Annotated in this window: 51 protein-coding genes and 1 pseudogene (1 of these 52 running past the window's edge); 27 read left to right on the plus strand and 25 right to left on the minus strand. The window is 65.3% G+C overall.

Features of this window, described 5'->3' with window-relative positions:
* The 8 genes and pseudogenes from ACLP4W_RS11705 to ACLP4W_RS11740 all read left to right on the plus strand — a co-directional run.
* Nucleotides 1–195, plus strand: a pseudogene (locus ACLP4W_RS11705) (phosphotransferase family protein); the annotation flags it as partial.
* A gap of 128 nt (nt 196–323) precedes the next feature.
* On the plus strand, nt 324–1469 hold the full coding sequence (locus ACLP4W_RS11710; protein WP_442386288.1) for a catalase family peroxidase: 1146 nt from the start codon (nt 324–326) through the stop codon (nt 1467–1469).
* A complete protein-coding gene (locus tag ACLP4W_RS11715) occupies nt 1466–2059 on the plus strand; it encodes a cytochrome b (protein ID WP_442386289.1) in 594 nt (197 codons plus the stop codon). The genes ACLP4W_RS11710 and ACLP4W_RS11715 overlap by 4 nt, the downstream gene beginning before the upstream one ends.
* A 156-nt stretch (nt 2060–2215) precedes the next feature.
* Nucleotides 2216–2833 (plus strand): cysteine hydrolase family protein, encoded by a 618-nt coding sequence (locus tag ACLP4W_RS11720; RefSeq protein WP_442386290.1) that lies wholly within the window; start codon nt 2216–2218, stop codon nt 2831–2833.
* A 65-nt stretch (nt 2834–2898) separates the two neighbouring features.
* Entirely contained in the window at nt 2899–3948 is a 1050-nt protein-coding gene (locus ACLP4W_RS11725; RefSeq protein WP_442386291.1) for an ABC transporter permease, read from the plus strand.
* A 3-nt stretch (nt 3949–3951) separates the two neighbouring features.
* On the plus strand, nt 3952–4944 hold the full coding sequence (locus ACLP4W_RS11730; RefSeq protein WP_442386292.1) for an ABC transporter ATP-binding protein: 993 nt from the start codon (nt 3952–3954) through the stop codon (nt 4942–4944).
* A 108-nt stretch (nt 4945–5052) separates the two neighbouring features.
* Nucleotides 5053–5940, plus strand: coding sequence for a fructose bisphosphate aldolase (locus tag ACLP4W_RS11735; protein ID WP_442386293.1), 888 nt, complete (start codon nt 5053–5055; stop codon nt 5938–5940).
* A 174-nt stretch (nt 5941–6114) separates the two neighbouring features.
* Entirely contained in the window at nt 6115–7986 is a 1872-nt protein-coding gene (locus ACLP4W_RS11740) for a pyruvate kinase (protein WP_442386371.1), read from the plus strand.
* Here ACLP4W_RS11740 and ACLP4W_RS11745 read toward each other — a convergent pair.
* Entirely contained in the window at nt 7969–8556 is a 588-nt protein-coding gene (locus ACLP4W_RS11745; protein ID WP_442386294.1) for a TetR/AcrR family transcriptional regulator, read from the minus strand. The genes ACLP4W_RS11740 and ACLP4W_RS11745 overlap by 18 nt on opposite strands.
* A gap of 173 nt (nt 8557–8729) precedes the next feature.
* Here ACLP4W_RS11745 and ACLP4W_RS11750 point away from each other — a divergent pair, with 173 nt between their 5' ends.
* Genes ACLP4W_RS11750 through ACLP4W_RS11760 form a run of 3 tightly spaced genes read left to right on the plus strand, consistent with a single transcriptional unit; the run spans nt 8730 to nt 12608 of the window.
* A complete protein-coding gene (locus ACLP4W_RS11750) occupies nt 8730–10955 on the plus strand; it encodes an acyl-CoA dehydrogenase (RefSeq protein WP_442386295.1) in 2226 nt (741 codons plus the stop codon).
* A gap of 9 nt (nt 10956–10964) precedes the next feature.
* Nucleotides 10965–12173 carry a thiolase family protein gene (locus ACLP4W_RS11755; protein ID WP_442386296.1) on the plus strand — a complete coding sequence of 403 codons (1209 nt, stop codon included), beginning with the start codon at nt 10965–10967 and terminating at the stop codon, nt 12171–12173.
* A gap of 15 nt (nt 12174–12188) precedes the next feature.
* Nucleotides 12189–12608, plus strand: coding sequence for a Zn-ribbon domain-containing OB-fold protein (locus ACLP4W_RS11760; protein ID WP_442386297.1), 420 nt, complete (start codon nt 12189–12191; stop codon nt 12606–12608).
* Nucleotides 12609–12639: 31 nt separating this feature from the next.
* On the opposite strand, the gene ACLP4W_RS11765 is transcribed toward ACLP4W_RS11760, so the two are convergent.
* The 4 genes from ACLP4W_RS11765 to ACLP4W_RS11780 form a co-directional block, all read right to left on the minus strand.
* Nucleotides 12640–13812, minus strand: coding sequence for a sulfotransferase family protein (locus ACLP4W_RS11765; protein ID WP_442386298.1), 1173 nt, complete (start codon nt 13810–13812; stop codon nt 12640–12642).
* Nucleotides 13809–14921: a DUF1214 domain-containing protein gene (locus ACLP4W_RS11770; protein WP_442386299.1), complete on the minus strand. Its 1113-nt coding sequence runs from the start codon at nt 14919–14921 to the stop codon at nt 13809–13811. The genes ACLP4W_RS11765 and ACLP4W_RS11770 overlap by 4 nt, the downstream gene beginning before the upstream one ends.
* An 84-nt stretch (nt 14922–15005) precedes the next feature.
* The gene (locus tag ACLP4W_RS11775; protein WP_442386300.1) at nt 15006–16460 is read right to left on the minus strand and encodes an aldehyde dehydrogenase family protein; all 1455 of its coding nucleotides are present in this window, start codon (nt 16458–16460) and stop codon (nt 15006–15008) included.
* 141 nt (nt 16461–16601) lie between these two features.
* Entirely contained in the window at nt 16602–17579 is a 978-nt protein-coding gene (locus ACLP4W_RS11780) for a LacI family DNA-binding transcriptional regulator (protein ID WP_442386301.1), read from the minus strand.
* 400 nt (nt 17580–17979) lie between these two features.
* Between ACLP4W_RS11780 and ACLP4W_RS11785 the strand changes: the two genes are divergently transcribed.
* Genes ACLP4W_RS11785 through ACLP4W_RS11810 form a run of 6 tightly spaced genes read left to right on the plus strand, consistent with a single transcriptional unit; the run spans nt 17980 to nt 24290 of the window.
* Nucleotides 17980–19341 carry an amidohydrolase family protein gene (locus ACLP4W_RS11785; RefSeq protein WP_442386302.1) on the plus strand — a complete coding sequence of 454 codons (1362 nt, stop codon included), beginning with the start codon at nt 17980–17982 and terminating at the stop codon, nt 19339–19341.
* Between the two features lie 2 nt (nt 19342–19343).
* Nucleotides 19344–21689 (plus strand): CoA transferase, encoded by a 2346-nt coding sequence (locus ACLP4W_RS11790; RefSeq protein WP_442386303.1) that lies wholly within the window; start codon nt 19344–19346, stop codon nt 21687–21689.
* A 1-nt stretch (nt 21690) separates the two neighbouring features.
* Nucleotides 21691–22020: a hypothetical protein gene (locus ACLP4W_RS11795; protein ID WP_442386304.1), complete on the plus strand. Its 330-nt coding sequence runs from the start codon at nt 21691–21693 to the stop codon at nt 22018–22020.
* A gap of 30 nt (nt 22021–22050) precedes the next feature.
* Complete coding sequence (locus ACLP4W_RS11800; RefSeq protein ID WP_442386305.1) at nt 22051–23205, plus strand: thiolase family protein; 1155 nt, start codon at nt 22051–22053, stop codon at nt 23203–23205.
* Nucleotides 23202–23630: a Zn-ribbon domain-containing OB-fold protein gene (locus tag ACLP4W_RS11805; RefSeq protein WP_442386306.1), complete on the plus strand. Its 429-nt coding sequence runs from the start codon at nt 23202–23204 to the stop codon at nt 23628–23630. The genes ACLP4W_RS11800 and ACLP4W_RS11805 overlap by 4 nt, the downstream gene beginning before the upstream one ends.
* Nucleotides 23631–23636: 6 nt before the next feature.
* On the plus strand, nt 23637–24290 hold the full coding sequence (locus ACLP4W_RS11810) for a PadR family transcriptional regulator (RefSeq protein ID WP_442386307.1): 654 nt from the start codon (nt 23637–23639) through the stop codon (nt 24288–24290).
* Here the strand turns inward: ACLP4W_RS11810 and fadD1 are convergent.
* The 3 genes from fadD1 to ACLP4W_RS11825 all read right to left on the minus strand — a co-directional run bounded on the left by fadD1 (nt 24229) and on the right by ACLP4W_RS11825 (nt 27639).
* Nucleotides 24229–25884: a fatty-acid--CoA ligase FadD1 gene (fadD1, locus tag ACLP4W_RS11815; RefSeq protein WP_442386308.1), complete on the minus strand. Its 1656-nt coding sequence runs from the start codon at nt 25882–25884 to the stop codon at nt 24229–24231. The genes ACLP4W_RS11810 and fadD1 overlap by 62 nt on opposite strands.
* A 66-nt stretch (nt 25885–25950) precedes the next feature.
* A complete protein-coding gene (locus ACLP4W_RS11820; RefSeq protein ID WP_442386372.1) occupies nt 25951–26712 on the minus strand; it encodes an SDR family NAD(P)-dependent oxidoreductase in 762 nt (253 codons plus the stop codon).
* 96 nt (nt 26713–26808) lie between these two features.
* Complete coding sequence (locus ACLP4W_RS11825; protein WP_442386309.1) at nt 26809–27639, minus strand: alpha/beta fold hydrolase; 831 nt, start codon at nt 27637–27639, stop codon at nt 26809–26811.
* Nucleotides 27640–27705: 66 nt separating this feature from the next.
* Between ACLP4W_RS11825 and ACLP4W_RS11830 the strand changes: the two genes are divergently transcribed.
* Nucleotides 27706–28326, plus strand: a complete 621-nt coding sequence (locus ACLP4W_RS11830; RefSeq protein ID WP_442386310.1) for a TetR/AcrR family transcriptional regulator — start codon at nt 27706–27708, stop codon at nt 28324–28326.
* A gap of 39 nt (nt 28327–28365) precedes the next feature.
* Here the strand turns inward: ACLP4W_RS11830 and ACLP4W_RS11835 are convergent, their stop codons facing one another.
* The 4 genes from ACLP4W_RS11835 to ACLP4W_RS11850 all read right to left on the minus strand — a co-directional run bounded on the left by ACLP4W_RS11835 (nt 28366) and on the right by ACLP4W_RS11850 (nt 32476).
* Nucleotides 28366–28776, minus strand: coding sequence for a nitroreductase family deazaflavin-dependent oxidoreductase (locus ACLP4W_RS11835; RefSeq protein WP_442386311.1), 411 nt, complete (start codon nt 28774–28776; stop codon nt 28366–28368).
* A gap of 152 nt (nt 28777–28928) precedes the next feature.
* Nucleotides 28929–29915, minus strand: a complete 987-nt coding sequence (locus ACLP4W_RS11840; protein ID WP_442386312.1) for a hypothetical protein — start codon at nt 29913–29915, stop codon at nt 28929–28931.
* A 273-nt stretch (nt 29916–30188) separates the two neighbouring features.
* On the minus strand, nt 30189–31478 hold the full coding sequence (locus tag ACLP4W_RS11845) for a lipase family protein (protein WP_442386313.1): 1290 nt from the start codon (nt 31476–31478) through the stop codon (nt 30189–30191).
* Nucleotides 31479–31534: 56 nt separating this feature from the next.
* Nucleotides 31535–32476: an extracellular catalytic domain type 1 short-chain-length polyhydroxyalkanoate depolymerase gene (locus tag ACLP4W_RS11850; protein WP_442386314.1), complete on the minus strand. Its 942-nt coding sequence runs from the start codon at nt 32474–32476 to the stop codon at nt 31535–31537.
* A gap of 75 nt (nt 32477–32551) precedes the next feature.
* Here ACLP4W_RS11850 and ACLP4W_RS11855 point away from each other — a divergent pair, with 75 nt between their 5' ends.
* Nucleotides 32552–33010, plus strand: coding sequence for a MarR family winged helix-turn-helix transcriptional regulator (locus ACLP4W_RS11855; RefSeq protein ID WP_442386315.1), 459 nt, complete (start codon nt 32552–32554; stop codon nt 33008–33010).
* A 65-nt stretch (nt 33011–33075) separates the two neighbouring features.
* On the plus strand, nt 33076–33345 hold the full coding sequence (locus ACLP4W_RS11860) for a DUF4242 domain-containing protein (RefSeq protein ID WP_442386316.1): 270 nt from the start codon (nt 33076–33078) through the stop codon (nt 33343–33345).
* A gap of 6 nt (nt 33346–33351) precedes the next feature.
* Here ACLP4W_RS11860 and ACLP4W_RS11865 read toward each other — a convergent pair whose 3' ends face one another.
* Complete coding sequence (locus ACLP4W_RS11865) at nt 33352–36261, minus strand: helix-turn-helix transcriptional regulator (protein WP_442386317.1); 2910 nt, start codon at nt 36259–36261, stop codon at nt 33352–33354.
* A gap of 158 nt (nt 36262–36419) precedes the next feature.
* On the opposite strand from ACLP4W_RS11865, the gene ACLP4W_RS11870 reads away from it, so the two are divergent.
* Nucleotides 36420–37796: an FAD-binding oxidoreductase gene (locus tag ACLP4W_RS11870; RefSeq protein WP_442386318.1), complete on the plus strand. Its 1377-nt coding sequence runs from the start codon at nt 36420–36422 to the stop codon at nt 37794–37796.
* Between the two features lie 145 nt (nt 37797–37941).
* Nucleotides 37942–38802, plus strand: coding sequence for a pyridoxamine 5'-phosphate oxidase family protein (locus tag ACLP4W_RS11875; RefSeq protein WP_442386319.1), 861 nt, complete (start codon nt 37942–37944; stop codon nt 38800–38802).
* 105 nt (nt 38803–38907) lie between these two features.
* Here the strand turns inward: ACLP4W_RS11875 and ACLP4W_RS11880 are convergent, their stop codons facing one another.
* Nucleotides 38908–39549 (minus strand): DUF1295 domain-containing protein, encoded by a 642-nt coding sequence (locus ACLP4W_RS11880; RefSeq protein WP_442386320.1) that lies wholly within the window; start codon nt 39547–39549, stop codon nt 38908–38910.
* Between the two features lie 168 nt (nt 39550–39717).
* On the opposite strand from ACLP4W_RS11880, the gene ACLP4W_RS11885 reads away from it, so the two are divergent.
* Nucleotides 39718–40329 (plus strand): MerR family transcriptional regulator, encoded by a 612-nt coding sequence (locus ACLP4W_RS11885; protein ID WP_442386321.1) that lies wholly within the window; start codon nt 39718–39720, stop codon nt 40327–40329.
* A gap of 123 nt (nt 40330–40452) precedes the next feature.
* Nucleotides 40453–40716 (plus strand): ribosomal protein L7/L12, encoded by a 264-nt coding sequence (locus ACLP4W_RS11890; protein ID WP_442386322.1) that lies wholly within the window; start codon nt 40453–40455, stop codon nt 40714–40716.
* 21 nt (nt 40717–40737) lie between these two features.
* Here the strand turns inward: ACLP4W_RS11890 and ACLP4W_RS11895 are convergent, their stop codons facing one another.
* Nucleotides 40738–41550 (minus strand): PaaX family transcriptional regulator C-terminal domain-containing protein, encoded by an 813-nt coding sequence (locus ACLP4W_RS11895; RefSeq protein WP_442386323.1) that lies wholly within the window; start codon nt 41548–41550, stop codon nt 40738–40740.
* A gap of 60 nt (nt 41551–41610) precedes the next feature.
* On the opposite strand from ACLP4W_RS11895, the gene ACLP4W_RS11900 reads away from it, so the two are divergent.
* Nucleotides 41611–42795, plus strand: a complete 1185-nt coding sequence (locus ACLP4W_RS11900) for an aromatic ring-hydroxylating oxygenase subunit alpha (protein WP_442386324.1) — start codon at nt 41611–41613, stop codon at nt 42793–42795.
* A 1-nt stretch (nt 42796) separates the two neighbouring features.
* Here ACLP4W_RS11900 and ACLP4W_RS11905 read toward each other — a convergent pair whose 3' ends face one another.
* From ACLP4W_RS11905 to ACLP4W_RS11925, 5 genes are all read right to left on the minus strand, one after another.
* Nucleotides 42797–43564, minus strand: a complete 768-nt coding sequence (locus tag ACLP4W_RS11905; protein WP_442386325.1) for an HD domain-containing protein — start codon at nt 43562–43564, stop codon at nt 42797–42799.
* 58 nt (nt 43565–43622) lie between these two features.
* Nucleotides 43623–44432, minus strand: coding sequence for a polysaccharide deacetylase family protein (locus tag ACLP4W_RS11910; protein WP_442386373.1), 810 nt, complete (start codon nt 44430–44432; stop codon nt 43623–43625).
* A 305-nt stretch (nt 44433–44737) separates the two neighbouring features.
* Nucleotides 44738–46129 (minus strand): alpha/beta hydrolase, encoded by a 1392-nt coding sequence (locus ACLP4W_RS11915; protein WP_442386326.1) that lies wholly within the window; start codon nt 46127–46129, stop codon nt 44738–44740.
* A 138-nt stretch (nt 46130–46267) separates the two neighbouring features.
* The gene (locus tag ACLP4W_RS11920) at nt 46268–48520 is read right to left on the minus strand and encodes a heavy metal translocating P-type ATPase (RefSeq protein ID WP_442386327.1); all 2253 of its coding nucleotides are present in this window, start codon (nt 48518–48520) and stop codon (nt 46268–46270) included.
* Nucleotides 48517–48729: a heavy-metal-associated domain-containing protein gene (locus tag ACLP4W_RS11925; RefSeq protein ID WP_442386328.1), complete on the minus strand. Its 213-nt coding sequence runs from the start codon at nt 48727–48729 to the stop codon at nt 48517–48519. Before ACLP4W_RS11925 ends, ACLP4W_RS11920 begins: the two co-directional genes overlap by 4 nt.
* A 190-nt stretch (nt 48730–48919) precedes the next feature.
* Here ACLP4W_RS11925 and ACLP4W_RS11930 point away from each other — a divergent pair, with 190 nt between their 5' ends.
* Nucleotides 48920–52102: an ATP-binding protein gene (locus tag ACLP4W_RS11930; protein WP_442386329.1), complete on the plus strand. Its 3183-nt coding sequence runs from the start codon at nt 48920–48922 to the stop codon at nt 52100–52102.
* 39 nt (nt 52103–52141) lie between these two features.
* On the opposite strand, the gene ACLP4W_RS11935 is transcribed toward ACLP4W_RS11930, so the two are convergent.
* The 5 genes from ACLP4W_RS11935 to ACLP4W_RS11955 are packed head-to-tail and all read right to left on the minus strand — an operon-like array spanning nt 52142 to nt 56896.
* Nucleotides 52142–52912, minus strand: coding sequence for an SDR family NAD(P)-dependent oxidoreductase (locus tag ACLP4W_RS11935; RefSeq protein WP_442386330.1), 771 nt, complete (start codon nt 52910–52912; stop codon nt 52142–52144).
* The gene (locus ACLP4W_RS11940; RefSeq protein ID WP_442386331.1) at nt 52912–53733 is read right to left on the minus strand and encodes a mycofactocin-coupled SDR family oxidoreductase; all 822 of its coding nucleotides are present in this window, start codon (nt 53731–53733) and stop codon (nt 52912–52914) included. The genes ACLP4W_RS11935 and ACLP4W_RS11940 overlap by 1 nt, the downstream gene beginning before the upstream one ends.
* A gap of 30 nt (nt 53734–53763) precedes the next feature.
* Nucleotides 53764–54828, minus strand: coding sequence for a hypothetical protein (locus ACLP4W_RS11945; protein ID WP_442386332.1), 1065 nt, complete (start codon nt 54826–54828; stop codon nt 53764–53766).
* A gap of 35 nt (nt 54829–54863) precedes the next feature.
* Nucleotides 54864–55991 carry a sulfotransferase family protein gene (locus ACLP4W_RS11950; protein ID WP_442386333.1) on the minus strand — a complete coding sequence of 376 codons (1128 nt, stop codon included), beginning with the start codon at nt 55989–55991 and terminating at the stop codon, nt 54864–54866.
* 29 nt (nt 55992–56020) lie between these two features.
* Nucleotides 56021–56896: an SDR family NAD(P)-dependent oxidoreductase gene (locus ACLP4W_RS11955; protein ID WP_442386374.1), complete on the minus strand. Its 876-nt coding sequence runs from the start codon at nt 56894–56896 to the stop codon at nt 56021–56023.
* Nucleotides 56897–57076: 180 nt separating this feature from the next.
* Between ACLP4W_RS11955 and ACLP4W_RS11960 the strand changes: the two genes are divergently transcribed.
* Nucleotides 57077–57671, plus strand: the 5' portion of a protein-coding gene (locus ACLP4W_RS11960) for a LysR family transcriptional regulator (protein ID WP_442386334.1). Its footprint extends 383 nt past the window's final position; the window shows 595 of its 978 coding nt (coding positions 1–595); the start codon lies at nt 57077–57079; its stop codon lies off the right edge, out of view.

The following is a 57671-nucleotide window of genomic DNA, read 5'->3' on the forward strand; positions in this document are numbered from 1 at the left end:
GTCATCTGCCTCATCGGCGCGATGCTCATCGAGGATGGCCACAGCGATGATCAAAAACTTGTGCTGGCCGCCTACGGCACCTCGCTCATGACCAAAGTCGGCCTCGGCGAACTCGGCATCGACGAACCCCTCGACGACGGCCCGGTCCTCCCGCGCGAAGAACGCATCCAGCAGGTCCTGGCGCACGCCGGGTGACATTTGGCTGAACGGAAGATTCGAACGAATTTCGCCATCGTGTCGTGGTGAGAGTGGTTGATCGCCGTAAGGGTTGCGCGCTGTGTCAATCCCGTGAGTGAATTACTTTCACCGAAAGGACGGTGGGCATGGAGCCCGGTGATCGCAGTGATCCTGGTGGCGGGCAAGACGACAAACCCGCCGAAACCAAGCCCACGGATCCCCTCCGTGGCGCGCTGACTCGGCGGAGCGCCTTGCTCGGGATGGGCGCGGTGGCCGGTTTCGCCGCGGTGGATGTGGGCACGTTTGCCTATGCCGGCGGCTGGCTGCGGCCGGACACCCTGACCCCACCTCGGTTCGCCGATCGCTTCGAACACGTCTACGGGCGCCATGACGGATTCCGGCGAAATCATGCCAAAGGCCTCAGCGCCACGGGATCTTTCGCGAGCACAGGGGCGGGCGCGGCCATCTGCCGCGCGGCGGTCTTCCAGCCGGGCAGCCTACCGGTGGTCGGCCGGTTTTCGCTGGGCGGTGGTCTGCCGGATCAGGCCGACAAGCCCGACACGATCCGCGGGCTGGGGCTGCTGTTCCAGACTACCCAGCAGTGGCGCACCGCGATGGTCAACTTTCCCGTTTTCCCGGACAGCACCCCACAAGGTTTTTACGAGCGGTTGCTGGCGTCCAAACCAGTCCCCGAAACGGGCAAGCCCGATCCACAGAAGATGGCCGCATTCCTCGATCGCCATCCCGAGACGGTCGCGGCAATGAAAATCATCAAGCAGGTAAAGCCCAGTGCGGGATTTGCGGACAGCACGTTTTACGGTCTGAACGCTTTTTGGTTCACCAACGGCGCCGGCGCGGCTGTTCCGGTGCGCTGGTACACGGTTCCGCAGGACGGCGGCGGGCCTGACATCCCGGCCGTCCCCGGGCCATCGCCCAACAAGGACTATCTTTTCGACGACCTCATCCGCACGCTGGCACAGCGGCCACTCAAGTGGCGGCTGGTCCTCACGATTGGTGAGCCGGGCGATCCGACCAACGACGCCACGAAACCGTGGCCGCAATCCCGGCGGTCCATCGACGCCGGCACCATCACCATCACCGCGGTACAGACCGAGGAAGCCGGAAACGCGCGCGACATCAACTTCGACCCGCTGGTGCTACCGGACGGGATCACCGCCTCCGACGATCCCCTGCCCGCCGCGAGGTCAGCCGTGTACGCACGCTCCTTCACCCGTCGCGCCGAAGAGCCCAAGTCGCCCAGCGAGGTCAATGTGGCCCGGGTGCTCTCATGACCGGCGAGACAAACGAAACCGTATCCGCTTCAACGCGTTTTGCCCTCCCGTCGCGGATTCTGCACTGGCTGATGGCGCCGATGGTCATCGCGCAACTGCTCATCGGCGTGACCATGATCGCTTCGTTGAGCTACTACCCGCTGCTTTTGGCAATACACCGGCCGCTGGGGGTGCTGATCCTGGCCTTCGCAGTGGTGCGCCTGGCGAACCGGCTAACCCACCGGCTTCCGCCGTTCCTTGCCACTATGAGTCCCGCCGAACGCCGCATCGCGACGTGGTCGGAATACTTGCTCTACGCATTGCTGCTCGTCCAGCCGCTGACCGGGTGGGCCATGCTGTCGGCGGCGCGATTCCCGATCGTGCTGGTGGGACCACTTCATCTGCCCGGCATCGCACCGCACGACATCGACGTCTATGCGGTGCTCCGGCAGGCTCACAATGTCTTCGCCTTCCTGCTTTTCCTGACGTTTACCGCCCACGTCTGCGCGGTTCTTTTTCACACGCTGGTTCTGCGCGACCGACTCCTTGATCGCATGGCAGTGTGGCCCACCAAACCCGCGGCCCCGCAGCAGGACGAAACCAAGGTGTGACGACAGTTAACGACTCCGCTCACAGTGCGGATCCTCTTGGCCGCCATAGCAAGTCGCCCTCGACACCCGATAGGCCAAACCCGCCGACGTGAGCGCAGCCCTGCCGGGACCACACAATTGTAGCCGTCCACACGGGTGTCATGCGAACATGACCGCGTGACGTACAAAAAGGATCTCACCGGCCTTGTCGTTATTGACCCGTACAACGATTTCATTTCCGAGGGCGGAAAAGTATGGGATCGCCTGAAGGATGTTGCCCAGGCCAACCAGTGCGTTGCGCACATGCGTCAAGTCCTCGATGCCGCGCGAGAGGCGGATATTCGCATTTTCTATGCGCTGCATCGCCGGTATCGCCCCGGCGACTACGAGACCTGGAAGTATGTTGCGCCGATCCAGAAAGCAGCATGGTCACGCAAGACCTTCGAATACGGAACCTGGGGGGGCGAGCTCCGCCCGGAGTTTGAGCCTCAACCGGGCGACATCGTTGCCCAAGAGCATTGGTGTTCAAGTGGTTTCGCCAACACCGACCTGGATTTACTGCTCAAGAAGCACGGCATCCATCGACTCATCGTCATGGGACTCATAGCACACACCTGCCTCGAGGCGACCGTTCGATACGGTGCTGAGCTCGGCTATGAGGTCACGGTGGTCAAGGACGCGACCGCGAGCTACTCGGATAGGGAGATGCATGCCGCTCTCGAGGTCAATATCCCGAACTACGCCAGCGCCATCGTCACTGCAAGAGAAGTGGTCGACGCGATAGCCACTCGCTGACGTAGCACGTCCGACGAGAAAAAGCCCCTGTCCGGCACGGGGTGAACAGCGGTAGCGTCGTGGTCATGCTGATCGCGGCCTTGCGCGACATGCAATGGCGAAGGCGGCGCCTCGTCATCGCTGTCGTCAGCACCGGACTGGTTTTCGCGATGACGCTCGTTCTGACCGGGCTTGCAAACGGCTTTCAAGCAGAGGCCCAGCGAACCGTCGATTCCATGGGTGTCGACGCCTTCGTGGTCAAGGCCGGCGCGACCGGACCATTCCTGGGGGCGACACCATTCGCTCAAGTGGATCTGACCCAGGTGGCCGGTGTGCCCGGTGTCGTGGCTGCGGCCCCACTGACCACCGCGGCGTCGACGATCAGGGATGGCACTGCAACGCACAACGTTATGGCCTTCGGCGCGCCGGAGCATGGACCCGGCATGCCGCGCGTCTCGCAGGGTCGGCCACCGTCGACGCCGGATGAGGTGGCGGTGTCGAGCACGCTGGGCCAGCATATCGGCGACGATCTGCAACTCGGTGGGCGCACATTGCGGATCGTCGGCGTTGTGCCCAATTCCACCACACAAGCGAAGAAGCCCAATATCTTCCTGACGACCGAGGGCCTGCAGCAACTGGCGTACAACGGTCAGCCGTTGATCACGTCGATCGGGATCGTCGGCACACCCCGACAGCTCCCGAACGGCTACCAAGCCGTCGACCGAGCAGGCGGTGTCAGCGACCTGTTGCGCCCGGTGAAGGACCCTGCGGGTGCGATCACGATCATGGCTTTCTTGCTGTGGATCGTGGCGGTTCTGATCGTCGGATCACTCGTGTATCTCTCCACGCTCGAGCGCCTGCGCGACTTTGCAGTGTTCAAGGCGATTGGCGTGCCGACGCGGTCGATTCTGGCGGGGCTCGCACTGCAAGCGGTCGTCGTCGCGCTGCTCGCGGCGGTGCTGGGCGTCATCCTTGCGCAGGTGCTGGCACCTTTGTTCCCGATGAATGTCGTAATGCCCACGCGTGCCTACCTGGCGCTGCCGGTGGTCGCGATTGTCGTCGGTCTGCTGGCCAGCGGCGCTGGACTAAGACGTGCGGTGGCGGTCGATCCGGCGCTTGCGTTCGGAGGTCCCTGAACCGTGGGCCATCTGAGCATTCAAGACCTCGTCGTCGAGTACTCCAGCGGTGGGTACGCTGTTCGGCCGATCAACGGCTTGAGCCTCGACGTGGCGGCGGGGTCGCTGGTGATCCTGCTCGGGCCTAGCGGCTGCGGGAAGACGACGTTGCTGTCTTGCCTGGGCGGCATTCTGCGCCCGAAGTCTGGGGCTATCAAGTTCGATGACGTCAACGTCACGGCACTCGATCGCGGCGCGCTGGCGAAGTACCGGCGCGACAAGGTAGGCATCGTGTTCCAGGCGTTCAATCTGGTGCCCAGCCTCACGGCCATCGAGAACGTGATGGTTCCGCTTCGCGCGGCCGGGATGTCACGCGCGGCCACGCGCCGGCGCGCCGAGGAACTGCTCACGCGGGTCGGTCTGGCCGACCGGATGAAACATCGCCCGGGTGGCCTGAGCGGCGGGCAGCAGCAACGCGTCGCAGTCGCTCGAGCGATCGCGCTGGAACCGCCGTTGATCCTCGCCGACGAACCGACCGCGCACCTCGACTTCATCCAGGTGGAGGAGGTGCTGCGGCTGATCCGCTCGCTGGCGCAGGGCGAGCGTGTCGTGGTGGTCGCGACCCACGACAGCCGGATACTGCCGATGGCCGATCGCGTCGTCGAGCTGGTGCCGACCCGCGCCTCCACGAATCGGCTTCCCGAGACTGTGCAGCTCAAGGCCGGCGAGGTGCTCTTCGAGCAGTGCACGATGGGAGATCTGATCTATGTGGTGTCCGAGGGTGAGTTCGAGATCGTGCGCGAATTAGCCGACGGTGGTGAGGAATTGGTCAAGGTGGCCGGGCCTGGGCACTACTTCGGTGAAATCGGTGTGCTTTTTCACATGCCACGTTCGGCCACGGTTCGCGCGCGAACCGACGCGAAAGCAATCGGCTACACAGCGCAGGCCTTCCGTGAGCGGCTTCCAGTGACGGGCATAAGCGGGCTGATCGGGCGGCACGAGCTTGCCAGCAACTGATCGACGACCTGTCTGCCAGCGCTGTGACCGGCCGAAATATGATCGGCACGATGCGAGCCCTGACCGTGCGCCGTCGCGGTCAGGCACCACAAGGGAGTGGAGAAGTCCATGCCGAACGAGAAGCAGGCAGACCGGATGACGTCGGGCAAGGGATTCGTCGCGGCGCTCGATCAGAGCGGCGGCTCGACACCCAAGGCGCTGCGCCTATACGGCATCGAGGACAACGCGTATACCTCCGAGAAGGAGATGTTCGACCTTATTCACCAGATGCGGTCGCGGATCATCACCTCGCCGGTGTTTTCTGGTGACCGCGTGCTGGCGGCGATTCTGTTCGAGCAGACCATGGACCGCGAGATCGAGGGCGTGCCATCGACCACCTACCTGTGGGAAACCAAAGGCGTGGTGCCGATCCTCAAAATCGACAAGGGGCTGGTGGAGGCTTCCGACGATGTGCAGTTGATGAAGCCGATACCGGGGCTGGACGAGTTGCTGGAGCGGGCGGCGATTAAGGGTGTCTTCGGCACCAAGGAACGGTCGGTGATCGGTGGCGCCAACGTCGAAGGCATCGCCGCGGTGGTCGCCCAGCAGTTCGAGCTCGCACGTCAGGTGCTGTCGCACGGCTTGGTACCCATCATCGAACCCGAGGTCACCATCTCGATCTCGGACAAAGCGCAGGCCGAGGACATCCTGCGCGACGAAATCACCAAGCAACTCGAGACCGTCCCCGACCGAGTCATGCTCAAGCTGAGTTTGCCCACCGAGGTCAACCATTACCGTCCCCTGGTCGAACATCCGAAGGTGATGCGGGTGCTCGCGCTCTCCGGCGGCTACTCCCGTGAGGAGGCCAACGAGCTGCTGGCAAAGAACACGGGTGTGATCGCCAGCTTCAGCCGCGCGCTGACCGAGGGACTTTCGGTCGAGCAGTCCGACGAGCAGTTCAACGCCACACTGGACAAAGCTATCCAGTCGATTTACGACGCCTCAGTCGCCGGCTGAGCCGGGACGTACCAACGGCGCGCCCATTTGGGACCAATGCCCCTGCCGCAACGGTAGTGGAAGTCACTAAATTGGTGTATGCCTTGATGATTCGCATCAAGGCTCGTTACACGGACGTTAACACTGTGTGGCCGCAAAACCACGAAGCAAGGAGTTGCCGTGCCCAGTGAGCGCATGGCCGAACAGTTGAACGGCACCCCGCCCAGCACAGAGGCCGACATCAACAAGCGGCTGGTGGGTTTGCTCGAGCAGGTCGACGGTCTGTTGGCGAGATTGTCGGAGGCGGAGTCATCGTGGTCGGACTGGTTAGCCGTCGTTGCCCCCGAACAGCGGTCGAGCGCGCGAAACCTGGTGCACTATTGGGCAATTCGTCAATTCGATTTGCGGGAACTGCAAACAGGACTGGCCGTGTTTGGGCTTTCGTCCTTGGGGCGCAGCGAATCACATGTTCAGGCCACGCTTTCGGCGGTTCGCTCGGCGATAGCGGCCCTAGTGGACGGGAGGTGGCAGCCGCCCGCACCGTCGGCGGTGCCCATTGAGCAAGGACCGGAGATTTTGCGACAACACACGGTGGATCTGCTGGGGCCCCGCTCGCCGCACCGGAGGACTCGCATCATGGTCACGCTGCCATCGGAGGCCGCGACCGACCCTGACTTGGTTCGCGAATTGGTGCGGCGCGGCATGAACATCGCGCGGATCAACTGCGCCCACGACGACGTGGAGGCGTGGTGCGCGATGGTGCACCACGTGCGCGACGCAGCCGCACGCGCAGGCACCACGTGTCTGGTCGCAATGGATCTGGCAGGGCCCAAGCTGCGGACCGGGCCCCTGGAGCCGGGCCCGCGTGTCATAAAACTGCGTCCGCAGCGAAACGCTCTCGGTCAGGTCGTCGCCCCGGCGCGGGCGTGGCTGACGTCGACCGAGGAACCGACGGACCCGCCCGAACCCGGCATGGCATTGGTCCCGGTGCCACGGCGATGGCTGACCAACCGCGATGCCGGCGATGTGCTGGATTTGCAGGACGCACGCGGATCCAAGCGCCGCCTCGTTCTCCAGGCGCTTGACGAGGGCGCTGACTCGGGCGGATTCGTGGTGACGACGCGCAAAACAACCTACCTGGAAACCGGAACGGCGCTTTATGCCGAAGACGGCGGCGACTCGACCGAAGTGGGCCCGCTTCCGGAGACGGAGCAGAGTTTGGTGTTGCATGCGGGAGACCTTTTGCGGCTGACCCGCGACTGTTCGCCGGCTCCGGTGGACGGCAGCCAAGCCATTCCGCGCATCGGTTGCACGCTGCCCGAGGCTTTCGACCACGCCCATCAGGCTGATGCGGTCCATTTTGACGACGGCAAGATCGGTGGGCGGGTGTTGTCGGTCGACCGCGACGCCATCACCGTGCGCATCGACTATCCGGAGCAGGGGGCAGCCCGCCTGAAGGCGGGCAAGGGCATCAACATGCCCGACACCGACTTGCCGATATCGGCGATCAGCGACCGCGATGTCGTTGACCTGCCCGCCGTGGTCGAACTGGCGGATCTGGTCGATATGTCGTTCGTGCGCACCCCGTCGGATGTCGAACGGTTGCTGGATGAGCTCGATCGGCTGGGTGGCGACAACCTGGGCATCGTTCTCAAGATCGAGACCCGAGGCGCCTTCGAACACCTCCCGCAGCTGTTGCTTACCGCGATGCGCCGGCCCCGGGTCGGGGTGATGATCGCTCGGGGCGATCTGGCGGTGGAATGCGGCTATGAGCGGATGGCCGAATTGCAGGAGGAGATTCTGTGGCTGTGCGAGGCCGCGCACCTACCGGTCATCTGGGCGACGCAGGTGCTCGAGCAGCTCGCCAAGACCGGGCTTCCGTCCCGCGCCGAGATCAGCGATGCGGCGATGAGCGAGCGGGCCGAGTGCGTGATGCTGAACAAGGGGCCGTATCTCGACGCCGCGGTTACCGTGCTCGACAACATCATGCGGCGAATGGCGGAGCATTACTACAAGAACAACGCGTTGTTGCGTCCGCTGCGCTCTTGGTCAGCGGCCCGCCGCTAACGCCCCAACGATGATTTGGGTGGTCAGTTCGGCTCGGCGCCGTGAATATCGTTGCGCGCCAGACAGTATCGGATATACCACGCCGCCGACGATGGCGTCCGCGGCCGACTCGGCGGCTGCCTCATCGACGCCGTCGGCGAGAAGCCGGGCCCGGACGTTATCGTGCAGCGGCGCACTGAACCCGGCGCGAAGTTTGACGGCGGTGTCCTCATGCTCCATGCAGGCGACGGTCAAGATCCGAAGCATGGCCAAGCCGCGGGCGGTCGTCAGACTTGCGACGAGTTTGCGCACCCACCCCACGAGGTCGGCGGAGAGGTCGTCGGTGTGCTCTACCGAAGCCAGAATCTTGTCGGCGTCTTCCAGCATGACATCGGCGACCAGCGCGGGACGGCTCGGCCACCAGCGATATATGGTCTGCTTTCCCACACCGGCCCGGGCGGCGACCGCCTCGATGGTCAAACCATCGAATCCGCGCTCGAGCAGCAACTCGCGCGTGGCGGTGACGATGGCTGTGCGAGACTTCTCGCTGCGGCGCCGGGGCGGATTGGCCCGGGCGAGATCGGTTGGCACCTGGTGATCCTCGTTTCTCAGGTCCGTCGCGACGCTGACCGCCCGGGCGTCGAGCGCGCTTTACATATCCTGACCCGCCCCGTAGTCTGCCACAAGACGAGACGGTTCGTCTTGTAAGTGGGAGGGTAGCAGTCTTCGATGGCGTGTCGTCTCAGCCGCGCGGAGTCGCCGTTATGACGCTAGGGCTGACCCCGGAGCAGCAGGACCTCAGCGACGCCGTTGGCAAGTTCGCCGAGCGGCACGCCCCAATCGCCGCGACGCGCGACAGTTTCGGCGCGCTGGCGTCGGGGCAGCTCCCGGAATGGTGGGATACGCTGGTCGCCAACGGCTTTCACGCGGTCCACCTCCCGGAATACCTCGGTGGACAGGGTGGACGGCTGATCGACGCGGCGTGCGTGCTGGAGTCGGCGGCCAAGGCGCTGCTACCCGGGCCGCTGCTGCCGACGGTGACGGCGGGAGCCGTTGCGCTGCTCGCCGATCCGACACCTGCCGCCGAAGCACTGCTGCGTGATCTCGCGTCCGGCGTACCCGCGGCGGTCAGTCTGCCAGATGGGGGCAACTTCCATGCTCGCGCCGAAGGTCAACAATGGCTGGTCACCGGCGCATCGGACGTCACCTCGGGGGTGTGTTCGGCGCGGCTGATCCTCGTCGGCGCTCGCACCCGGGACGGCGGCGTCGTCTGGGTGCTGGTCGACACCAAAAATCCGACGGCAACGGTCGAATCCGTACCCGGCACCGACCTGGTGACCGATGTCGGGATCCTGCGACTTGCCGAGTATTGCGCTGCCGAGTCGGACGTGCTCATCGGAATCGATCCTGACCGCGCGCTCTGCATCGCCCTGGGGCTTGTCGCCAGCATGACGGCCGGGATCGCGCAGTGGTGTGTCGAAGCGGTTACCGCGCATCTGCGAATGCGAGAGCAGTTCGGCAAGGTGATCGGCACCTTCCAGGCGCTGCAGCACGGCGCGGCGATGCTGCTGGTTAACAGCGAGTTGGGCACTGCGGCTGCGTGGGATGCGGTGCGCGCCAGTGAAGAACCGCTCGACCAGCTTCGCCTCGCTGCGGCCGGAGCGGCGGTGATCGCGATTTCGCCGGTGCCGGATCTCGTGCTCGACGCGCTCACGATGTTCGGCGCCATCGGTTTTACCTGGGAACACGACGTGCACCTGTACTGGCGGCGGGCCACAAGCCTGGCCGCCTCAATCGGCCCGGCCAGCCGCTGGGCCCGCCGCCTGGGCCAACTGACGTGCACCCAGCAACGCGACATGTCGGTCGACCTCGGCGACGCCGAATCCGACTTCCGCTCGTGGGTGGCCGAGACGCTGGATTCGGCACTGGCGCTTCGCAACGATCGGCCCGGACGGCAGGGTGATTACGAAGACTTCGAGACCGGACCGCAACGGACATTGATCGCCGAGGCGGGCCTGATCGCGCCACACTGGCCTCCACCATGGGGACTCGACGCCAGCCCACTGCGGCAGCTCATCATCGACGAGGAATTCCACAAGCGACCTGCGCTGGTCCGTCCCTCGCTGGGCATCGCCGAGTGGATCTTGCCCTCGCTGCTGCGGGCCGCGCCAAAGCACCTGCAGGAGAGCCTGATTCCGCCGACACAACGCGGAGACATAGCCTGGTGCCAGCTTTTCAGTGAGCCGGGCGCCGGCTCCGATCTGGCCGCATTGACGACGCGCGCAACAAAGGTCGACGGCGGCTGGAACATCAACGGGCACAAGATCTGGACGTCGGCCGCGCACCGGGCAGATTACGGCGCGCTGCTGGCGCGCACCGATCCCACTGCGAGTAAGCATCGTGGCATCGGCTACTTCATCGTCGACATGCGGTCCGCCGGGATAGAGATCCAACCGATCAAGACGGCGACCGGCGAGGCGCACTTCAACGAGGTCTTCCTCGCCGACGTCTTCGTGCCCGACGAGATGCTGCTGGGAGGTCCCACCGATGGTTGGGGCCTCGCGATCGCCACCATGGCCGAAGAGCGTTCGGCCATCAGCGGATACGTCAAGTTCGACAGGGCCGTCGCGCTGCGTCGGATTGCGCGGGAACCGGGACCGGACCGCGACGACGCGCAGCGTGCGCTCGGGGAATTGGATGCGTATACCAACGCCATCAAGGCCCTGGGTGTTCGGGAGACCATCCGGTTGCTCGACGGCCAGCCATCCGGGCCGGCGTCGAGCATCGCCAAGGTGGCGATGAACGTGCTGCTGCGACGAACGTTCAAGGCGACGCTGCAGTTGACCGGGAAGTTGGCGATGGTGGCCGACTCCGACCCCGCGGTCGTGCAGCCATATCTGCATTTGCCCGCCGAGCTGCTGGGCGGCGGAACCAGGGAGATTCAGCTGAACATCATCGCTCAGATGATTCTCGGCCTACCCCGAAAGTAGGATAGCGACATGGGATTACGTGGAGAAGCCGCGATCGTCGGGTACGTCGAGCTTCCGCCCGAGCGGCTCAACAAAACCTCGCCCGCGCCGTTTGCCATCGAACAATGGGCCGAACTGTCCGCGGCCGCGCTCGAGGACGCGGGACTTCCGGGCGACGTCGTCAACGGCGTCGTGGCGTCGCACCTGGCCGAGTCGGAGATCTTCGTACCCTCCACGATCGCCGAATATCTGGGTATAGGAGCCAGATTCGCCGAACACGTGGATCTTGGTGGAGCCAGTGCCGCGGCCATGGTATGGCGGGCGGCCGCGGCCGTCGAACTCGGCATCTGCGACGCGGTGCTGTGTGCACTGCCGGCCCGATACATCACGCCGTCGTCCAAGAAGAAGCCCAGGCCCATGGTCGACGCCATGTTCTTCGGTTCGTCGAGCAACCAATACGGCTCCCCGCAGGCCGAATTCGAGATACCGTACGGCAACCTCGGCCAGAACGGTCCCTACGGCCAGGTGGCCCAACGCTACGCGGCGATCTACGGCTACGACGAGCGCGCGATGGCCAAGATCGTCGTCGACCAGCGGGTCAATGCCAATCACACCAAAGGCGCGATCTGGAAAGACAAGCCGCTCACCGTCGATGACGTCCTTGCCAGCCCGGTCATCGCGGACCCGCTGCACATGTTGGAGATCGTGATGCCCTGCGTCGGGGGTGCCGCGGTCGTGGTCGCCAATGCCGACCTCGCGAGACGGGCGCGCCACCGTCCGGTGTGGATCAAGGGATTCGGGGAACACGTGCCGTTCAAGACCCCGACCTACGCCGAGGATCTTCTGCAAACCCCGATCGCGGCGGCCGCCGATACCGCCTTCGCCATGACCGATCTGAGCCGGGAGCAGATGGACATGGTGTCGATCTACGACTGCTACACCATCACCGTGCTGCTGTCGCTGGAGGACGCCGGCTTCTGTGAGAAGGGGAAGGGCATGGAGTTCGTCGCCGGTCACGACCTCACGTTCCGCGGCGACTTCCCGCTCAACACCGCCGGCGGCCAACTGGGCTTCGGCCAGGCGGGACTGGCGGGCGGAATGCACCACGTCTGCGATGCCACCCGGCAGATCATGGGACGCGCCGGCGCGGCCCAGGTTGCCGACTGCAACCGCGCTTTCGTGTCCGGCAACGGCGGGATCCTCTCCGAGCAGACGACGCTCATCCTCCAGGGCGACTGAACGAAGGAAGACTTCATGGCCATCAGCTTTGAGCGTCCGATGCCCGTCAAAACGCCTACCACGGCGCCGTTCTGGGACGCGTTGGGGCAGCATCGGATCGTGATCCAGTACTCACCGTCATTGCAGAGCTATGTGTTCTATCCGCGGGTGCGTGCGCCGCGAACGCTGGCCAATGATCTGGAATGGCACGAGATCTCCGGCATGGGGACGTTGTACTCGTTCACGGTGGCGCGTCGGCCCGTGAGTCCGCACTTTGCCGACGCGGTTCCGCAGCTCTTGGCGATCGTCGAATGGGACGAGGGACCAAGGTTTTCCACCGAGATGGTGAACGTCGATCCGGCCGACCTCAGGGTCGGGATGCGGGTGCGTCCGGTGTTCTTCGACTACCCCGAACATGATGTCACGATGCTGCGTTACGAACCCGCCGATCGGTGAACGTGAAGCTGGCTTCACGCTCGCGGTGAAATCACCGTAATCGTTCGGTCGGAACCGCGTAGCGGTCCTGGTACGTGCGCACCCGGTCACGAACCTCTGCGGCGTCCAGGCCGGTGTCCGACCACGTGTAGCGACCTGCTCCACCATCTCCGGGGTGAGCGGCCAGGAAGTCACGCATCCGCTGTGCTGTCTCGGGTCGCAGTTCGCGGCCCAGTTTCTGATAGATATCCTTGATCGTGGTCCACGGATCGTTCATGAAATCGGTGAACAGCACGTCGATTACGCGGCCGGCGGGGACAGCGCCGCTGTCGCGCAGCGCCATCTCGCGGTCGAGGCCTACGACGATCTCTTCATAGGACTGGGCCGCGCATTCGGCGATGTTCGATTCGTCGCTGCCCATCCGCCGCAGGTGGTGGGTCAGCGCGGCGATTGAAGAGATGACGTTGAGCGGATCGCGATGGGTCTGCACGATCAACGCGTCGGGGTATTCGGCGAGCAGGGCATCGAGGTGCCAGAGGTGCGCCGGCGACTTCAAAAGCCACTGACCGGGAACGCCAGACTGCAGGTGCTGCAGGAAGATCCGGTGAAAGCGGTAGGCCCCGGCATGGTCGGCCTCATACAGCAGCCAGCGGTAATAGCTCGGCAGCCGGTACTGCACCGAAAAGATCATGCTGGTGAACTCGCTGGCCGTGATGCGGACGCACTCCTGCCCGACGAGAGCGCCCATCGGGTGAAATGCCAGGAACCCCGGGATGATCTGCTCGGAGAGTTCGATGCTGGCCTGCGTCTGCGCGATGCGCGGATCGCTGTGATAGGTCTCGGGCTGCGGGACCGGACAGGGCGCGTCGACCTCCCAGGTGAGCGGCGCGCGCAGATCGGGGTCCTGAGCGAGCAGGTCGTAGAGGATCGTGGTTCCGGTGCGGGGTTGGCCGACGATGAAGATCGGCGCAGTGATTGGCTTGCGGGCGATCTCGGGATGTCGCTTACGCCAGGCGATCACATCGAGCCGGTTCTTCAGAGCGCGCATCATGTCGAGGTAAGCGATCTCCACACCGATAGCCGATAGCCGCGCCTCATCGATCAGCCCGTCGGTGAGACGGTGCAGACCGGGCTGCCAGCCGTCCTCGCCGAAGTCGTCGCTTCCCGCTTCCTCGCGGGCGGTTGCGATGAGCCGTTCCGGGTCGAATCGTTCCCGCAGCGTCACGAGCGGTCCTCCCGATGCCGCACGGATACCCTGACGTCGGGCGGGGTCGGCTTGTCCAGCCAGCGCACGACGACGAATCCGCGATGCCGGCCACCCGTGTCGAGCCAATGGCCAAAGCCCAAGTCTTGTCCGGAGATCGCGATACGGACTCGCCCGTCTGGCTCCGGTTGCACCCCGCGATTGGTCACCGAGCTGTGCCGGCGGCGCGGCTCCAAGCACTCATGCCAGATGTTTTCCAGCGTGACGTTCCAGTACCGGGTGTCGGGTGGCTCGATGTCGAGCACGAGCGCCTGGCCGGGATCCAGCCGGAAGGTGCCCATCATGTACAGGTTGTCGGGGGTGGTGTCGGCCGCACCCAAGTCGGCCGCCTCGGCTGTCAGCAGCGTGTTCGGGCTGTGCAGCAGCTCTGGCTTGATGGTGCGGTGCAGGGTGGTGAGCTTCATGAGCGACCATGCCATCGCGGTGAACTGGTCGGCGAGTTCGGTGTCGGACAGCGCGGTCACCGGGTCGGGGTCCAGGGCCTCGATCCGCATCGTGGCCAACTCCTCGGAGGCGGGATCGCCGATGTACTCCCGGACGACCACCGACGATGCGTCGGCGGGGATCTGCACCCACTGCGCGCCGGCGAGATCGGCAGGTTCGGCGGGTTCCTCTGACGACAGCACCAGTGCGAATTCGCCGGAGCTGAGAGCCAGATCGGCGTAGCCGACGTAATTGGACATTCGCCGCGGAGTCAGGCCGGTGCCGGCGAGGATCTGAAATCCGAGGTAGGCCGTTGTGCCCCGGGTACCGGTGATCCGGTAGCGCCGATCGCCGCGGATCATCGCCAGGAAGTAGTTGCCGTCGGGATTGGGCCCACCGATCATCCTTGTGTCCGAACACATATCGAAGAACACCGGGCGGCCGGGGTCGGCCTCGACGGACATCTGCGAGCACAGCGACGACACTCGTGCGATGACCCGTAGCCCTTCGAGGAGTTCCCGCTCGGATTCGGCATCCTCGGTCACGATCGTGGTGACGTCGGCCAGCATCTGCCGAAAGAACTGCCACGCAGCACGAGCCTTCGGGGCGACTTGATCGCCCGGCTCCGGCGCCTGGTTTTGAGTCATAGTCTCATGCTTAGACTATGACTCACCATTTTGGTAGCGATGGGTCCGAAAGGGCTTGGCCGCGATAGCGGTCGCCTGACGCAACTACATTTGCGCCCAAACGATTTTCGTCTGGAGATAGGTGTCGAGGCCGGCCTTGCCGGACTCGTAGCCCCAACCGGATTGCTTGTAACCACCGAAGGGCATCGAGTGGTCGAACTGCATCTGGCAGTTCAGGCCAATCGTTCCGGCCTTCAACCGCTTTGCAATCCGGTGCGCCCGGCCGAGGTCTTTGGTCCACGCGGTGGCGGCCAGTCCGTAGGTGCTGTCGTTGGCCAGCGCGACGGCTTCGTCGTCGTCGTCGAACGGCAGAATCGTGACGATCGGCCCGAAGATCTCCTCCTGGAACAGCCTGCTCGTGGTCTTGACGCTGGTGAGCACGGTTGGGTGGACGAAGTATCCGCGCCGGTCGATCCGCTCGCCACCGCTGACGACGTCGACGCCGTCGGACTTGCCCACGTCGATGTAGCCCAAGACGCGGTTGAGCTGCTTCTCGCTGATCAGCGGGCCGACCATGACGCCTTCTTCCTTGGGGCCACCCAGCTTCAGGTTCTTGCCCATCCTGGCGATGCGGTCGACCACCTCCTCGTAGACGCCGCGCTGGGCGAAGATGCGGGATCCGCAGACACACGCCTGGCCGGAGTGGATGAAGGTGCCGAAAGACGCGACCGCGGTGGCGATGTCCAGATCGGCATCGTCGAAGATCACCACCGGCGACTTGCCGCCGAGTTCCAGCGTGACCTTCTTCAGGTTGCTCTGCGACGACGCCGCCACGATTGCGCGGCCGACCTCGGTGGATCCGGTGAAGGCGACCTTGTCGACGTCGGGGTGCGCGGTGATGGCCGCACCAGCGGTGTGACCGTAACCCAGCACCATGTTGACGACGCCGTCCGGCACTCCGGCCTCGGCCAGGATCCTTTCCAGCACCAGCGCCGACAGCGGGGTTTCCTCGGCGGGCTTCACGACGCTGCTGCAGCCCGCGGCCAGCGAGGGCGCCAGCTTGGCGCAGAAATTGAACACCGGGCCGTTCCACGGGAAGATCAGCCCCACCACGTCGTACGGTTCTCTCAAGGTGTAGGCGTGCTGATGCGTGTCGATGCCGGTGAGTCCGCTGGCGTTCACGTCGGTCGCGATGCCCTCGATCTTGGTGCACCAGCCCGCGTAGTAACGGAACCACTCCGAACCAACGTTGACGATCATCTCCGCCTGGCTGGGCGGCATGCCCGCGTTCAGAGCTTCCAGCTCGGCGAGAATCTCCTTGTTCTCGTCGATCAGATCGGCGACGCGCCAGAGCACCTTGGCCCGCTCGCTGGGGGGCATTTTCGTCCAGACAGCCGACTCGGAAGCGGCTTTCGCACGTGCGACCGCGTCGTTGACCGCCTCGATACCGCAGTCGGTGAACTCGGTGAGATGTTCCTCGGTGGAGGGATCGATGATCGGAATTACTTCGCCCGTACCGGGTCGTTTACGGATCTCATCCAATACGTCTTGCACCGTCATTGGTGTCCTCCTGGCCTTTCCGACGCCCTCGAGCGGCTCATTCTTGAACGGACCGCAAGGCGAAGGTTATGCGCTTAACCCGCGGATGTCCATGGCCACACTACGTCTATAGAGAAGGTCTACGGGGAACAGGGTCCGGGGCTAGGTCGACGAGCGCACGATGAGGTGGGAAATGTCGGTTGGCTCAACGGCTGGTGGGGTTGCGAGCCCCAACCGTTCGAAGACGGCGGCGACCGCCGCGTCGGCGACCGCGCGCGGGTCGAATTGCACCGTGGTCAACGGTGGGGTGCTCACCGCACCCATCGGGCTCGCGTCGACGCCGATCACCGCGAGGTCGCGCGGGCAGTGCAGCCCCGCTTCGTGAATGCCGTACAGGACAAGGCAGGCGATCTCATCGCTTTGCGCGCAGGCGGCGGTCACGCCGTCCTGCACCCACCCGGTCACCACGTCCGCGGCGTTGTCCACGGTGATCTCGGCGACGCGGATGGGCGGGAGGTCACGCAATCGTGCCGCGCGCGAGACGCCTTCGAACCAGTAGTCGCCCAGTGCGCGCCATCTGGCGATCCCGGTGTAGGCAAACGCGATCCGTCGATGACCACGCGAGACGAGATGTTCGACCCGCATCTCACCGACCGAGAGGTGTGGGTCTCCCAGGGCCGGCAGCGTCCCGATCTCGACGTGCGGTATGCCCGCCGTCTCCAGCGCGCTCGAGGCGGCACCGCTGAGCGGGAAGAGGCTCGCGACCGCGACGGGGTCGAGATTCCCGATCGCATCGACGACATGCTGATCGTCCTCGGTCTCGAAGATCTGTACCTGAAGCAAACCTTGACGCGCCAGTTCTGTGGTCATCCGACTGCCGGCTTGCATCGGCATCTCGCCCACCGCCACTTGTGGAACGACGTACAGGACCACACCGCTCTTGCCGCGGGCAAGATTGCGCGCGGCAAGGTTGGGTCGATAACCCAATAGCTTCGCCGCGCGGTGGACCGCCTCCCGGGTTTGCGCGGAGATCCGCCGGCCCTCAGCGTCGTTCAGCACATAGCTGACCGTCGCGGTCGACACGCAGGCCAATCGGGCCACATCAGCGGTGGTGGGTCGCACAGCTTTGTTCGTGGTCAACCCGCATCCTTCCAGGCCGGGCCATGCCCCATGGTGGCATGCGACGGCGATCCGCGGCGTGCGATCCCGCGATCCGGCGGCCGGGGCGGCAAGGGCCGGGCGCTCAGCCACCTTCCGGTGGCACGAAATGACCCGTGCGGTAAATGCGACTAATAGTCAGTGAAAAAACAGCTGCCATGTGGGTTTGGTGGATATGGCCGTAGGCACGGCCTTTCGTCGTGCACCGATTAAAGGCGTTCTGCCTTCACCATTGTAGGGCAGCTCATCTGGATAGCCGGGACAGGCAGTACGGCGGAACCGACGCGTAGGGCGCGTGCGCAAACGGGACGCCCCCCGCCGTTGACACTGTGACCGACGTCATTATCTACTAGTCACCACATCGTCAGGCTAGGAGTGTGGCATGAACAAGGACGATCTGATCCTGATCAGCGTGGACGATCACATCGCCGAGCCGGCCGACATGTTCGACGCGCATGTCCCCACCAAGTACAAGGACCTCGCGCCCCGGGTGGTCATCGAACCCGACGGCATCCAGCAGTGGTATTACGGCGAAGTCCGCGGCCGCAATATGGGACTGAACGCCGTCGCAGGCAAACCCCGCGAGATGTACAACATCGACGCGTCACGCTACGACGAGATGCGGCCGGGCTGCTTCAACGTCGACGAGCGGGTCCGCGACATGAACGCCGGCGGCCAGCTGGCGGGTCTGAACTTCCCCAATTTCACCGGCTTCTCGGGCCAGGTCCTCAACCAGGGCCCCGACCGCGACGTCAATCTGGTGATGATCAAGGCCTATAACGACTGGCACGTCGACGAGTGGTGCGCGGCCTATCCGGGCCGGTTCATTCCCTGCGGGATCCTGCCCCTCTATGACGTGAACGAAGCCGCCAAGGAAGTCAAACGGCTGGCGGACAAGGGCTGTCACGCGGTGACGTTCTCGGAGAACCCGGAGGCGTTGCAAATGCCCAGCATTCACACCAAGTACTGGTATCCGCTGTTCGAGGCCGTGTGCGAGAACAAGACGGTGCTGTGCACCCATGTCGGCTCGGCGTCCCGATCTCCTATGGTGTCGACGGACGCCCCGCCCAGTGTGCAGATGACGGCGTCATCGATGATGAGCATGTTCACCTTCACCGAGTTGATCTGGGCGCAGTTCTATGCCGACTTCCCAGACATCAAGTTCTCGCTCACCGAGGGTGACGTCGGCTGGATACCGTACTTCCTCTGGCGGGCCGAGCACGTCTTCAACCGTCATTCGGGCTGGACGCTGGCGACGTTCCCGCCGGGCTACAGCGGACCGACCGACGTGTTCAAGCGACACTTCTACACCTGCTTCATCAGCGACAAAGTCGGTGTGCAGAACATGGATTGGTTCAACGAGGACATGCTGTGCTGGGAGTCCGATTTCCCGCACTCCGACAGCAACTGGCCGTTCGCGCCCGAGGACATCATGGAGACCATGGGCCATCTCGACGGCTCGGTGATCAACAAGATCACCCACGAAAATGCCATGGCCGCCTACTCGTTCGATCCGTTCCGGTACATCCCCAAGGACCATGCCCGGGCCGGTTACCTGCGCGCCCAGGCCACCGATGTCGACGTCGTCACGCACGTCGGCCGCCAGGCCAGCCAGCGTGACCGCGACGCGTGGACCCGGATGACGCAGTTCGCGTTGCAGGCACAGGGAGCTGGTCAGTCTCAGGGTCCGGTCACGGCCGAGGCCAGCGGTATCGCCGGGCGCGCCACCACCCTGGGCAACTGAACGTGACAGCCCAGGCGCCGTTCGCGGACTGGCGTGTGCTGGAGTTATCCAACGGCATCGCGGTGTCCTACTGCGGAAAGATGTTCGCCGATGCGGGCGCCGACGTCGTGAAGATCGAATCCGCGCAAGGCGATTCGCTGCGTGGCTGGTCCGCCGGTGCTGGGGGTCCGACCGGGGCGTTGTTCGGCTATCTGGCCGCGGGCAAGAAGTCCGTGGTGCAGCGCGACCGCGCGGAGATCACGGCGCTGCTGGCCGGTGCCGACGTCGTGCTCACCGACCTGACCGACGGTTGGACGCTCGACGACATCACGGCTCACACCGGGCCGTCGGCGGTAGTGGTGGCCGTGACACCATTCGGGACCACGGGTCCCTACGTCGATGAGCAGGTGGTCGCCAACGAGTTCATCCTGCAGGCGTTGTGCGGCTCGATCGCCGGCCGAGGCTGGCCCGATGACGAACCCGTACAGGCGGGAGGCCGGCTCGGTGAGTGGCTGGCGGGCACCTGCGCGGCCGCGGTCGCCGCCGCCTGTGCCCGGCGTGCCGTACGAGGTGGCCCGGGCGAAATCGTCGACCTCTCGACGTATGAGGCGATGGTGGTCGCGATGGGCGGTCTGTCCACCATGTCGGCCAGTGTGTTGGGGGCGGATTCCCTGCTGCATCAACGCAGTCTGGAACTGCCGTCAATCGTCCCTACCGCCGATGGCATGGTCGGCTTCTGCACCATCACCGCACAGCAATTCCAAGACTTTCTGGCGCTTATCGACCGCGCCGATCTGATCGACGACGCCGACCTGGCGTCGTTCGCCGGGCGAGCCGAGCGCCGCGACGAGTTCCTCGGCATGGTCACCAAGTGGACGGAGGCCCGCACCACCCAAGAGATCGTCGATCTCGCGGTGGCATTCCGAATCCCGGTGGCCCCCATTGGAACCCCCGCCACGCTGCCGCAGGTCGATCACTTCCTACAACGCGGAGTATTCGTAAAGTCCGAGTTCGGGGCGCGTGCGCCGCGGGTGCCGTATCGCAGCGACGCGATCGCGACCAGGCCACCCCGCCGGCCTCCACTGCTGGGCGCCGACAACGGACGCGTCCACTGGCCACCGCGAGCCAACCGCCCGCGTCTCGCTGCCGCCGACGCACTTCCGCTGTCCGACATACGAGTTACGGACCTCACCGCATTCTGGGCCGGACCCGTCGCCACCCAATTCCTGGGCTCACTTGGCGCCGATGTGATCAAGCTCGAGGGAGTTCGTCGGCCGGACGGTTTGAGGTTCGCCGGTGGCCGCCCGCCCACCTGGGACCTGTGGTGGGAGTGGGGCCCGGTGTTCTTGTGCAGCAACAACAACAAGCGCGGCGTCAGCCTCGAACTCAGCACGGAGGCGGGACGGGCCGTCGCGCTGGAGCTCATTGCCGCAAGCGATCTCGTCCTCGAGAACTTCTCCCCGCGGGTGATGGAAAACTTCGGCCTGGAATGGGACGCCGTTACGGCCGCCAACCCCCACGCCATCATGGTCCGGATGCCGGCGTTTGGCCTCGACGGCCCATGGCGCGACCGCGTTGGGTTCGCGCAGACGATGGAGCAGGCGACGGGAATGGCCTGGATGACCGGACACGCCGACGGCCCACCGGTGATCCCGCGCGGCGTGTGCGATCCGATAGCGGGGCTGCACGCCGCCTTTGCCGCCGTCGCCGCGCTGGTGATCCGCGATCGGAACGAGACCGGGATGCAGGTCGAATCGACCATGGTTGAGTCGGCGCTGAACGTGGCCGCCGAAATGCTGGTGGAGTACTCGCGCAACGGAATCGAGATGCGCAGAAACGGAAATCGGGGTCCCGGTGCGAGCCCCCAGGGCGTGTACCGCTGTGCGGGTGACGACGAGTGGGTCGCGCTCGCGGCGATGGACGACGACGCCCGTGTCTCGTTGGCCAGGATCATCGCCCGGCCCGAACTGGGACCGGACGAGGCCGGGTGGCGAGAGCGGGCCGACGAAATCGACAAGCTGATCTCGGACTGGTCCGCACGGCGCTCGGTGGCCGAAGCGGTCGACGCGTTGCGCGCCGGCGGGGTGGCGGCAGCGCGCGTCACGGCACCCGCAGCCCTGCTGAGCGACCCACAGCTGCTCGCCCGCGGCTTCTGGGAGACGGTCGACCACCCGGTTGCCGGCACCTTCTTGTGCACCGGGATGCCGTTCGCATTCGTCGGGAAGCAACGGCGCTGGATTCGACGGGTACCGCCGTTGTATGGCCAGCACACCAGCGAAGTTCTCAGGGGCGTCCTGGGGCGCGACGAACAGGATCTGGTCGAATTGCGCGACGCGGGGGCCACCAGCACACGCCCGGCGGGATTGTGACATGGCGGTCACGCTGTGCGTCCCGCCGCGCGCCGGCGAGCTATGCGCACCGGTGCGCTTCCTGATGCGCCAAGACTCCGTGGTGATGGAACTGACCGCCCGGCACCGGATCACCAGCGTCGAGTGGGACGAGAGCCAAGGCGCGGTAGCGATGGTCGTCGAGATCACCGACCCGCAGACGGCACGGCCGATAGACGTGCGAATCGACGTGGTTGATGCGGGCGCGGCGCAGCCGGAGGCACGTGCGACGACGATCGGCACCATCAGGCGTGACGGGCGAGAATACGACGTCGTGGGCACCTATCTCGGCGTCGTCGCAGACGAAAACTGAAGCGCCCCATGGGGTGAGAACGGAGTCAGGGTGACGAAGCGCACCGCGGCGATCGTCGGAGTGCACAACACCCGGCAGGGACGCCGGCTGGACGGCGAAACCTCGCGGAGCCTGGCCCTCCAGGCCATCAGCGGCGCACTCGACGACGCCGGGCTGAGCCTCGACGACGTGGACGGGATCAGCGCGGGCCCACTGTCCACGACGCTGATTTACGACCTGCGCCTCGGGCCCGCCTGGCAGGGGCTGGGCTTCGGGGTCGGCATGATCACCGAGGCGGCCACCGCAATCGAGCATGGCATGGCCGACGTCGTGGTATTGGTCGCCGCTCAGGCGGGTGAATACCGCGATCATGAGGCCACGGCGCCGTGGACCAGGCCAGAGAACGAATTCGTGGCGCCCTGGGGGATGTTCACCGCCGCCGAGTTCGCGCTCATCGCCCGACGCCACATGCACGTTTATGGCACGACCCGCGAACAACTGTCCATCGTGGCAGCGACCATCCGCAACAACGGATCGCAAAACCCCGAAGCCGTTTATTACCAACGCGGACCGTTCACACCCGATGACATCACCGCGTCACGGCCGATCGCCAACCCGTTTCATCTCCTCGATTGCGCGACCACCTCAGAAGGCGGGTGCGCGCTGGTCGTGGCGAATCTCGACAAAGTCGACGGCGCAAGCCAGCCGATCTACGTGCTGGGCAGCGGCGCCGACTTCCACGGCCCGTCCTATCAGCACCCGCCCGCGTGGGATCTCGCCGGCCGCCGCGGTGATCACGTTAATGGCGTGGTCGGCACGCGCGCGGCCGAGCGTGCCTTCGGCCACGTCGGACTGCGGCCCGACGACGTTGACGTGCTGGAGCTCTACGATCCGTTCTCCTTCGAAATCATCCGTCAGCTAGAGGCGTTCGGATTCTGCGGCGATGGTGAGGGCGGACCATTCGTCGCCGACGGTCACATCGCCATCGACGGCAGCCATCCGATCACCACCGACGGAGGAACCATGTCCTTCAGCCACGCGGGCTCCAACCCGCAAATGATGCAGCGGGCGATTCGAGCCGTTCAGCAGTTGCGCGGCCAGGCAGGCAAACTCCAGGTGCCCGACGCGCATATTGCCCTGTGCAGCAACGGGGGAGCGGGAGCCTTGTTCACTACGGTGCTGATACTCGGGGATGGACCGCTATGATTCCCGAGCCCGGCCCCTTGCGGTCCCAGACCGGCCCCGTGCCCCACGCCAGCAGTCAGCTCAGCGTTCCGTTCTGGCAGGGTTGCCAAGCGGGAGAGCTGCGCTACCAACGCTGTGAGGCTTGCGGACTCTCGAATTTCCCGCCGACAGAGCATTGCCGCCAATGTCTTTCGGCCGAATTGCGGTGGCAGCAGAGCAGCGGTCGCGGCGAGATATACAGCTGGACGGTGGTGCATCGGCCGGTCACGGCGGAGTTCGAACCGCCGTATGCACCGGCGATCATCACGCTGGACGAAGGCTACCAAATGCTGACCAACGTCGTGGGTGTGGCGCCGGACGATCTGGCGATCGGCATGCGCGTGCAGGTGCAATTCCATGCCGTCGGCGCCGATGTGACCCTGCCGTACTTCACCAGCCAGAGATAGACAGCCGTGAGCCCCGCGCGCACCAGCAACGGCCTGCCCGCAACCGCCTACCTCGTCTTGGGTGTGCTGGCGGCCAACGACGAACAACTCACCGCTGGTGAGATCAAGATACGCGCCGAGCTGTCGGTCGGCCACTTCTATTGGTCGCCGTCGGTCAGCCACGTGCGGCGCGAACTGAACCGGTTGCTGGCGCGGGGGATGGTCAGCGAGATCGGTGCTCAATCCGGCAAGCGCGCCATCACGTTGTACGAGACCACGGATTCCGGCCTCGATGCGCTGCGCAGGTGGGTCCAGCACTTCCCGGGCCAGGATCAGGTCGTCATCAAGCACCCCGTCATCCTCAAGATCTGGCTTGCCCGTGGCGAGGATCCAGAACATGTGATCGACTCACTGGACCGCCATCTCGAGGCGACCCGGGCTCGGCTGGACGAGGCGTTGTGGTCGCGGCAGCGGTCCCGTGAACTCGGCATAATCGATGACCCGGACCAGCGGTTCTCCTTCGCCGTCCTCGACTACGCGATCCGCGGTTTGTACGCGGAGATCTCCAACATCACGCAGCTGCGCGACGAGATCGCCAGCGGCACAGGCCGAGATCCCGTCAAACGGGTGCGACGGGCGAAGGGGCAGATCCGCCGCCGGGTACCCGCGGATCCGAGTTAGACACCGGGGCAGGCGCCGCCTGCCGGTACGCCGTGCCACGTGGATCGCGCTCCCAGAGAATTTCCCCTTCGCCGATGGCCGTCCCTTCGGCGATCAAGTGGCGCTTGAGCACTTTGTGGGTCGCGGTGCTGGGAAGATCGGCAGCGATGCGAACGTATCGCGGCCGGGCCTTGGGCGACAGGTCGGGCTGCGCGTCGAGGAAGGATTCGAATGAATCCGGGTCGACGGTGAAACCTTCATTGAGGACGACCGCGGCCATCACCTGGTCGCCGACGCGTTCGTCCGGCACGGCGTACACCGCGACGCGGTTGATGGCGCTGTGGCGCATCAAAATCCGTTCGATCGGTGCCGCGGCCAGGTTCTCGCCGTCCACCCGCATCCAGTCGGCGGTGCGGCCGGCGAGATAGATCCAACCCTCGGAGTCACGGTAGGCGAGGTCCCCGGACCAAAACATGCCGTGGCGCATGCGTTCTGCGTTGGCCTCCGGGTCGTTGTAGTAGCCGGTGAAGAAGCCCGATCCCTTCGTGTTGACCAACTCGCCGACGGCTTCGTCGGCATTGGTGAGCGCCCCGGAGTCGTCGAAACGCGCCACTGCGCACTCGGTGATGGTCTCGCTGTGGTACACGGCGATCCCCTCGACCCCTCGGCCGATCGAGCCCTTGGGCGTGCCGGGTTCGCGTATCACGATCACCGCGTTCTCGGTGGAGCCGAAGCCGTCTTCGACCTGGACGCCGAAACGGCGCGCGAACTCCTCGATGTCCTTTTCGTTGGCCTCGTTGCCGAAGGCCACCCGCAGGGGATTGTCGGCGTCGTCGTCGCGTTCGGTGGTGGCGAGGATGTAGGCGAGGGGTTTGCCGACGTAATTCATGTAGGTTGCGCCGTATTCGCGGATTTCGTCGAGGAAGTTGCTCGCCGAGAACCTCGCCGGCACGATGGCGGCGCCGGAGCACACCGCGGGTGCCCATCCCGCGACGACCGCATTGGAGTGAAACAGCGGCATCGACACGTAGCAGGTGTCCTGCTCGGTGAGGCTGAAGCGCCCGGTCAGGCTAAGACCGGCGATCGCGGCCATCAGGTGTGACACCTGCACCGCCTTGGGATTTCCGCTGGTTCCAGACGTGAAGATCATCATGAACGCGTCCGTCGCGGTGACTTGGCGGTGGGGGACCAGTTCGCCGGCACCGCGGACGAACTCGGCCCACTCAGGCGTCGAGGCATCGAGGATCTGCGTTGCCCCGAGGTTCAAACCCTCCAGCAGCGGCCGATGCTCGGCGTCGGTGACGACGTACTGACAGTCTGCCCGGCGGATGTCGGCGGCCAGCGACTCGCCGCGCCGCGTGGTGTTCAGGCCGCACAGCACGTAGCCGCCGAGCCCGGCCGCCGCCATCTGGGTCAGCATCTCGGGCGTGTTTCCCAGCAGAACGCCGATGTGCATCGGCCGTCGCGGATCGGAGGCGCCGATCAGCGCTGCGGCCCGTGCCGCCGCCTCCGCGAGATACTGCTTCCAAGTCCATTGCAAGTTGGCATGTTTCACGGCGACCGCCGGGTCCGACAAGCGCTTCTGCAGGAGCGCCTGAATCGTGTCGTCGGTCATCGGATCCACCTTCAATTACGAGACGAGACGGTCCGTCTTATAGTAGCGGGCGACTGGGCGGCGCCCCTATCCGCCGACCATGATCAGGCCGCCGTCGACCGCCAGCAGTTGCCCGGTGATAAAACCCGAGCCAGGACCCGCCAGAAAGACCAGCATCGGCCCGACATCTCGGGCGGGGTCTCCCAGCGCCCCGCCGAGCGGAATCATCATCTTCATCTGCTGGTCGATGAGGGCGCTGGCCTCCGGACCGAGGAAACTCCGCAATCGGTCGGCGCCGGGTGTCTGCACCGCCGGCGCCAAAGCGTTGACGGTGATGTTGTCGGCGGCCCAGGCCCGGGCGGCGGATCGTGTCCACGCCTGCACCGCGCCTTTGGTCGCGGCGTAGACGGCCGAGATCGGGCTGCCCATAACGGCTTCGGAGGATCCGAAGTTGATGATCTTGCCGCCTTTGGGATCTTGGCCCTTCATCACGGCGTACACGGCCTGGTTGGTGAGGATGGTCGCCTTCACGTTGGTGTCCAACAGGAACGAAATTTCGTCGACGCCGATGTATCCGGGGATCCCGGGCTGCCACAGTCCCGCGGCGTTGACCAGGACGTCGAGTCCACCCAAGCCTTCGGCCGCTTGTTGCACCATCGCGGAGACGGCATCGGCATCGCGCACGTCGCACTGCAGCCAGGTGGCCACGAGATCATCCGGAGGCGGGGACTGGTGATGAGTGGCGGCGACGTCTGCGCCCGCCGCGGTGAGGACCGCGACGGCGGCTGCGCCGATACCGGTGGCTCCACCGGTGACCAGGATCCGCCGGCCTTGCAGCGGTGGCGTCACGTCTGACATGGCGGCAACGCTAGCCGCCGAACGTCGAGTTGTCGGGCAAAAATCGCGGATTCGGCTCAACAACTCGACGTTCGGCGCTTAGGCGCCCTAGGTGCGTACCGCGATCGTCGACAGCAGGTCAGCGAGCCGATCCGGTTGGTCCACCATCGAGAACGTCCGCGCGCCTTCGATCACCTCGAGCCGGGCGTTGGGGATGGTCGCGGCCAGTCGATTACCGTCCTCCTGTTCGAAGAACACGTCGTCTGCCGACCACGCGATGAGCGTCGGCTTGTCGACCTCTGGCAGCCGGGCGGCGACGCCGGTGGTGACCTCGGTGCGCAGCGAGAGTGTGAACTGTCGCAGGTCTTCGGCGACGGTCGGGTCGGATAGCGCCGGGCGCACCCAGACCTCCGTGAGGTCGTCGATGTCGCGATGCGCCAGGCCGTCGAACGCGCGCTTGCGCGCAACCGGAGCACGCATGGCCTGGATCGCGGTCTTGAATAGCGTTTTCGACTTGGCCGCCAGGATCACCGGCTTGAGGATCGGCGGCGGAAAGTGCTCGAACGCATCGCAACTCGTGAGCACGAGCGCACCGAGCCGCTCGGGATGGTGCACCGCGACGAGCTGCGTGACGACCCCGCCGGTGTCGTTGCCGACGAGCACCACGTCCTCGAGGTCGAGTGCGGCGAGTACCTCGGCGACGATGCCGGCGACGCCGGTGATGGTCCGGTCGGCGCCGGGGCGCAGCGGTTGCGGGTGCGCGCCCAGCGGCCAGGTCGGGGCGATGCAGCGCAGGCCGAGATCGGCGAGTCGTTCGCTGACTTGGCGCCACAGTTGGCCGCCCATCATGTACCCGTGCACGAACACGATGGGCCTGCCGTTTTCGGGTCCGGTTGCTTCGTAATGGATCGTTCCGGCATTAATGTCGATCGTCGACATGGATAACTCCCACTCCGAGATATAGTTACAAACAGACTGTCTGTCCGTAAGTTACCAACAGGTTGTATGGAAATCAAGAGGCGGACTCAGGAGGAGCGCTCAGCGGCGACCCGCGATGCGCTGATCTCGGCTGCCCGCAAGCTCTGGGGCCGACGGGGCTACGCGGAGGTGGGGACGCCCGAGATCGCCACGGCGGCCGGTGTGACCCGGGGAGCGATGTACCACCAATTCGCCGACAAGGCGGCGCTATTCAGCGATGTCGTCGAGGCCGTGGAGCAGGATGTGATGGCGCGGATGGCGACCCTGGTGGCCGCGTCGGGAGCGACGACACCCGCAGACGCGATCCGGGCCGCTGTCGACGCCTGGCTCGAGGTGTCCGGCGATCCCGAGGTGCGTCAGCTGATCTTGCTGGATGCGCCGAGCGTGCTCGGCTGGCCCGCCTTCCGCGATGTTGCCCAGCGGTACAGCTTGGGCATGACCGAACAGTTGCTCACCGAGGCCATCCGGGCGGGCCAGCTGGCCCGCCAGCCAGTGCGACCGTTGGCCCACGTACTTATCGGCGCGCTCGACGAAGCCGCCATGGTCATCGCCACCGCCGACGATCCGAAACGCGCTCGGCGGGAGACCGGGCAGGTCCTGCGCCGGCTGATCGACGGGATGCTGCACGACCCGCAACCGGAGCATTGATGCGAAGGAAATCATGGCTTCCGCGAGGAGCGCCGGCCTTCAGTCGTTTGATCGATGCAGCCAGAGGAATTGCTTCAGCTCTCGCGCTGGCAGACGAAAGTACGGTGGAATCGCTTGCAGCACGGCTGTGCTCATGGGGATTATCTCCGGGCGTTCCAGCGCGAATGTGCGTCCACGCCACGTGAGGGTGGCATTACCGGACGCAATGGCGTTTCGGCACCAATCCACGTCGGCGCCATAAGACAGTCCGATGACGAACCCATCCCCATAAGGAAAGGCGCCTACGGGAGTCGCGTAGGTCCGACCGGAACGACGTCCCACATGTTCGAGAAGCGCATACGGGGTGTGGCTCTTGCCGGCGATCGGGGAAATGACCTTGTTGTACGGCTTGAGCAGCGTGGGGCGCAGCCTCTTATCGTGCTGCGCGATTTTGGCAACCACATAGCTCACCAACAACCACGTTGTTGCGAGGGAGCCCGCCAGCAGAATGAGTCTGAAAGCCGCTCGAAACAAACACGGAAATCGCCTTGCTTGCATGTGCGGAGCGTAGCCGCCGCCGCACTCGGCTCGCGGCGGCCGTTCTCTGCGACGTGATTGCGCGGTCACGAGCCCTGACAGGTCAGCGAAACGCGGAGGATCACGCTGTCGGAGTTGAGCAGGTTGGTCTCCACATCGCCGTAGAAGTAGCGGTCGTCGGGGCTCCAGTCGGCGGTCTGAACCACGGTGGCGTAGACCTGCCCACTGCCAAAGCCCCGCGCATCTCCGTTGCTGTTGAAGTCGCTGAGGCGCTGCGGGTTTGAGCCGTCCGGGTTCATGGTCCACCAGTCGGTCCCGCGCGACGGGTTGTCGGCATTGGTCATCCATAGGACCTGGCCGTTCGGTGTATAGCGGGGGTGTTCGTTGTAGCTGTCGCCTTTGGTCAGCCGAGTGGTCGCACCGGAGTTGAGGTCGAGGCGATAAATCTGGCTCTTCCAGAAGTTGTGCGTTTCGAAGTCGCTGGTGAACACCAGCGAGGTGGAATCGGCTGAGAAGCCGCCACTCTCGTTGAACGCATCACCCACAGGTGAGACCGTGCGGATGCCGGACAACGACGGCGTGCCATCTTGGGCGACGTTGAAGTCAGCCACTTTGATCACCCAGAATCCGGCGAAGCGATTCGGATTGAGCATCTTGCCGGCGGCGGTGCGTTCGGTCCACTCCAGCAGTCGACCGTCGGGCGAGAATTCCGGGATGATCGTGCCGTGATCTTTGTCGGTCGGGACGTCGGTGAGCTGCCACGCGTGAGAGGCGTCGGCCGTGGCCACCCACAGGTCCGAGAAGCTGCCCCACCCGGGAGTTGCGCCGACCGAGTTTCCGGGGTGACTCGACTTTTCGGCCACAAACGCGACGAATCGCCCGGACGGGCTCCACACGGGTGACCCGGTCGTGCGTTGCGGTAAGGCGGCAGAACCCACTCCCAACTGCTGGCGGATCGTGCCGTCCGGCTTGACGGTGTAGATGTGGAAGAGGCCGTCACTGCCCTTGGCGTTGAACGCGATTAGGTCGTTGGCCTTCGACCAGTCAACGGCGAAGGCGTCCTTCTCAAACACCTGATAGCTGATTGGCGGCCCACATCCGCTGTGTCCGAGGGGTTTCCCGGGAGTCGGCTGAGAACCTTGAGCCGAGTGTGGGTGACGGGCGCACGAACTGCCCAGGACGACGAGGATCACTGCGCACACGCGGACTGCGCACATCGAAAACCGTGCCACTTTGCCACCCCGCCATTGATCCCGACTACTGGCCAGCACAACCAGCCTACGGATCGCCGGCGCATGCCACCGCGGCGTTTCATTCGGGTGGACGTCGTCGAGCCCGGTGGTGGGTTAGAACTGGCCGCAGTTAGGTGCGGTGGGTTCTCCGTTGAAGCGCGCGGCGATCCACTGCATGGCCGGCTCGCCGTCGACGAGCATCGGCAGGGCGTGGTTGATGATCAGTTTGTTGAGAAACGGTGGTTCCTCGTTGGTGCGGAATTCCACGCCGGCGCCCTGGGCGCACCAATCGCGACCGAGCTGGTTGGCCGCGGTCCACGGCACCAGCGGGTCATAGCGGTTGCTGTCGATCATCACCGGCGCGTTGGGTTTGGAGCGTCCGATCCGCTGCGCTTCGAACAGGCTGCTGAACGGTTCTTCGTTGACTAATTGGTTGATGTCCTCGGTGAAGTAGGGCTGCAGATGCCGAAACATGAAATCGATGAGGGTCTGGCCTACGCACTGGCGTGACACCGATTCGAGCATCGCCAGCCCGCGCGGCGTCATCTTGGAGCGGATAACCTCGGCGAACTCCGGATAGGCGGCCATCACACTGTTGAGCGCGTACCCGACGACGCCGACCAGGACACTGCCGTCGGCGTAGGGAAGCAGTTCCTTGAGGTTGGCCGGCGGCGCCCCGGCGTAGGTACCCACGATGTGAAGCTCGGGGGCGTAGGAGGCGGCCAGCTCGGCCGCCGACGCCGTCGCGCCGCCGCCTTGCGAGTATCCCCAGAACGCCACGGGCCCACGCGGATCCAACGATGTTCCGGGCAGGTGCATGGCCGCGCGCGCGGCATCGAGCACGGCCTGCCCCTCGGCCACCCGGCCCACGTACGTATGCATCGAGGGGGTGCCCAGGCCCTCGTAGTCGGTCATCACGATGGCGAACCCACGGGCAACCATCGTCGCGACGAACAACTCCTCGTAGTTGAACATGATGTCCCAGCCGCCCGAATAGTGGATGCCCTGGTTGAACATTCGCGACGGGGCACACTGATTGCCCTGGCCCTGCGTGCCGGGCGCGTAGCTGATCAGGGGCCGTGGCCCACTGCCCGGCCACGCGTTGTAGGGCTCAAAGTAGGTACCGGTGACCGCGATTGGATTGCCGCGGGTGTCGTTGCTGCGGTACATGATTCGGGTGCCGGTGGCCATGATCGCGCCCAGCTGGCCGGACGGCTCCAGCACCAGGCGCGACGGCTCAGTGCGGATCAGGTCACCGGGCTGGCCGGGTGGCAGCGGATCCGGTGGGGTGTAGAACTCGGCGTACTGCGGCTCATCCCCACCATCGGCGCGAGCATTTCCGACGGTGGCAACCGCCGATCCGATGACAAGCAGGATTGCGAGTACCCCCCCGAATCGGCGCATCACGGAACGGTAACAATGGAGCACCCCCCAATGGAAGGGTGATCTCGGCCGTCGTCTCAGCGGTGGCTCTGGGCGAAGAATTGCCAGATGGTGTCGGTAGCGTTGAGCGCCGTCGACGGCTCGGGAATCCCCGCCAGCTCCGCGAGCGGACTGGGCTCGCCGCCGGGCCATTGATGGCCGGCACCGGCCACCGAGATCAACTCCGCGGTGCGTCCGTCGGCGCACCCGGCTGTTTGGGTCGTCACGTCTCCGGCAGTCGTTGAGGTCGGTGCTCCGCATCCGTCGATGGCACGCCAGGTGGCGTTGACCGACTCCACCGAGGGGCCGTCGACGCGCGGATTCCCATTGATCGCGAACGCTTTACCGGGTCCGCCGTTGTAAGGGACCCGGTCGTCGGCCGTGCCGTGGATTTGCAGGACCGATGTGGGCCGCGCTTGGGAGCAGTCGGTCAGCAACGTGCCCGCGACGGGCGCGATGGCGGCGAAGGTGTCGGTCTGGCAACCCAGCCGAAGTGCCATCATGGCCCCGTTTGACATGCCGGTGGCATAGATGCGCGCGCGATCGATCGGCATCTGTTGCTCGATGGCCGCGACCATGGTGGTGATGAAGCCGACGTCGTCGGCGTTGATGCGCTGGGGCTCACCGCAGCACGTCCCGGCATTCCAGGCACGGTTGAGACCGTCGGGGTAGGCGACCAGGAAATGACCGCCGTCCGCCTCGCTGTCCCAGTGATACGAACGCTCGGCCTGTTCACCGTTGCCGAAGCCGCCGTGCAGCATCACCACCAGTGGCGCCGCATCGGTCAATCCCTGTGGTCGGTACAGGTGAAAGCTCCTGCTGACCCCGCCCGACTCGACGGTCTGAGTGGACTGCCCTACCGGGATCGATTGCGCGCCGGGCGTTCCCGCCGCATGTCCGCCGCCAAGGCACCCGCCGAGCACGACAATCAGAAGCGGAACGAGGCAAACGCTGAGTATTCGAGCCCGTGGAGATCGCATGAACCCATCCTGTCAGCCAACCCGATATTTGACAAGTAACTTGTCAATCTTGCCCGGAGTGGCACACTCATGGCCATGCGACGTGTTGTGGATGCCGAGTGGAAGCCCACCGTGCCCGCGCTGGTGAGCTGGGTTGCCGCGTCGGGAGCGCCTCACCTGAGAGCGGCGTTCGCCGCGGCCGGACTCGACGGGATTCGCCCGGCGCAAGCGGTTGCGCTCGTACCGCTGGCGGCCGGCGGACTGCACGCATCGGATCTGGCCGATCAGCTCAAGGTGAGCCGGCAGGCGGTAGCCCAAGGCATCGCGGCCCTGGAACGACACGGCTACGTCACTCGAGTGCCCGACCCCGTGGACGCCCGCGCCCGAATCATCGAGATAACACCGCGCGGCCGCCAGGCGCTACGCGTAATGCGTTCCAATGCACTTGATTTGGAGAAGCGATGGGAACAGATCCTGGGACAGCAGCGATTAGGCGAACTGCGCGAGACCTTGCACATATTGCTCTCCGGTGAGGCCGCGGAATCCGGCGCGTAATGCCTATTCAGAACGATTCCTCGCGGCGTAGGTTCGACCCCAAGACAATGAACAGGAGGCCCGCCGTGCCCATATTCATGGTCGAGCGCAACTTTGCCGAGGAACTGGAACCCAGCATCGAGGTCGCCGACGGCATCAATCGGATCAACGACCAGGAGGGCGTTCGGTGGATGTATTCGTTCTTGTCAGCTGACAAGCGAAAGACCTACTGCCTGTACGAGGCGCCCTCGCCGGAGGCCATCAGAACCGCGGCCGCGCGCGCCGGTCTTCCCGCCGATGTCATCGTCGAGGTGAGTGATCGCGTTATGCCGGACGGAGCCTTATCGGACATCTGAAAACGCTCACCCCAGCAGCTCGTGATCGGCGGCGTACATCGCCGCTTGCGTGCGGTTGGCGGCGCCGGTCTTGATCAGGATGCTGCGCACGTGGTTGGCCGCCGTGTTGGTGCTGATGTAGAGGCGTTCGCCGATCGCCCGATTGCTGAGCCCCTCGGCCAGCAGCCGCAGCACCTCGACCTCGCGTTCCGTCAGGCCATCGGCCCCCTGGAGATCCATAGTCAGCAACGACTCCACCAGGTCCGTGACCCGGGCCTGACCGATCGGCGCGGCGATTGCGCGGGCCTCGTCGGCCAGGCGCCGCGCATCCTCGGTGCGACCACACGACGCGGCAAACAACGCGTGCCGGGCCAGCGTCTCCGTGACGTGAACCACCGAGCCCATCCGACGGTCCATCTCGAGCGCCGCGCCGAAATAACGCTCGGCCGCGGCACTGTCGCCGCCGAGCGCCGCCATCCGGGCGAGATATCGGTCGGCGCTGCCGAACAGGGCGACGAACTGGCCGGCCACCAGGTTCTTCCCGGCATAGCGCTCGAGGTACGGGCGCAGTGCGTGGACCGCTTCGCGGTTGCCCAGCGCTAAGGCCGCCTCGACCATGAAGACCAACTCCATCGGCCACTGTGCCTCGTCGGTGCGGTCGCCGAGATTGCGGTTGAGCAGGTGATTCAGTGCGCGGGCCATGCCCCGTTCGCAGTCGAGCTCGGTATACAGCGCAAGCAGACCGGGCACCCAGCGTCCGGCGAATGTCTCGCTGCCGTCGACAAACCCGCCGAATCTCTTCAGGTCTCCGGTTTCGCGGCGGATCATGAACATCTGGACCCCGTTCGAGCCCTCGGTGTCGTCTGCGCCGAACAAATCGCCGGTGCGCAACGCGATGTCGGCCCACCGTTCGGCGCCGGCGAAGTCGCCGCGCAGATAGGCCAGCCCCTGCTCGACGCACGCGCCTACGAACCCGAAAACGGGTTGGCCGCAGGCTTGGGCCGCGCGCCGCATGTCGGCGGCCGCCGCAGCCACGTCATCGGGCCGGCCGGCCAGATAGCCGACCACGGCGCGGAAATGCGATCCCACCCCCAGTGACTCGTAGTCGCGGCGCGATAAAGCCATACGCGAGGCCTCGGCAGATCGCTCCGATTGGATTTCGCACATTTCCGGCGTGAGTCCCTGCCACAGACTCGTCTTCAGGGTGTGCAGCAGTACCGCCGAATCGTCGGCGATCCGCGCCCGGTCGATAGCGTTGTTGCCGATTTCGCGGGCGCGCGCCGCCTCGCCGGCGAAAGCCAGCGCCCGTCCGAAACTGCCGAGAGCCTGCACATAGTTTGGGTCGTCATTACTCAACCCGCAGGACTCCAGTGCCGAAGCCAACAGGTCGGCGGCCTTCGAATCGGCCTGCCCGCGACGCCAATTCGCCTCCTCGTAGCCGATGGCCGCCTCCAGGCGGATGATCGGGTTGTCCATCGCGCTGATGCGTTCGTAGATGGCCCGCGCCGGGGCGAAATCGCCGGCCCGCACGTGGTTGGCGGCCGCGTCGAGGTCCAGCCGTGCCCGATCCGGGAGGCTCATCTCGGGAAGCGACGCCGCCCGCTCGAACCATTTCGCCGCATCCTCATAAGCCATGCTCTGTTCGGCCATCCGGGCCGCCTGACGCGCGTATCGCAACGCCTGCTCGTGGTAGCCCAGCACGTGTGCCCGCAGGTAGTGGTTTGCCAGGCGGGGAACGACCGACGGGTCCGCGCGCCCCTCGAGCGCTTCGGCGGCTCGCGCGTGCATGATCCGCAGCCGGGACGCCGCCATCCCGCCGAGCACGGCCTCGCGGGTAAGCGCGTGCACGAACGAGAACTCGCCATCGGAGTCGTGCACAGCCCGGACCAGCCCGACGGCTTCGGCCGAATCGATCGCTGCCAGCGTCGCGGTGAGATCGGTCTCGCGGGTCGCGATTAGGGCGGGCAGATCAAACGTCTGACCCAGCACCGCTGCCTGCTCGATGACCTCTCGGACGGTGGCACCCAGTCCGCCAAGGCGGCGGGCAATGGCATCTCCGATCGACGCCGGGACGGTCTGTTGCACACTCAAGGTGGCTAGCCCGCCCCGCATTTCCAGGTCATTGACCAGTTCGGTCAAGAAGAACGGATTGCCGCCGGTCTTGTCACGCAGCAGGGCAGCGGCCGTGCGGGCCGACGCGGGAGCCAACTGCTGCGTTCGGCTAACGAACTCGGCGATCGCCTCGGTGTCCAGGCCCGCGAGGTCCAGGCGCCGGACACCGTCGAACCGGTGCAGTTCGGCCAGCCGGGTGGTGAGCTCGTCGGAGCGGTCCGGCGGGGTCGTGCGGAACGTGGCCACCACCAGCATGCGGACGTCAGCGCAACCGATCAGCACGTGTTCGAGCATCGCGAGGGTGGGCAGCTGCGCCCAATGCAGGTCGTCGAGGATCAACGCGATCGGGCTATCGATGGCCAGACGACGCAGGAAGCCGGTAAGCGCGTTGAAAAGCGCCTGCCGGCTTGTGCCGACGTCCTGCGCGGGGACGGTGTCGGGCAGATGCCGATCCACCTGGGTTGAGAGCCGCCGCAGCTGGGGCCCGGCGTCGGCCAGTGGACCCGCCATGGAACCTGGTGCAGCGGCGATCAGGAGACGATCCAGCGCCTCAGCGAATGGTGCGAACGGGACGTCCGCGTCGGCCGTCGAGCTGCCCGCGAGTACCGCAACGCCGTGGGCGGCCAGCGTTCCGGCCACCTCGGCGGCCAGGCGCGTCTTGCCCGCCCCGGGTTCACCGCCGATGAACACCGCCTGGCGGTTGCCGCTCTCGACCCGCTCCCAGGCCTGCTCGAACGCCGCGAGCTCTGCGGCGCGACCCACGAGCGGGCCGCGGCGACGTGCGATCAGTTCTGCTGGAAGCGGTGGCGGCAACCACTGCGCCATGGAATAAACGTAACCGCGTCGGTGTCGGCCGGTCGATAGTCAGATCTGACTATCGTTAGATGCCTCGGAAATGCTTTGTTGTGGTCATGACGAACGGCCTCCTCGCCTCGTAGCGTCGCAGCATCACGACCCGCGAAGCAGACGAGGAGGTGCGGACAATGAGCCAGACAACCGCAACCGACGAATTACGGACCAGGCTGGGCGCGGAGGTGATCCTGCCCGACGACCCCGGGTACCACGAGGCGCGTGCGCTGCACAACGCCATGATCGACAAGCGGCCGGCGGTGATCGTGTGCTGCCGATCCGTCACCGACATCGCGGGCGCTCTCGAATTTGCGCGGACATCGAACCTCGCGATCGCCGTCCGCGGGGGCGGTCACAACGGCCCCGGTTTCGGCTCCGTTGAGGGCGGCCTTGTCATCGACTTGTCGCCGATGAACCGCGTCGACGTCGACCCCGATCGGCGTACCGCCCGCGTCCAAGGCGGTGCGACGTGGGCGCAGGTGGACCGCGCGACCCACGCCCACGGTCTGGCGACGCCGGCCGGCATCATTTCCACCACCGGGGTGGGCGGCCTCACCCTCGGTGGCGGCCACGGCTACCTGTCCCGCAAGCACGGCCTCACCATCGACAACTTGTTGGAGGCCGAGGTCGTGCTGGCCGACGGTCGCGTGGTGACGGCGTCCGAATCTGAGCACCCCGATCTGTTCTGGGCGCTGCGCGGCGGCGGCGGCAACTTCGGCGTGGTCGCCTCGTTCACTTTCCGGCTGCTCCCCGTGCACACCGTGATCTGTGGTCCCACGGCGTGGCCCGCATCGGTGACCGGCGACATCTTGAGGTGGTACCGGGACTTCCTCCCGGCTCAAGACGAAGACCTGTACGGGTTCTTCGCAAGCATGACCGTCCCGCCGACGGCGCCGTTCCCCGAGGCGTTCCACCTGCACAAGGCGTGTGCTGTGATGTGGTGCTACACGGGCGATCCCGCCCGCGCCGACGAGGCGTTCGCGCCGGTTAGGCAGATGCAGCCGGCCTTCGAGGGCCTTGTTGCGGCCCCGTACCCGGCACTGCAATCCACCTTTGATGGCCTTTATCCCAAAGGGCTGCAGTGGTATTGGCGTGGCGACTTCGTACGGACGGTGCCGGACGACGCCGTTGAAGCGCACGCCCGCTTCACCGAGGAACTGCCAACCATGCACTCGACGATGCACCTCTACCCGATCGACGGCGCGGTCCATCGGGTTGGCCAAACCGACACCGCGTGGGCCTACCGGGATGTCAACTTCTCGCAGGTCATCGCGGGTGTCGATCCTGACCCGGCGAACGCGGAATTGATAAAGCGCTGGGCGGTGGACTACTGGGACGCCACCCACCCGTACTCGGCGGGCGGTGCTTACGTCAACTTCATGATGGACGAGGGTCAAGACCGAGTCCGGGCGACCTATGGTCCGAATTACCAGCGGCTCAGCGAGATTAAGGCACAATACGATCCGGGCAACGTCTTCCGCATCAACCAGAACATCCTGCCTGCCGCCTGACACGATCGCGCCCGCTTCCGCTCAACATGAGGTTCACCGTCCGGAACTCGTGAACGAGCGGTTGGGAGTCGTTCGAGGTCGTTCAAGGGACTCAAACGACCGGCATACTGGCGAACGAGGCGCTACGACCCGGAGGGCACCGTTCGTGATAACTCGTGATGTCGAGGCGAGCGCGTTGGGCGACCTGGCCCTTTCTCCGCCGCGCGCGGCGTTGGCCGTCACCGTAGACGACGAAATCCGCGTGCTGCCGGTCAGTGTGAATCTTGAAGGGCCTGGCGATCCTGCGTCGTCGCCGCGCATTGTGCAGGTGCCGGAGGGCAGCCCAGATCTCGCGGATCGCAATGTCGTTGTGATCGCCGACGACGGTCCGGAGTGGTTCCGGTTGCGGTCGTTAACTGTCAGAGGGATCGCGAAGGCCGTGGGCGATTGCACTTACCGGGTCGTGCCCAAGCGAATCGTGGCCTGGGATTACGGTTCGCTTCGCCGCGTACCGACCCTGCCGGTAACCTCAACTCCACGACGGGCGTCGTTTTCGGTTACCGACGAGAACGACGATGTCAACCCTTTCCGGTCGCCGAATCTTGAAGCGGCGGTGCGCAGTTCGCGAGTGATGATTCTTGCCAGCCGTTCACAGAGGGGCACGCCATTTGCGGTGCCGTTGTGGTTCGTTCGGCACCACGGCCGCTGGTATGCGACGACCTCGGCGTCGTCCTGGACAGTACGCAATGTGGCTGCTTCGCCGCAGGTGGCAATACTGCTCGGTGGCGAGGGGCGGGGAAACACCAACCGGCTCCTGGTGCGCGGATCCGCCCGAGCGGTCCGAGGTATGCCACCGCCGGCGGTGCTTGCCCGGATAGCCTGGCTCTACTATCTGCAACCGCGGTTCGCGGCGGTAGAGCTTGGTCACATACGGTTATGGGCGCTGCGAATGCGCTACTACGGCCAATCGCAGGCGGCATACGTCGTGATCACGCCCCAGACCGCGACCGAACTTCGAGCCCCGTAGTCACAGCGACGCCGACACGACACTCGACGCCGCACACGAGATGCTCTAACCCGCGAGTGGCACAACAAGTTTGGGATGGGTTGCTTTGGCGGCCTACGGCCGTTGTCAGACGGTTTTGGCGCGAACTGGACGCAACCGTGGAAACAGTAGGCCGGTTCGGACCTTGTAGGCGGCGAAGCCGGGATGGCGCGCCATCGATTGATCCTTCTTGATCATGTTCCGGACGAAGAATCCAAAGATCCACGCCGCGTTTACCACAAACGGTATCGGGTTCCAGGAGATGACCGCGAAACCAAGGTAGGTCAGAATCTCACCTAGGTAGTTGGGATTCCGCGTTCGAGCGAACAGACCATCCTCGATCAAGCCGGGACGAACTTTCAGGGTGTAGTACTTCTGGGCGTCAGAAACATAGTGCAAGAAAATCCCGAACACGTAGACGGTGACTCCCACGCAGACCGCGATGCCGGGGACATTGGGCTTGAGCCACGCCAACAAAATCGGCGCGGCGTAGTAGCCGGCGAGCGGCAGGAAAACGAACAAGATCCCTATCCAGATGGGTACCTGTTCGGCGAACCGCCGATCGGGATAGGTGCGGCCCTTGATCAGCCACAGGATTGAATACGTACCGTGCATGGCCAGGTAGAGCCACATCATCGTGCTGTAGTTGGCAAAGGCGAGCATCGCTGCCACCGTCACCGGGATGACAAGGGCTTTGTGCAGGTTGATGAAGAAGCCGGTGGTTTTCATGAGTCCTCATTCGGGGCAACCGATCACGTTTTCGGGGTGTCGCCGGTGTCCTGATCGTGGGGTTTGATCGACGAGCGGAGACACTACAGGATAGTATTACTATCCAGCGATCTCTACAAGAGTGTCATCCGAGCGTGCTGCCCCACCGCAGTGGCAGGAGGAACGACTGTGCGGGTATCCGAATTGGCCGAGCAAACAGGCGTATCGGTGGCAACGGTGAAGTACTACATACGTGAACGCATGCTCGCGGCCGGCGATCCGACGGGTCCGCGGCGTGCGACATACGACCCCTCACACGTGCAGCGGATAAACCTGATCAAGGCATTGACCGGCCCGGCGGGGTTATCGGTATCCCAGGTCAAAGCGATCCTGCAGATCATCGACGAGCCCAGGTCCAGCCTCGATGATCGCCTCGCCGGTGCCACAGCCGTACTGGCCGACGGCGTCGACACGGACACCGGCGACGAATCCTTTCCTCGCGCTCGGCAAATCGTCGGTTGGCTTGGAGAGCCGTACCGGGCCGAACCGCCCGCGGCAGCCCTCCTCGAGAGTGCGCTCCATGCGGTCGAGACGGCCGGCTTCGAACTTCACCCAGACCAGTTCGCCATCTACGGCGAACACATGCTTGCCATCGCCGCCAGCGAAGTCGCCAACATCCCAACCGACCCTGCCGAGGCCGTCCGATACGCCGTTCTTGGCACCGTACTTTTCGAACCCGTCCTTGCCGCGATCCGCCGGCTGGGGCAGCAGAGCCTCGTCAAACGACGCCCCGACGCCTGACAGGATTGCGCACCGGCCTAGCCGGCGTGGCTTGACCTTGGGCAGATGCCGTGCCGAGTGGCTAGCCAGAAAATCGCGCCGAGACGTCCTGGTGGTGCGGGGCATTCGGATTATCGTGACGGAATGGAAGAAAGGTTTGCGCTCATCAACCGCCGCCTTGCCATGCTCGAACAGCAGGTGCGTCTGTTGTCGGAGAGGGTCGAGGTCCCGTGCCCGACGTTCGCCAGCGACGTCGGTACCACCGCACCGGGGCAACTTGACCGCGGTGTGCCCGCGGAAGTTGTCGCCCTCGCCCGTGCCGGAAACGCGATCGCCGCGATCAAGCTGTACCGCGAGTTGACCGGCGCGGGACTACGCGAGGCGAAAGATATTGTCGAGTCTTTGTAAACGGGGCTTCCTCGACCGACACTAGGGCCCGCGGAAAGCACGATTCATTCGTTGCTTGAATGCCTGGTCGAAACGGCGGTAGGTGCTACGCAACGGGTGCCCCGGCCAGTGGTCGCCGACGAGCTCGACGGGCAGCAGCGGATCGAGTTGAAGATGCCGGACCACGGCGATCGATAGCGCGAAGTCGTAGGTGAAGCTATCGGTCGAATCGTCACGTGCGCTTGCCTTGAGCGCGACATCCATGGCCTCCTCGAGCGCCCTGGCGTCCTCTGCCCACTCATCGAGGGAAAAGAGTGATCGCACCCTGTCGGCGGTAATGTCCGTGGCGGCGCGGCGAAAATGCGTGCACTGCTGGTCCAGCACCTCCCTGAACGCCGGAAACCGTTGCGGGTCAAGGTTGTCCGGACGAATCCAAACGCCCTCCCGAAGCTCGGCCAGATGCAGCGTCATCGCCGCTTTCCTCAGCTCGAGGCGATCGGCCGCCGACCTGCGATCCAGCGCCACGATCGCCAGTTCCCATGTTCCGTCCCAGCGGTGGGCGGCGGCGTCGTCGATCCGGGAAGCCTCGTCGACCCGGTGGTGGCGTTCCATCAAGCGCCCGGCGAGTGCGTAGCTCCCGTCGTCGCCGGAGATTTCGCCATTTGAGACCATCCGCCAGAGGCAGGTGCGGGCCGCGCCGCCGCTGATGCCGAACAGTGAGGCCACCGCGACCAGCTCCGCCACCGTGAGACGGCCCTGGTCGGATCCCAACAAAGCTGACGCAAGGACCGAGCGCGCGCTGAGCGGCCGGCTGCCGATCAAGTCGCTCAGGCGGGATTGCGGTGCGGCGGGCACGCGGGCAACGATATCACCAAATCATTGACGCGTGACGTATAAAGTGTGACACTGACACGCATGAGCTCCCCGACGAAGTCGTTGGTCGCCGACGATGTGGAGATCGCCAGGCGCATCCTTGCTCACATCGACGCCGGTACCACCGATGAGGGTGCGGCTTGGCGTGAACCCGTCGAAAACTACCTAGACCCAGCCCGGTTCGTTCAGGAACTGCGGCTGCTACGCACGACGCCGACTGTGTTCGTTCCCTCCGCGACGATCCCAAACGCCGGTGATCATGTCGAACGAACCGTCTTCGGGGTGCCCCTATTCGCCGTGCGGGGGCGCGATCAACGGGCCCGTGTGTTCCGCAACGCCTGCCGGCATCGCGGCTTCGCCCTCGTGCAGGACGCCGGGTGCTCCCAGGCGCTGGTGTGCCGCTACCACGGCTGGACTTACCGTCTGGATGGTTCGCTCTCGCACGTCCCGCATGCCGATGCTTTCCCGGATCTGGACATGTCGACGCGCGGTCTGGTCGAGGTCGGCAGTCAGGAAGTGGACGGGCTCATCGTCATAGGCGGACTCGACTCCGAAGGCGCAGCGCCGAAAGACTATGGCGAAGAGGCGATCTCGTGGCTGACCGACGGGAGTCCGTGGCGCGAGAAGCTTGTTCCCGCGCAGCGGCTCGTTTTTGCGGAATCCACGCTTCGGGCGATCAACTGGAAGGTGCTCGTCGAGCAGTTTCTGGAGGGCTATCACATCCGCTCGACGCACAGGGACACCTTCTTCCCGGTGCAGTACGACGACCTCAACGTGGTCGAGCTGTTCGGCCCGAATAGCCGAATCACATTTCCATACCGCAATATTGAACGTCTTCGGGATCGCCCGCAGAGCACTTGGTCGACGGACGCGAGGGTGACGTACCTGTATCAGCTGTTCCCCAACGTCATGTTGGCGACTTTCCCGGACGTGGTGTCGGTGGTTGTGATCGACCCGGTAGACGTCGATCACAGCACGGTCAGTGTTTACTCGATGGTCAGGCCGGACGTCGCCGAACGTGCCTCGCTTGACCCAGCGAACAACCTGGTGGGCGCGGGTAGTTTCATTGAGCGGGGTCTCGTCGAAGATAACGAGATGTCGGCGGGTGTCCAACGCGGGTTGCACTCGGGTGCAAACTCGTTCGTGGAGTTCGGACGTCACGAGAGCGCGATCGGGCACTTCCACGCCACCCTTCAGGAGCGTCTCGCTCGATTAACCAAGGCCTAGCTCAGGAGTCGAACGGAGCCATCCGCACGGCCAGCGGCAATCCACAGCGAACGAGAAGCCCGAAGCGTCCGGCCGGCAACGCCGTCGCCTCCGCGCGCATCATGCCAACGAGTTCCCTTTTGAAATCACCTCTCGGGTAACGCCGCAGCACCTCTGCGACATTGCCGGGAGCGATGTCCCAGATGCGCAGTCCGGCGCCGTCGACCATCGCTCCCCACTGCAAGTAGCAGCCAATGGCGCCGTCGTCTTCCACCTTGACTCCTGGTGTTGTGTGAACGCAGATACCGTCGGCGAGCAGATCCGCACGGTCATCTGCGAGTCCGGCGGCCTTAGCGCAGGAAATCATCCGATCGACGCTGCCGAGAGTGAAATCACGGTTGCCCGTAGGGCGCGCAATGCCATAGTCGTGCAGCAGCGCCCCGCAGTAGAACAGCTCGTCGTCCGTCTTGTTTCCGTCGACGGCCGCGAGCGCACGCCCGAACAACCAGGTGCGGTAGGAGTGGCCCGCAAGGGTCGGCGGCAATTCCGCGCACGCCTCCTCGGCCTCACGAGCGAACTTTGAATCGGGTACGCGGAATGTGTCCAAGTCAACCTGCGCGGCCGCAGCCGGAAGCCGGCCCAGGACGAGCTTGGTCCGTCCCACCGCGTTTTGCCACTGGCCTACCGCAATTGCGGCCAGGAGCCGGCGCCGCTCGGCGCGAGACAGACGACCGCCGGTGCGACGGACCCACGCAAGGCCACCAAGCCGCTGGGGATCGGGCGCGTTCATTTCATTTCAACCAATCGACTGCAATCGCATCGCCCCCATCGGGCAGGCACAGTCAGCGCTACGGCGTTTTGAGGAAGACGTCGTTGAGGGTGACGGTGCGAAGGTTTCGGGCGCGGATGATGTCGACGAGTTGCGGATACACGTGCGTGACGGGCAGGTGATTGAGGTGCCCGATAACGATGGACTGCGGGGTGAAGTACTCATCGGCCATCTTCACGATGTAGTCCTGGGTGATCAGCGTGGAATCCGACAACGAACCCGACCATAACGTTGGCACGGTGTAGCCGAGGTCGGCGGCCACGGCGTCGACGGTGGCGTTATGCTTCGCGTACGGCGGCCGCCAGTACGGTTTCGCGCCGATGCCGTAGGTCTCCTTCAGAAAATCGTCGTTGCGCTTGATCTGTTGGGCGACTTGGTCTTTGGGCAGGGTGGTCAGATCCGGGTGTGACCAGGTGTGGTTGCCCAGTTGGATCTGCCCGGATTCGACCAGCGGCCGAAGCAGCGCCAGGTTGTCGGTCCACGAGTTGTAGATTCCGTTGACGAAAAACGTCAGCCGCACACCGGTGTCTTTGGCGAACTGCGCGTAGGCGCGCACTACCTCGCTGTTGACGCCGTCATCGACGGTAAGCGCAAGCAGATCACCCTGGCCGGGAATCTTGTGCAGTGCACCACCACCGGGCAGCGCGACGCGGGCACCCAACGGTGGGGGCGGTAACAAGGCCGACGGCGCGGTTGGACCCGATGTCGCCACGTCGGCCGGAGTCGTCTCGGCGAATGTCCGCGGTTGCGGGTCGACCACGAGACGGGCCGCGCCCACGCCGACAACAGTGGCCGCTGCGAGCGCCCCGAGGAAGCGTCGCCGGTTCAGCTCTGACGCGGGACGGCTCCCGAGGCTCCTCGTGAAGGAGGGGACGACGAATTCCACGCGATGCCTCGCGGGTCTTTTGCGGTGCGATGTCGGCACGCGCGACCCCGCGCCGGGGGTGCCCCAGTTGCCAAAGTCCGCAGCCACAGCAGCGAACCGTACCATTGGCGGCGCGACCATGCCGGTTTCGTTACGGGAGGGTCAGCTGTGAATTCGGCGTCGAAACGGCAACGGCCCTGCATACCTCGGCGCCCAGCGCCGTGACCTCAAGCACCGACGGTCATCGCCGAGATAACCCTCAAGGCGGATCAATGAGGCGCGCCGCCGCCGGGTTGTGGTAGCTGGACGGGTTCGGTACCCGGGGTTCCCAGCGTCGCGGCCAGCCACGGCAGCGACGCGGCGAACGCCTGGGCGGCGAACGGCCAGTCATGCTTGCCGGGTTGGGTAACCACCGCGCAAGTGACCCCGTTGGCGGCGGCGACGCCGCACAGCGAGTTGGCCGCGGCGTCCTGGCCTTCTGGGTTGGCGGTGGGGTCGGCGCTGGGAGCGCCGAGGGTGGGAATGGCTTCCTGGGCGAAGTTGCGCGGACCGGACGATTCTGGGACGTCGAACCAACCCGATACCCCGGTGTAGTGGCCATGCCGACCGATGGCGGTGGCCGGGTCGAAGGCGGCCCAGGCGGCGGTGTCGCCGCCGAACAACCGGGCGACGGTTTGCTCCTTTGTCCCGACATTGGGGCTGCGGTCACCGGCAATGTCCACAAACGCGCTGAACATGTCCGGATGCATGACGGTCAAGTCGACCGCGCAGGTACCGCCCATCGACCACCCCGCGACGCCCCAGCTCGTGCGGTCAGCGCTTACCCCGAAGTTCGAGACGACGAACGGCACGACATCTTTCGTTAGATGATCGGCGGCATTACCGCGGCTCCCGTTGACGCACTCGGTGTCGTTGTCGAACGCGCCGGTCGGATCGACGAACACCAGCACAGGGGCGAAGCCGTGATGATGGGCCGCGAAGTCGTCGATGGTGTCGAAAGCGCCGCCGGCACGGAGCCAGTCGGCAGGAGTATTGAACGCGGAACTGATCATCATCACCGTCGGCAGCCGGGGCGGTGGATTGCTGCCGAACCACGCCGGAGGCAGATAGACCAGTTCCTGGCGGTGGGCAAAGTGCGACGCGTCGGCACTGGTTGTCACGGGCACCACGACGCCCTTGGTCGGCTTGGTTCCCTCGAGCTGCATCGCGGTGACCCGCAGCCGATCGATTTGATCGGGCAACGGTCGCGATGTCAGCTGATTCCATGCGGTGATCACCGTGGGGAAGTAGCCGACCCACCGGTTCACGGTCAAGGTGGCGCACAACACGCACAGGGGTACTGAAAGCACCGCCAGCCCACGTCGCCACCAGCGGGCTCCCGGCCATCCGAGCAAGAGCGCCGCGACCGCCAGGCCGCTCATCGCTATCCACAGCCACAGCGACACGGGCGCCGGATCCCCGGCCACGCCTATCGACGCGATGTACCAGTGCGACAGCGCCGTCACCGCTGCCGCGATCACCAAAGCCACCGGTAGTGTCCAGCCACGCCAGCGTCGCCTGCGCCATCCGACCGCGCCGATCACCACGATCAGTGCGAGCGCCTGCACCGCCAATGGCAACCAGCCGTGCAGCAGGGACAGCTGTCCGATGAAGTTGGGCAACGGCCGTGACCTTCGCTAAATCCGATCGCTCTGCGAGGCTGACTTGAGGCTTACTTGTTGATGGTCCGACCAACTATCCCATACCATCCCCAACCAACAGCCCGCCATTTGTCGGGTGGCCGATGAGATCGGTGTGGGTCATACGTGTTCGATGACGCTGGCGAAAGAGCGTAGCCGCAGGCTGTTGCCGACGATGAAGACGCTGGAGTACGCCATCGCGGCGCCCGCCAGCATCGGGTTGAGCAACCCGAGCGCGGCCAGCGGGATCGCGGCGATGTTGTATCCGAAGGCCCAAAACAGGTTCGTCTTGATCGTGGCCAGGGTCCGACGGGAAAGCCGGATCGCGTCCGCTGCGGCGCGAAGGTCGCCTCGCATCAGGGTGAGGTCGGCGGCTTCGATCGCAACGTCTGTGCCCGTACCCATGGCCAGCCCCAGATCAGCGGTGGCCAGGGCGGCGGCGTCGTTGATGCCGTCGCCGACCATGGCGACGACCTTGCCTTCGGATTGCAAACGCTTGACGGCTGCGACCTTGTCGGCGGGCATCACCTCGGCGATGACCTGCGCGATGCCGACCTCGTCTGCGATGCGCCTTGCCACGGTCGCGTTGTCGCCAGTCAGCAGCACCGGTGTCAATCCCAGGGATTTGAACTGTTGAATCGCCTCTGCGCTGGTGTGCTTGACGGTGTCCGCGACCACCAGGATGCCGCGGGCGCGGCCGTCCCAGCCGACGGCGACGGCGGTCTTGCCTTCGCTCTCGGCGCGGGCTTTGGCCTCCCGCAATTCCGCGTCGAGGTGCTGGGCCCGATCGGCCAGCAGGCCCTCCCGCCCGACGACGACGGCGTGGCCGTCGACGATGCCTTGCACGCCTTTGCCCTCGACGTTGGTGAAATCCTTGGCCGTGGGCAGGGTGCCGAGTTCTGCCCTGGCGCCGTTGGCGATCGCCCGCGCGACGGGATGCTCGGAGGCGTCCTCCAGGACTCCGGCGTAGCGCAGCAGCGTTTCGCGGTTGGTGTCGGGTGCGGTGACCACGTCGATGAGGGCCATCTTGCCGGTGGTGACGGTGCCGGTCTTGTCGAGCACGATCGTGTCGACCTTACGGGTGGACTCCAGCACTTCGGGCCCCTTGATGAGCACGCCGAGCTGGGCCGCGCGGCCCATGCCGACCAGCAACGCGGTCGGAGTCGCCAGCCCGAGAGCGCACGGGCAGGCGATGATGAGCACCGCGACGGCGGCAGTCAGCGCCGAGGTGACGGGGAACCCGGCAACGAGCCACACCACGAGGGTGGCCAAGGCGATAGCGATGACGACCGGAACGAATACTCCGGAGACACGGTCGGCCAGCCGCTGTACCTCGGCCTTGCCCGACTGGGCCGCTTCGACGAGGTTGGCCATCTGTGCCAGCTGGGTGTCGTCGCCGACCCGGATGGCGCGCACGACGAGACGCCCGCCGGCGTTCACGGTGGCACCGGTCACGGCGTCGCCCTCGCCGACCTCGACGGGCACGGACTCACCGGTGAGCATGGAGGCGTCCACGGCCGAGGAGCCAGAGACGACCATCCCGTCGGTGGCGATCTTTTCTCCGGGGCGCGCCACGAACTCGTCGCCCACCACCAGTTGGTCGACGGGGATACGACTCTCGGTGCCGTGGCGCAGCACCGCGACGTCTTTGGCGCCGAGCTCCAGCAGGGCGCGCAGCGCCGCGCCGGCACGCCGCTTGGAGCGCTTCTCGAAGTAGCGGCCCGCCAGGACGAACAGGGTGACACCAGCAGCGACTTCGAGGTAGATGTTGCCCACGCCGTCGCTGCGCGTGACGGTCAGCTCGAAGCCGTGGCGCATGCCCGGTTCCCCGGCCGTCCCCAAGAAGAGGGCATACAGCGACCACAAAAACGCCGACAGGGTTCCGACCGAGATGAGGGTGTCCATGGTGGCGGTGCCGTGTTTGAGGTTCGCCCACGCGGCGGTGTGGAAGGGCCGGCCCGCCCACACGATGACCGGTGCGGCCAGGGCCAGCGACGCCCATTGCCAGTAGCGGAACTGCAGGGCCGGAATCATCGCCATGGCGATGACCGGAGTGGCGAGCACGATCGCGGCAACCAGGCGGGTGCGCAGCGATGTCAGCTCGGGGTCGTCCGTTGCCTCCGCTGTTTCCGCAGCGGGTCCTTCCCGGCGTTGCGGCAGCGCCGCTGTGCAGCCGGCCTTCTCGACTTCTGCGATCAGCGCCAGCGGGTCGTAACCGGAAGGGACCGTCACGGTGGCCTTTTCGGTGGCGTAGTTGACGGTCGCGTTGACCCCGTCGAGCCTGTTCAATTTCTTCTCGATGCGCATCGCGCACGAGGCGCACGTCATCCCGTCGATTTCCAGCTCGATGTTGTTTGCTGCCGCCGTCGTCATGCCAGCGGTACCGCCTCGTAGCCGGCCTCGTCGACCGCGCCCAGCACCGCGTTCGCGTCGATCGGCAGATGACTTGTGATGACGAGCCTGCCCGTTTGCGCGCTGACATCCACGCTGTCCACACCCGGGATCTGGCGCACCTCGTCCTGGACGGCGGCCTCACAGTGTCCGCAGTTCATCCCGCTCACCCGATACTCGCTCGTGGTCATGGTACCTCTCCTATCTATACCCAATGGGGGTATAGCATACGTTCCCAACTATATACCCCCACCCGGTATTCCCGTCAATCGCCTCCACCTCCGACCGCCACGCCAGGCTCCGCAGCATGTACCGAGCGCACGGGGCCCTTTATCGTGGGTCAATCGAGTAATCCGGACCACGAGCGGCGGCGGAGGTCGGATGGAGTCAGGACGATTGTGCCGGGCCTGCGGTCTAGGTCTGCGGCAAGGCGCCCGATTCTGCGACGGATGCGGTGCGCCGGCAAGTGCCGACTCCGACTTTGCCGAGTACAAACAGGTGACAGTGATGTTCGCTGACGTGGTGGGGTCGATGCGGATCGCAGCGGCACTCGGCCCGGAGCGGTTGCGCGAGATCATGGGCGAGGTCTTGCATCGCTGCACAGCTGTGGTGCAACGCTACGGGGGCACCGTGGACAAATTCACCGGCGATGGAGTCATGGCGATGTTCGGGGCGCCGGCGGCCCTGGAAGACCATGCTTTGCGTGCCTGCCTGGCCGCATTGGCGATCCAAGACGAGATTCAGCGCCTGGCCGTGGAGGTCGATCATCGCGACGGCGTCGAACTGCGGTTGCGGATCGGTCTGAACTCGGGTCAGGTGATCGCCGGTGAAATGAGCTCTGGCCCAGGCGGTTACACGGCAATCGGAGAGCAGGTCGGACTTGCGCAACGGATGGAGTCGGTGGCGCCGGCCGGCGGGGTGATGCTCAGCCAGTCCACGGCGCGGCTGATCGAACACGCCGCGGTGCTGGGAGAGTCCGAACGGGTGCACATCAAGGGCGCCGGCGATGCAGTGCTTGCGCGTCGCCTGATGGCAGTGGGCGCTGAACACATCCAGCTCGGCCGGCGGGAGCCGACGCTGATCGGGCGCGAGGCGGAGATGAACACCATCGCCGAGATGCTGGATCAATCAATCAACGGCGTTGGGTGTGTCGCCACGGTGGTGGGGTCCCCCGGCATCGGCAAAAGCCGGGCGGTTGGTGACACGGCCAAGCTGGCTACCGCCCGCGGTGTCGCGGTGTACTCCACATTTTGCGAGTCGCATGCGCGCGAGTTGCCCTACCGTGTGGTGGCCCGGCTGCTGCGGGCGGTGTTCGCTGTCGGCGACCTCGCGCCGGATGCCGCCCGGGCTGGGGTGCGTGCGCGGCTCCCGGACGCAGACCCAGGGGATCTGCTCCTGCTGAAAGACCTGCTTGGTATCGGCGAGTCTGGGGTGGCCCTGCCCGCCATTAGCCCCGACGCCCGCCAGCGCCGGTTAGCTGTCCTGTTGAACGCCGCCGCGTTCGCACGGAAGACACCGACCCTGTACGTCATCGAGGATGCGCACTGGATCGACGAGGCCAGTGAGTCCATGCTCGCGGAATTCATCGCCGCGGTGCCGTTGACCCGGTCGCTGGTGCTGATCACCCATCGTCCCGAATACCAAGGCGCTTTATCGCGGGCACCGGGTGCTCGGTCGATCGCACTGGCACCGTTGACCGTGGCACAGACAGTGGCGCTGACGACTGCGCTGCTGGGCACGCACCCGTCGGTCACCGGGTTGGCGGCTCATGTCGCCGAACGAGCCGCCGGGAACCCGTTCTTCGCCGACGAGATAGTTCGCGACATGGCAGAACGCGGCGTACTCAATGGCGATCGCGGCGCCTATTTATGCCGCGACGCAAGCGCCGACATCAGCGTGCCCAGCACTCTGCAGGCCACGATCGCCGCCCGCATCGACCGCCTCGGCACGCCTGCCAAGCATGCGTTGTACGCCGGCGCCGTCATTGGCGCCCGGTTCAGCCCCGATCTGCTGACCGCCGTCCTACCCGGGGCCGGTGAGAACGGGACCGCTGTCGCCGAGCTCCTCCGGGTTGAGCTCATCGACCAGGTGGGCGTTGCCCCGCGCAGCGAATACGCGTTCCGGCATCCCCTGATCCGCGCCGTGGCTTACGAATCGCAACTGAGGACCCGCCGCGCCGAGCTGCATCGCCGGGTAGCAGGTGCCATTGAGGAGAACAACCCCGACGCGGCTGACCAGGATGCCGCGTTGATCGCCGAACACCTCGACGCCGCCGGGGATCTGCGTGCCGCCTTCGGCTGGCACATGCGCGCCGGAGCATGGTTGGTCAGCCGCGACATGGCCGCAGCCCAGATCAGCTGGCAGCGCGCCCGTCAGGTCGCCGACAGGCTGCCTGCCGACGACACCGACCGGACGGCGCAGCGGATCGCACCCCGGGCCCTGATATGCGGGACCGGGTGGATGGCCGGCGGCAGCGTCGCCGACACCGGCTTCGACCAACTAAAAGAGTTGTGCGAGGCCAGTGGCGACCGGGCGTCACTGGCGGTCGGCATGGCGGGACAGGTTATGGCGCTCGCGGGGCATCAGCGGCTGCGTGAGGCGGCCCAACAGGCCTCGAAGTTGATCGCGCTGGTGGAGGAGATAGCCGATCGGGCTTTGATTGTCGGTCTGCTCTCCGCCGCCATCTATGCGAAGGCCGAGATCGGCGAGGTGAAGGAGGCGTTGCGCCTGGCGCAACGGGTGATCGACCTCTCCGACGGCGATCCCCCCTTGAGCCAACTGGTCATGGGGTCACCACTGGACATGGCGACCAGAAGCCGCGGCCTCACCAGACTGTGCCTTGGGATCCAGGGATGGAGATCCGATTTCGACGAGGCTGTCCGGCTCGCAGCCTCGTTTACCCCGATGAGCCATGCCGGGGCGATCCTGTACAAGTACGTGGTCGCCGTTCCGGTCGGCGCGCTGCTTGCCGATCCGGTGGCTCTGCGCGAGACCGCCGATGCACTGCGAATCGCCGAGCAAGCCGGCGACGATTACACAATGGCGCTCGCCCAGCTCACGCGAGGCCTCGTGTTGGTCCACCACGGTGGTCCCCGCCGTAAGGAGGGCCTCAACCTGCTGACTCAAGCCCGCGACGCCGTCCTGAAAAGGGGGTTCACCGTCAATGCGATGGCGGTTGTCGATCCCGAGATCGCGAGGGAGAAGGCCCGAAACGGCGATCTCAATGGCGCCATCGAGCTGGCCAGATCTGCCATTGACGACATGTTCGACAGGGGTGCGATGTTCTTGCGGGGCGTTGCCACGACGGTGCTGGTCGAGGCGTTGCTGGAACGCGGTGCCGGCGGCGATCTGGACGAGGCGCAAGCGGCCATTGATCGGCTGGCCGCCGTACCGACCGACCCGGGTTTCGTGCTGCACGAGCTCCCACTACTGCGGCTTCGGGCGCTGGTAGCGCAAGCGCACGGCGACGACGCGGGCCGCGGCGAGTTCATGCAGCGCTATCGCGCCAAGGCGGCGGCGGCCGGGTTCGGTCCGCTGGTCGATGCGGTCGACACGACGGAGTAACGCGCGAACACGACGTGGCCATTGGGATTTGGCCAGCGATCACTGCCGCAGGTGCGAACCGCCGCCGATGTACCAGACCTGTCCGGTGATCCACTCGGCCTCCTCGGAGAGCAGGAAGGTGGTGATCGCCGCGAGGTCGTCCGGCCTGCCCAGCCGCGTGGTCTTGCCGAACATGAGAAAGGCCTGCTGCAGTTGCAGGTCGTTCTGCCGTTCCTGGGTCTCGCCCATTACGAGGCCGGGCATCACGCCGTTGCTTCGGATGTTGTGCTTGCCCCAATTGACGGCGACATGTCGGGTGAGGTGGTTGACGGCGGCCTTGGAGGCGCCGTAGGCGACGTGTTGCGGGTCGCTGCCCAGCGCCGCGCCCGAGGAGGTGTTCACGATGCTGCCGCCGCCCGCCGCAAGCAGGTGGGGGAGAACCGCACGGATCGTGCGGACGTAGCCGAGCAGGTTGACATCGAGGGTGCGCAGCCAGACATCCATGTCGGTATCCAGAATTGTGGTGTCACGCCCCAGGTTGTGATCGGAAAGATCGGCACCGACGTTGTGCAGGCCGTGGATACCGCCGAACTCTTCGATGGTGCGGTCGACGAAATTCTGCGCGGACTGCGTATCGGCGAGATCGAATTCGACGGCGATGGCACGCCCGCCGGACTCGGTGATCCGCTCGGCGGTCGCGGCGGCGCCGGCGATGTTGATGTCTCCGATCGCTACGCAAGCACCCTCAGCGGCAAGGCGTTTGGCGGTGGCGGCGCCGATTCCCGTGGCGCCACCGGCGATCAGGAACGTCTTGTCTATCAGGCCGCGCATCAGACGTAACCGACGCCAATATCGACCGAAAACTGGCTGGCGGTAACCAATCTGGATTGGTCGGAGGCCAGCCAGGCGACAGCGTCGGCGATGTCTTCCGGTTGCGCGATACCCTCGGGCAGCAACGGTTTGTGCATGCCCCGCAGGTGTGGGTAGGTGTCGGCGGCCGATTGGAGCGCTTCGCGCATCCGGCCGGTGCCCATGGGGGTGGCGACCGCTCCGGGGTTCAGGCTGTTGACACGAATGTTGTGCCGGCCGAGTTCGGCGGCGAATGCACGCGCCATTCCGACGACCGCATGTTTGCTCGCCGTGTAGTGCACCATGAACGACTGCATTTTGATGCCGGCGGCGGATCCGATCAGGATGATCGAGCCGCCACGTCCACCGTCGATGATGTGATGAGCCGTGGCCATCACGGTGTTCCACGTGCCGGTCACGTTGGTGTCGATGGTGTCGCGAAAGGCTTCGGCGGTGATCTGATCCCAGGGAGCTGGACTGCAGATGCCGGCATTGGCGACGACCACGTCGAGACGGCCGAGTTCGCCGACCGCCCCGTCGACGGCCGCTTTGAGCGCCTCGAGGTTGCGGATGTCGACCGCCGCGGTGATCACCATTCTGCCGTTGGCCGTTACCAGCCGTGCTGTCTCGGCCAGGTCGTCGGGCGTCGGCGAATCGTAGGGAACGCTGGTCGGCAACGGCCCGGCGATATCGACCGCGATGATGTCGGCGCCCTCGGCGCTGAGCCGTACCGAGTGCGCTCGGCCCTGTCCCCGCGCGGCACCGGTGACCAGCGCCACCTTTCCCGAGATTGACTGGCTCATCTGTCCTTTGAGTTCCTTTCCTGTCGATCGCTAGTCGCGGGCGATCCTGTCGAGCGGGTTCGAGCGCTCGAGCATGCCGTAGGTCACCTCGCCATCCCACTTGTAGCGCACGCCGGCCTGCTGCAGCGCGGGGAAGCTGGGCATCTCCTGTTTGAGGGCGTGCATCGAAAACATGTCGTCGTCGTGATGAATGTCGTGGGTGGAAAACACGGTCTCGCCGCCGATCTCGACAACGCCGTCGCCGGTTTCAAGCACGAGCGACACGTCCTCGCCCACGGGTTGAAGCCTGGTGAGCCATGGGGCCCGGGCCGCCCGGGCCGCGATGAGACCGCCGTCCCCGGTGAAGATGTAACCCTCGTTGAAGGTGGGCTGTCCGTCGGGGCGAGGCGGGTAGGCGATGTAGCCGAACGCCAGGCCGCTGGGGAATACGGCTGACTGCCAACAGTGGCCCCAAAATCCGGCGAGCTTGCGCACCCCGGTGCGGCGGATCCGCAAACCGCTGCCGGTGAAACTGCGCCGCTCGCCGGCAACCTCGAAACCGCCGGTAGCGGTGAACAATTGCTCATAGCGTGGGCCACCCATCAGATCGCCCTCGACGGACGTCTTCAGCCGTGCGGCAGCGTCGGATTGCAGCGCTCCCTGCACCCACGGCGGCACGGCCATCGTCGCCTCGACGTGAAAACTGATGTCGACCAGCGGACCGTCTTTTTTTCCTTCGGCCAAGTCGGCCGACGAGGTCTGCGCAGCGGGCCCATCGTACGACATCGTCCAGGTGGCGAATGGTTCGACGCAGCGAAACACCAGGCCGCCGGCACCCAACACCGTCGCACGCCCGTCAGCCCCCTTGGCCGGCAGCGAGGGACCGTTGGTCCGCAGGCGGTACACGCGCCCGTCGGGGAAGGCGGCGTTGACTTGGATGTCGTGGGCACCCCAGTTGGCGCCGACCGCCTCGATTCCGATGCGCGGCAGGCCGATCTCACCGCGGTCGTCGACCACCCAGAAGCTCACGGAGTCACGCATCTCCGGGTTCGTGGGAGGCTCGGCCAACACGTATTCGCGGGACGGGTCGATACCGCCGGTCAGGTCAACAGCCATCGGTGGCTCCAATTTTCGTTGCTCCCTTAGTAACTTCAGTGGGCGGTCCAGCGGGATGCGCTGTCCACGTAGCGGGCAAACCGGGGACGGACTTCCTCGAATTCGATGCCGAACTCAACCGGATCGGCATGTGAGCTCGGCTCGCGCTCGGCGGCGGCTTGCGTCCACCAATTCTGCATCCGGGCTTCGAACTCTTTACCGACCGGCGCTCCCAGCCACGCATACAAACCGGTCACCTCCCCGATCGGATCGGCCTGCATGGCACGAAAATCGATGTCGTAGAACCGATCATCGGCACCGTCAGCGCGGAATTGCAGTGCCTGCTCCATACCCAACGACCAATGTTCGACGTTGAGCCGACCAATGTAGCGGCGGTCGATCTCGGTGCTGAACGACCCGATGATGTCGGCATATAGGTCGGCCACCGACAAGATGACATCCGTCGGATCGCGGTGCGTCATCACGAACCGCGCGTCCGGGAACACCTTGTCCAGGGCGTCGAGCCACAGCACGTGGGACGGGCATTTCAATCGCCACGGCCGCTGCGGCTCACCCCATTGCAGCAGTTTCATCACCTTGCGCTGATAACGCAACGTTGGAATGAGATCCGCTTTGTGCACTAACCACGTTGAGTACGAGGGTATTTCAGCGAATGACTGAAATATGTGCGACTTGAAATCCAGCGCCATCAGCTCATGGCACTCCATCGGACCGTGAGTGTCGCCGGGGACGTGGTAGCGGGTGCCGAGCATCTCACCCTTGTCCGGGGGGATGCGGGGGTCCACGCCCTGCACAGTCGAGGGCGGCGGACAGGGTTGAGACGACTCCCAGCGCCGCAGATAACGGACATCGGGGTCTTGAGCCAGCAGCATCGACAGAGCGGTGGATCCTGTTCGGGGTAAACCCAATCCGATCAGCGGCGCACGGATCGGCACGTCATCGATTTCCGGGTGCCGGCGATACCAGTCCTCGACCTGCAGGCGCTGCGACAGATAGCCCACGATGCGGTTGTGCAGGAACGCTTGGCCGCGGTCGGACAGACGCGCCTCGTCCCGCAGCGAGGACAACAGGATCTCCAAGCCCTCTCGGAACGAGTCCTGGCCGAAGTCGGTCAGTCCGGTCTGTTCGCTCGCCTCGCCCATTAGGTCGTTGCTGGACGGCATGGCAGGCTCCTCTGAAAGTCTCTGTGGCATCAGCCCATCCACTGGCCGCCGGCGACGTCGATGGTCTGCCCGCACATGTAGTCGGCCGCCTCGGAAGCCAGGAAGGCAACCATGTTGGCGGCTTCCTCGGGCAACGAGGCGCGCCCTAGCTGGACTTGCTGAGTGATCGCCTCCCGGATGGCGGCACGGCCGGCACGCTGTTTGTCGTCCTGGGGATCAAGCAGGTACTGCCGCATCTCCGGTTTGATCATGATGCCCGGTGCCACCCCCAAGACGTTGACGCCGCGCAGTGCGACCTCGTGTGCGAGGTTCCGGGTAAACCCGATCACCCCGGCCTTGCACGCGTTGTACACCACCAGGCCGCGCTGCTGAATGCGGCCACCGACCGACCCGATGTTGATGATCTTTCCCGATCCCTGCGGAAGCATGTGCTGCAGTGCGGCGTGCGCGCCGTACATCATCATGGTGAGGCTGCCGAGCACCGTGTAGTCGATTTCCTCTTTGGTCTGCATCTCGAAGGGCCCGGCCGCCACCATCACCGGGTTGTTCACCATGATGTCGAGCCCACCCAGCTCGCCGTACGCCTGCTGTACCGCGTCGTGCACCTGGTCCCAATCGGACATGTCGGCTTTGACGGGGATGGCCCGCACACCCCATCGCTCCTCGACTTCGGTGGCGCGCCGCTGCACCTTGTCGAAGGTGCGCCCGATCAGCGCCACATCGGCACCGCAGCCGGCCAGACGGTTCGCGATCGCCTGACCCAGCCCGTCGCCGCCGGCGCCGGTGACAAAGGCCTTCTTTCCCGACAGGTCCATCAGTTCGGTCACCCGCTTGCCGACGATGTGCTCCGGCAACCGGTCCAAACCCAGCAATTGCACCCAGTCCTGCTCGTCTTGAACCGTCATCGTCAAACCTCCCTCGCGTCCCGAGACGTCACCGCACGAGTCGCCAGCCAGACCGGGACGGCATCGCTTCCCGCCGCCCTCCTCACATCGCCGACCATATGGCGGCATCAGCGCCACCAGGTAATACCAATTCGGGAAATGAGTCATGCCGAATTTGTATGGCTGGTAGACCTGACACCGATGGATACTCACCGGCTCAAGTACTTCCTGCGCATCGCGGAAGAAGGCTCGATCACCCGGGCGGCCACCGCGCTGGGGATTGCTCAGCCCGCGCTGAGTCGCCAGGTCCGTTTGCTCGAGCAAGACCTCGGCATCACTTTGTTCCACCGGACCCGGCGGGGCGTGCAACTCACCGAGGAGGGCGAGCGCTTGCGCTCCACGACGGCCGCACCGCTGCGTCAGTTGGAGCTCGCTGTCCAGTATGCGGGGTCACCCCTGGCGCGGATCGAGCGTGGCATGTTGTTCGGAATGGTGCCCACCGCCGCCGGCGTGCTGGCGGCACCGCTGTTGGCCAGCCTCGGCGCCGCGTTTCCGAACGTGCACTTTCACGCCGCCGTCGCCGACACCGATGACCTCGTCCAACGCATGCTCAACGGCGCAATCGATCTCGCGGTAATCAATCCGGTATCCGATGACCGGCTGTTCTACCGCCATCTGCTGGTCGAGGATCTCGTTCTCGTCGGCGGCCCCACGTCGGAGCTCTCGCCGGCCGACCCCGTCCGCTTCGCGGACCTGGCCGCGCTGCCGCTCATCATGCCCAGCGCACAGACTGGAA

This window comes from Mycobacterium sp., from assembly GCF_052145595.1.
GTDB lineage: Bacteria > Actinomycetota > Actinomycetes > Mycobacteriales > Mycobacteriaceae > Mycobacterium.

What these genes read in the sequence shown, in the direction of transcription:
- ACLP4W_RS11900 (WP_442386324.1), top strand. Translation starts at nt 41,611, where the DNA reads ATGAGCTCCCCGACGAAGTCGTTGGTCGCCGACGATGTGGAGATCGCC.
- ACLP4W_RS11925 (WP_442386328.1), bottom strand. Translation starts at nt 48,729, where the DNA reads ATGACCACGAGCGAGTATCGGGTGAGCGGGATGAACTGCGGACACTGT.
- ACLP4W_RS11750 (WP_442386295.1), top strand. Translation starts at nt 8,730, where the DNA reads ATGACGCTAGGGCTGACCCCGGAGCAGCAGGACCTCAGCGACGCCGTT.
- ACLP4W_RS11845 (WP_442386313.1), bottom strand. Translation starts at nt 31,478, where the DNA reads ATGCGCCGATTCGGGGGGGTACTCGCAATCCTGCTTGTCATCGGATCG.
- ACLP4W_RS11710 (WP_442386288.1), top strand. Translation starts at nt 324, where the DNA reads ATGGAGCCCGGTGATCGCAGTGATCCTGGTGGCGGGCAAGACGACAAA.
- ACLP4W_RS11740 (WP_442386371.1), top strand. Translation starts at nt 6,115, where the DNA reads ATGGCCGAACAGTTGAACGGCACCCCGCCCAGCACAGAGGCCGACATC.
- ACLP4W_RS11945 (WP_442386332.1), bottom strand. Translation starts at nt 54,828, where the DNA reads ATGGCTGTTGACCTGACCGGCGGTATCGACCCGTCCCGCGAATACGTG.
- ACLP4W_RS11955 (WP_442386374.1), bottom strand. Translation starts at nt 56,896, where the DNA reads ATGACGGTTCAAGACGAGCAGGACTGGGTGCAATTGCTGGGTTTGGAC.
- fadD1 (WP_442386308.1), bottom strand. Translation starts at nt 25,884, where the DNA reads ATGACCGACGACACGATTCAGGCGCTCCTGCAGAAGCGCTTGTCGGAC.
- ACLP4W_RS11890 (WP_442386322.1), top strand. Translation starts at nt 40,453, where the DNA reads ATGGAAGAAAGGTTTGCGCTCATCAACCGCCGCCTTGCCATGCTCGAA.
- ACLP4W_RS11855 (WP_442386315.1), top strand. Translation starts at nt 32,552, where the DNA reads ATGCGACGTGTTGTGGATGCCGAGTGGAAGCCCACCGTGCCCGCGCTG.
- ACLP4W_RS11775 (WP_442386300.1), bottom strand. Translation starts at nt 16,460, where the DNA reads ATGACGGTGCAAGACGTATTGGATGAGATCCGTAAACGACCCGGTACG.
- ACLP4W_RS11935 (WP_442386330.1), bottom strand. Translation starts at nt 52,912, where the DNA reads ATGCGCGGCCTGATAGACAAGACGTTCCTGATCGCCGGTGGCGCCACG.
- ACLP4W_RS11725 (WP_442386291.1), top strand. Translation starts at nt 2,899, where the DNA reads ATGCTGATCGCGGCCTTGCGCGACATGCAATGGCGAAGGCGGCGCCTC.
- ACLP4W_RS11880 (WP_442386320.1), bottom strand. Translation starts at nt 39,549, where the DNA reads ATGAAAACCACCGGCTTCTTCATCAACCTGCACAAAGCCCTTGTCATC.
- ACLP4W_RS11905 (WP_442386325.1), bottom strand. Translation starts at nt 43,564, where the DNA reads ATGAACGCGCCCGATCCCCAGCGGCTTGGTGGCCTTGCGTGGGTCCGT.
- ACLP4W_RS11795 (WP_442386304.1), top strand. Translation starts at nt 21,691, where the DNA reads ATGGCGGTCACGCTGTGCGTCCCGCCGCGCGCCGGCGAGCTATGCGCA.
- ACLP4W_RS11770 (WP_442386299.1), bottom strand. Translation starts at nt 14,921, where the DNA reads ATGACTCAAAACCAGGCGCCGGAGCCGGGCGATCAAGTCGCCCCGAAG.
- ACLP4W_RS11930 (WP_442386329.1), top strand. Translation starts at nt 48,920, where the DNA reads ATGGAGTCAGGACGATTGTGCCGGGCCTGCGGTCTAGGTCTGCGGCAA.
- ACLP4W_RS11760 (WP_442386297.1), top strand. Translation starts at nt 12,189, where the DNA reads ATGGCCATCAGCTTTGAGCGTCCGATGCCCGTCAAAACGCCTACCACG.
- ACLP4W_RS11920 (WP_442386327.1), bottom strand. Translation starts at nt 48,520, where the DNA reads ATGACGACGGCGGCAGCAAACAACATCGAGCTGGAAATCGACGGGATG.
- ACLP4W_RS11715 (WP_442386289.1), top strand. Translation starts at nt 1,466, where the DNA reads ATGACCGGCGAGACAAACGAAACCGTATCCGCTTCAACGCGTTTTGCC.
- ACLP4W_RS11950 (WP_442386333.1), bottom strand. Translation starts at nt 55,991, where the DNA reads ATGCCGTCCAGCAACGACCTAATGGGCGAGGCGAGCGAACAGACCGGA.
- ACLP4W_RS11830 (WP_442386310.1), top strand. Translation starts at nt 27,706, where the DNA reads ATGGAAATCAAGAGGCGGACTCAGGAGGAGCGCTCAGCGGCGACCCGC.
- ACLP4W_RS11755 (WP_442386296.1), top strand. Translation starts at nt 10,965, where the DNA reads ATGGGATTACGTGGAGAAGCCGCGATCGTCGGGTACGTCGAGCTTCCG.
- ACLP4W_RS11865 (WP_442386317.1), bottom strand. Translation starts at nt 36,261, where the DNA reads ATGGCGCAGTGGTTGCCGCCACCGCTTCCAGCAGAACTGATCGCACGT.
- ACLP4W_RS11850 (WP_442386314.1), bottom strand. Translation starts at nt 32,476, where the DNA reads ATGCGATCTCCACGGGCTCGAATACTCAGCGTTTGCCTCGTTCCGCTT.
- ACLP4W_RS11940 (WP_442386331.1), bottom strand. Translation starts at nt 53,733, where the DNA reads ATGAGCCAGTCAATCTCGGGAAAGGTGGCGCTGGTCACCGGTGCCGCG.
- ACLP4W_RS11805 (WP_442386306.1), top strand. Translation starts at nt 23,202, where the DNA reads ATGATTCCCGAGCCCGGCCCCTTGCGGTCCCAGACCGGCCCCGTGCCC.
- ACLP4W_RS11870 (WP_442386318.1), top strand. Translation starts at nt 36,420, where the DNA reads ATGAGCCAGACAACCGCAACCGACGAATTACGGACCAGGCTGGGCGCG.
- ACLP4W_RS11735 (WP_442386293.1), top strand. Translation starts at nt 5,053, where the DNA reads ATGCCGAACGAGAAGCAGGCAGACCGGATGACGTCGGGCAAGGGATTC.
- ACLP4W_RS11785 (WP_442386302.1), top strand. Translation starts at nt 17,980, where the DNA reads ATGAACAAGGACGATCTGATCCTGATCAGCGTGGACGATCACATCGCC.
- ACLP4W_RS11825 (WP_442386309.1), bottom strand. Translation starts at nt 27,639, where the DNA reads ATGTCGACGATCGACATTAATGCCGGAACGATCCATTACGAAGCAACC.